The organism is Curtobacterium sp. MCBA15_013, from assembly GCF_001865095.1.
GTDB lineage: Bacteria > Actinomycetota > Actinomycetes > Actinomycetales > Microbacteriaceae > Curtobacterium.
In genome coordinates, this window is record NZ_MJGQ01000004.1 from 1 (window position 1) to 55,833 (window position 55,833).

General features: G+C 71.0%; 54 protein-coding genes and 1 rRNA gene (1 of these 55 only partly in view). 29 read left to right on the forward strand and 26 right to left on the reverse strand.

The window, feature by feature from the left end:
* The first annotated feature begins 86 nt into the window (after positions 1–86).
* From rrf to BIV01_RS02100, 4 genes are all read left to right on the forward strand, one after another.
* Positions 87–203 (forward strand): 5S ribosomal RNA (gene rrf, locus BIV01_RS02085).
* A gap of 98 nt (positions 204–301) precedes the next feature.
* Positions 302–1,465 carry an ROK family transcriptional regulator gene (locus tag BIV01_RS02090; protein ID WP_083413716.1) on the forward strand — a complete coding sequence of 388 codons (1,164 nt, stop codon included), beginning with the start codon at positions 302–304 and terminating at the stop codon, positions 1,463–1,465.
* 73 nt (positions 1,466–1,538) lie between these two features.
* Entirely contained in the window at positions 1,539–3,554 is a 2,016-nt protein-coding gene (locus tag BIV01_RS02095) for a beta-galactosidase (RefSeq protein ID WP_083413717.1), read from the forward strand.
* Positions 3,551–5,713 carry an alpha-galactosidase gene (locus BIV01_RS02100; protein WP_139199178.1) on the forward strand — a complete coding sequence of 721 codons (2,163 nt, stop codon included), beginning with the start codon at positions 3,551–3,553 and terminating at the stop codon, positions 5,711–5,713. The genes BIV01_RS02095 and BIV01_RS02100 overlap by 4 nt, the downstream gene beginning before the upstream one ends.
* Positions 5,714–5,755: 42 nt before the next feature.
* On the opposite strand, the gene BIV01_RS02105 is transcribed toward BIV01_RS02100, so the two are convergent.
* On the reverse strand, positions 5,756–8,347 hold the full coding sequence (locus BIV01_RS02105; RefSeq protein WP_071301779.1) for a glycoside hydrolase family 2 protein: 2,592 nt from the start codon (positions 8,345–8,347) through the stop codon (positions 5,756–5,758).
* Between the two features lie 108 nt (positions 8,348–8,455).
* Here BIV01_RS02105 and BIV01_RS02110 point away from each other — a divergent pair, with 108 nt between their 5' ends.
* The 6 genes from BIV01_RS02110 to BIV01_RS02130 are packed head-to-tail and all read left to right on the forward strand — an operon-like array spanning position 8,456 to position 16,167.
* Positions 8,456–10,144, forward strand: coding sequence for an ABC transporter substrate-binding protein (locus tag BIV01_RS02110; RefSeq protein WP_071301780.1), 1,689 nt, complete (start codon positions 8,456–8,458; stop codon positions 10,142–10,144).
* Positions 10,145–10,173: 29 nt separating this feature from the next.
* On the forward strand, positions 10,174–11,163 hold the full coding sequence (locus BIV01_RS02115) for an ABC transporter permease (protein WP_070418539.1): 990 nt from the start codon (positions 10,174–10,176) through the stop codon (positions 11,161–11,163).
* A gap of 12 nt (positions 11,164–11,175) precedes the next feature.
* On the forward strand, positions 11,176–12,237 hold the full coding sequence (locus BIV01_RS19200) for an ABC transporter permease (RefSeq protein ID WP_092387810.1): 1,062 nt from the start codon (positions 11,176–11,178) through the stop codon (positions 12,235–12,237).
* Positions 12,234–13,112: an ABC transporter ATP-binding protein gene (locus BIV01_RS19205; protein WP_092387808.1), complete on the forward strand. Its 879-nt coding sequence runs from the start codon at positions 12,234–12,236 to the stop codon at positions 13,110–13,112. The genes BIV01_RS19200 and BIV01_RS19205 overlap by 4 nt, the downstream gene beginning before the upstream one ends.
* Positions 13,109–14,017 carry an ABC transporter ATP-binding protein gene (locus tag BIV01_RS02125; RefSeq protein WP_071301781.1) on the forward strand — a complete coding sequence of 303 codons (909 nt, stop codon included), beginning with the start codon at positions 13,109–13,111 and terminating at the stop codon, positions 14,015–14,017. The genes BIV01_RS19205 and BIV01_RS02125 overlap by 4 nt, the downstream gene beginning before the upstream one ends.
* Complete coding sequence (locus BIV01_RS02130; protein ID WP_071301782.1) at positions 13,963–16,167, forward strand: glycoside hydrolase family 36 protein; 2,205 nt, start codon at positions 13,963–13,965, stop codon at positions 16,165–16,167. Before BIV01_RS02125 ends, BIV01_RS02130 begins: the two co-directional genes overlap by 55 nt.
* A gap of 204 nt (positions 16,168–16,371) precedes the next feature.
* Here the strand turns inward: BIV01_RS02130 and BIV01_RS19615 are convergent, their stop codons facing one another.
* The 5 genes from BIV01_RS19615 to BIV01_RS02150 all read right to left on the reverse strand — a co-directional run bounded on the left by BIV01_RS19615 (position 16,372) and on the right by BIV01_RS02150 (position 20,339).
* The gene (locus BIV01_RS19615) at positions 16,372–16,521 is read right to left on the reverse strand and encodes a hypothetical protein (protein WP_175473619.1); all 150 of its coding nucleotides are present in this window, start codon (positions 16,519–16,521) and stop codon (positions 16,372–16,374) included.
* 269 nt (positions 16,522–16,790) lie between these two features.
* A complete protein-coding gene (locus BIV01_RS02135; protein ID WP_071301783.1) occupies positions 16,791–17,417 on the reverse strand; it encodes a response regulator transcription factor in 627 nt (208 codons plus the stop codon).
* Positions 17,414–18,613, reverse strand: coding sequence for a sensor histidine kinase (locus BIV01_RS02140; RefSeq protein WP_071301784.1), 1,200 nt, complete (start codon positions 18,611–18,613; stop codon positions 17,414–17,416). The genes BIV01_RS02135 and BIV01_RS02140 overlap by 4 nt, the downstream gene beginning before the upstream one ends.
* A gap of 53 nt (positions 18,614–18,666) precedes the next feature.
* Positions 18,667–19,503, reverse strand: a complete 837-nt coding sequence (locus BIV01_RS02145; protein ID WP_071301785.1) for an ABC transporter permease — start codon at positions 19,501–19,503, stop codon at positions 18,667–18,669.
* Positions 19,500–20,339, reverse strand: coding sequence for an ABC transporter ATP-binding protein (locus tag BIV01_RS02150; protein WP_071301786.1), 840 nt, complete (start codon positions 20,337–20,339; stop codon positions 19,500–19,502). Before BIV01_RS02150 ends, BIV01_RS02145 begins: the two co-directional genes overlap by 4 nt.
* A gap of 208 nt (positions 20,340–20,547) precedes the next feature.
* Here BIV01_RS02150 and BIV01_RS02155 point away from each other — a divergent pair, with 208 nt between their 5' ends.
* The 6 genes from BIV01_RS02155 (at position 20,548) to BIV01_RS02180 (ending at position 24,334) form a co-directional block, all read left to right on the forward strand.
* Entirely contained in the window at positions 20,548–20,829 is a 282-nt protein-coding gene (locus BIV01_RS02155) for a hypothetical protein (RefSeq protein WP_071301787.1), read from the forward strand.
* Entirely contained in the window at positions 20,826–22,562 is a 1,737-nt protein-coding gene (locus BIV01_RS02160; protein WP_071301788.1) for an alpha/beta hydrolase, read from the forward strand. Before BIV01_RS02155 ends, BIV01_RS02160 begins: the two co-directional genes overlap by 4 nt.
* Positions 22,559–23,032 (forward strand): hypothetical protein, encoded by a 474-nt coding sequence (locus BIV01_RS02165; RefSeq protein ID WP_139199179.1) that lies wholly within the window; start codon positions 22,559–22,561, stop codon positions 23,030–23,032. Before BIV01_RS02160 ends, BIV01_RS02165 begins: the two co-directional genes overlap by 4 nt.
* A 100-nt stretch (positions 23,033–23,132) precedes the next feature.
* Complete coding sequence (locus BIV01_RS02170) at positions 23,133–23,525, forward strand: hypothetical protein (RefSeq protein ID WP_071301790.1); 393 nt, start codon at positions 23,133–23,135, stop codon at positions 23,523–23,525.
* Positions 23,522–23,845, forward strand: coding sequence for a hypothetical protein (locus tag BIV01_RS02175; RefSeq protein WP_071301791.1), 324 nt, complete (start codon positions 23,522–23,524; stop codon positions 23,843–23,845). The genes BIV01_RS02170 and BIV01_RS02175 overlap by 4 nt, the downstream gene beginning before the upstream one ends.
* A 9-nt stretch (positions 23,846–23,854) precedes the next feature.
* On the forward strand, positions 23,855–24,334 hold the full coding sequence (locus BIV01_RS02180) for a hypothetical protein (RefSeq protein ID WP_071301792.1): 480 nt from the start codon (positions 23,855–23,857) through the stop codon (positions 24,332–24,334).
* Positions 24,335–24,351: 17 nt separating this feature from the next.
* Here the strand turns inward: BIV01_RS02180 and BIV01_RS02185 are convergent, their stop codons facing one another.
* Entirely contained in the window at positions 24,352–25,125 is a 774-nt protein-coding gene (locus BIV01_RS02185) for an SDR family NAD(P)-dependent oxidoreductase (protein WP_071301793.1), read from the reverse strand.
* Positions 25,126–25,235: 110 nt separating this feature from the next.
* Between BIV01_RS02185 and BIV01_RS02190 the strand changes: the two genes are divergently transcribed.
* Together BIV01_RS02190 and BIV01_RS02195 are read left to right on the forward strand one after the other, a co-directional pair.
* Positions 25,236–26,192: an AraC family transcriptional regulator gene (locus tag BIV01_RS02190; RefSeq protein ID WP_071301794.1), complete on the forward strand. Its 957-nt coding sequence runs from the start codon at positions 25,236–25,238 to the stop codon at positions 26,190–26,192.
* A gap of 132 nt (positions 26,193–26,324) precedes the next feature.
* Positions 26,325–27,257 (forward strand): NADP-dependent oxidoreductase, encoded by a 933-nt coding sequence (locus BIV01_RS02195; RefSeq protein WP_071301795.1) that lies wholly within the window; start codon positions 26,325–26,327, stop codon positions 27,255–27,257.
* Positions 27,258–27,364: 107 nt separating this feature from the next.
* Here BIV01_RS02195 and BIV01_RS02200 read toward each other — a convergent pair whose 3' ends face one another.
* Entirely contained in the window at positions 27,365–27,859 is a 495-nt protein-coding gene (locus BIV01_RS02200) for a hypothetical protein (RefSeq protein WP_139199180.1), read from the reverse strand.
* A 44-nt stretch (positions 27,860–27,903) separates the two neighbouring features.
* A complete protein-coding gene (locus tag BIV01_RS02205; RefSeq protein WP_175473620.1) occupies positions 27,904–28,407 on the reverse strand; it encodes an HNH endonuclease in 504 nt (167 codons plus the stop codon).
* A gap of 186 nt (positions 28,408–28,593) precedes the next feature.
* Between BIV01_RS02205 and BIV01_RS02210 the strand changes: the two genes are divergently transcribed.
* From BIV01_RS02210 to BIV01_RS02220, 3 genes are all read left to right on the forward strand, one after another.
* Positions 28,594–28,914, forward strand: coding sequence for a nucleotide pyrophosphohydrolase (locus BIV01_RS02210; RefSeq protein ID WP_071301798.1), 321 nt, complete (start codon positions 28,594–28,596; stop codon positions 28,912–28,914).
* Positions 28,901–30,652, forward strand: coding sequence for a DUF2075 domain-containing protein (locus tag BIV01_RS02215; RefSeq protein WP_071301799.1), 1,752 nt, complete (start codon positions 28,901–28,903; stop codon positions 30,650–30,652). The genes BIV01_RS02210 and BIV01_RS02215 overlap by 14 nt, the downstream gene beginning before the upstream one ends.
* A 265-nt stretch (positions 30,653–30,917) precedes the next feature.
* On the forward strand, positions 30,918–31,856 hold the full coding sequence (locus BIV01_RS02220; RefSeq protein WP_071301800.1) for a hypothetical protein: 939 nt from the start codon (positions 30,918–30,920) through the stop codon (positions 31,854–31,856).
* Here BIV01_RS02220 and vsr read toward each other — a convergent pair.
* The 5 genes from vsr to BIV01_RS02245 all read right to left on the reverse strand — a co-directional run bounded on the left by vsr (position 31,846) and on the right by BIV01_RS02245 (position 36,934).
* Entirely contained in the window at positions 31,846–32,697 is an 852-nt protein-coding gene (vsr, locus tag BIV01_RS20155) for a DNA mismatch endonuclease Vsr (protein ID WP_254791762.1), read from the reverse strand. The two genes, BIV01_RS02220 and vsr, sit on opposite strands and share 11 nt — an antisense overlap.
* Positions 32,698–32,791: 94 nt before the next feature.
* Positions 32,792–34,291 carry a PTS transporter subunit EIIC gene (locus BIV01_RS02230; RefSeq protein ID WP_071301801.1) on the reverse strand — a complete coding sequence of 500 codons (1,500 nt, stop codon included), beginning with the start codon at positions 34,289–34,291 and terminating at the stop codon, positions 32,792–32,794.
* 41 nt (positions 34,292–34,332) lie between these two features.
* Positions 34,333–35,247, reverse strand: coding sequence for an N-acetylmuramic acid 6-phosphate etherase (murQ, locus tag BIV01_RS02235; RefSeq protein WP_071301802.1), 915 nt, complete (start codon positions 35,245–35,247; stop codon positions 34,333–34,335).
* Between the two features lie 10 nt (positions 35,248–35,257).
* Positions 35,258–36,145, reverse strand: a complete 888-nt coding sequence (locus BIV01_RS02240) for a MurR/RpiR family transcriptional regulator (protein ID WP_175473621.1) — start codon at positions 36,143–36,145, stop codon at positions 35,258–35,260.
* A gap of 138 nt (positions 36,146–36,283) precedes the next feature.
* The gene (locus BIV01_RS02245; RefSeq protein ID WP_071301803.1) at positions 36,284–36,934 is read right to left on the reverse strand and encodes an NUDIX hydrolase; all 651 of its coding nucleotides are present in this window, start codon (positions 36,932–36,934) and stop codon (positions 36,284–36,286) included.
* A gap of 88 nt (positions 36,935–37,022) precedes the next feature.
* On the opposite strand from BIV01_RS02245, the gene BIV01_RS02250 reads away from it, so the two are divergent.
* On the forward strand, positions 37,023–37,967 hold the full coding sequence (locus BIV01_RS02250; protein WP_071301804.1) for an ADP-ribosylglycohydrolase family protein: 945 nt from the start codon (positions 37,023–37,025) through the stop codon (positions 37,965–37,967).
* Positions 37,968–38,066: 99 nt separating this feature from the next.
* Here BIV01_RS02250 and BIV01_RS02255 read toward each other — a convergent pair whose 3' ends face one another.
* The 4 genes from BIV01_RS02255 to BIV01_RS02270 all read right to left on the reverse strand — a co-directional run bounded on the left by BIV01_RS02255 (position 38,067) and on the right by BIV01_RS02270 (position 40,205).
* Complete coding sequence (locus BIV01_RS02255) at positions 38,067–38,435, reverse strand: hypothetical protein (protein WP_071301805.1); 369 nt, start codon at positions 38,433–38,435, stop codon at positions 38,067–38,069.
* Positions 38,436–38,534: 99 nt separating this feature from the next.
* Positions 38,535–39,011: a DUF4395 domain-containing protein gene (locus tag BIV01_RS02260; protein ID WP_071301806.1), complete on the reverse strand. Its 477-nt coding sequence runs from the start codon at positions 39,009–39,011 to the stop codon at positions 38,535–38,537.
* Positions 39,008–39,505 (reverse strand): thioredoxin family protein, encoded by a 498-nt coding sequence (locus BIV01_RS02265; protein ID WP_071301807.1) that lies wholly within the window; start codon positions 39,503–39,505, stop codon positions 39,008–39,010. Before BIV01_RS02265 ends, BIV01_RS02260 begins: the two co-directional genes overlap by 4 nt.
* 94 nt (positions 39,506–39,599) lie before the next feature.
* Positions 39,600–40,205 carry a TMEM175 family protein gene (locus BIV01_RS02270; protein WP_070418568.1) on the reverse strand — a complete coding sequence of 202 codons (606 nt, stop codon included), beginning with the start codon at positions 40,203–40,205 and terminating at the stop codon, positions 39,600–39,602.
* Between the two features lie 42 nt (positions 40,206–40,247).
* Between BIV01_RS02270 and BIV01_RS02275 the strand changes: the two genes are divergently transcribed.
* Positions 40,248–40,481 carry a DUF1653 domain-containing protein gene (locus BIV01_RS02275; RefSeq protein WP_070418569.1) on the forward strand — a complete coding sequence of 78 codons (234 nt, stop codon included), beginning with the start codon at positions 40,248–40,250 and terminating at the stop codon, positions 40,479–40,481.
* A gap of 33 nt (positions 40,482–40,514) precedes the next feature.
* A complete protein-coding gene (locus BIV01_RS02280) occupies positions 40,515–44,033 on the forward strand; it encodes a TM0106 family RecB-like putative nuclease (RefSeq protein ID WP_071301808.1) in 3,519 nt (1,172 codons plus the stop codon).
* Positions 44,034–44,042: 9 nt separating this feature from the next.
* Here the strand turns inward: BIV01_RS02280 and BIV01_RS02285 are convergent, their stop codons facing one another.
* From BIV01_RS02285 to BIV01_RS02300, 4 genes are all read right to left on the reverse strand, one after another.
* Complete coding sequence (locus BIV01_RS02285; RefSeq protein WP_071301809.1) at positions 44,043–44,471, reverse strand: SseB family protein; 429 nt, start codon at positions 44,469–44,471, stop codon at positions 44,043–44,045.
* A 192-nt stretch (positions 44,472–44,663) separates the two neighbouring features.
* Positions 44,664–45,332, reverse strand: coding sequence for a GOLPH3/VPS74 family protein (locus BIV01_RS02290; protein WP_071301810.1), 669 nt, complete (start codon positions 45,330–45,332; stop codon positions 44,664–44,666).
* Between the two features lie 92 nt (positions 45,333–45,424).
* Entirely contained in the window at positions 45,425–46,243 is an 819-nt protein-coding gene (locus tag BIV01_RS02295) for an SDR family oxidoreductase (protein ID WP_071301811.1), read from the reverse strand.
* A 120-nt stretch (positions 46,244–46,363) separates the two neighbouring features.
* Positions 46,364–47,173 (reverse strand): HNH endonuclease family protein, encoded by an 810-nt coding sequence (locus BIV01_RS02300; RefSeq protein ID WP_071301812.1) that lies wholly within the window; start codon positions 47,171–47,173, stop codon positions 46,364–46,366.
* A 125-nt stretch (positions 47,174–47,298) separates the two neighbouring features.
* Between BIV01_RS02300 and BIV01_RS02305 the strand changes: the two genes are divergently transcribed.
* Together BIV01_RS02305 and BIV01_RS02310 are read left to right on the forward strand one after the other, a co-directional pair.
* Positions 47,299–47,844 (forward strand): cysteine hydrolase family protein, encoded by a 546-nt coding sequence (locus BIV01_RS02305; RefSeq protein WP_071301813.1) that lies wholly within the window; start codon positions 47,299–47,301, stop codon positions 47,842–47,844.
* Between the two features lie 33 nt (positions 47,845–47,877).
* A complete protein-coding gene (locus tag BIV01_RS02310; protein WP_071301814.1) occupies positions 47,878–48,657 on the forward strand; it encodes an aldo/keto reductase in 780 nt (259 codons plus the stop codon).
* Positions 48,658–48,669: 12 nt separating this feature from the next.
* Here the strand turns inward: BIV01_RS02310 and BIV01_RS02315 are convergent, their stop codons facing one another.
* Both BIV01_RS02315 and BIV01_RS02320 read right to left on the reverse strand, forming a co-directional pair.
* Positions 48,670–51,960, reverse strand: coding sequence for a DEAD/DEAH box helicase (locus tag BIV01_RS02315; RefSeq protein ID WP_139199181.1), 3,291 nt, complete (start codon positions 51,958–51,960; stop codon positions 48,670–48,672).
* A gap of 44 nt (positions 51,961–52,004) precedes the next feature.
* Positions 52,005–52,685 carry a hypothetical protein gene (locus tag BIV01_RS02320; RefSeq protein ID WP_071301816.1) on the reverse strand — a complete coding sequence of 227 codons (681 nt, stop codon included), beginning with the start codon at positions 52,683–52,685 and terminating at the stop codon, positions 52,005–52,007.
* 87 nt (positions 52,686–52,772) lie between these two features.
* Here BIV01_RS02320 and BIV01_RS02325 point away from each other — a divergent pair, with 87 nt between their 5' ends.
* Together BIV01_RS02325 and BIV01_RS02330 are read left to right on the forward strand one after the other, a co-directional pair.
* Positions 52,773–53,078: a hypothetical protein gene (locus tag BIV01_RS02325; protein WP_071301817.1), complete on the forward strand. Its 306-nt coding sequence runs from the start codon at positions 52,773–52,775 to the stop codon at positions 53,076–53,078.
* A gap of 61 nt (positions 53,079–53,139) precedes the next feature.
* Positions 53,140–53,589: a BLUF domain-containing protein gene (locus tag BIV01_RS02330; protein ID WP_071301818.1), complete on the forward strand. Its 450-nt coding sequence runs from the start codon at positions 53,140–53,142 to the stop codon at positions 53,587–53,589.
* A gap of 9 nt (positions 53,590–53,598) precedes the next feature.
* Here the strand turns inward: BIV01_RS02330 and BIV01_RS02335 are convergent, their stop codons facing one another.
* Positions 53,599–55,026, reverse strand: coding sequence for an amino acid permease (locus tag BIV01_RS02335; protein ID WP_070418581.1), 1,428 nt, complete (start codon positions 55,024–55,026; stop codon positions 53,599–53,601).
* A gap of 140 nt (positions 55,027–55,166) precedes the next feature.
* Here BIV01_RS02335 and BIV01_RS02340 point away from each other — a divergent pair, with 140 nt between their 5' ends.
* The gene (locus tag BIV01_RS02340) at positions 55,167–55,655 is read left to right on the forward strand and encodes a DUF427 domain-containing protein (protein WP_071296660.1); all 489 of its coding nucleotides are present in this window, start codon (positions 55,167–55,169) and stop codon (positions 55,653–55,655) included.
* A 9-nt stretch (positions 55,656–55,664) separates the two neighbouring features.
* Here the strand turns inward: BIV01_RS02340 and BIV01_RS02345 are convergent, their stop codons facing one another.
* A protein-coding gene (locus tag BIV01_RS02345) for a hypothetical protein (protein WP_139199182.1) crosses the window boundary here: on the reverse strand, positions 55,665–55,833 show its 3' portion. The gene runs 167 nt beyond the window's last position; the window shows 169 of its 336 coding nt (coding positions 168–336); the start codon falls outside the window, past its right edge; the stop codon is at positions 55,665–55,667.

Here is a 55,833-nt window from a genome sequence, read left to right on the forward strand (position 1 = left end):
TTCCCGACAGACGATCGGGAATCAAACTGAATACTTCAGCTTGTACTGAGGGAACGGTTTTGATCCAGGATTTGGGTCGAAGGTGTTCCGGTGGTCATAGCGAGAGGGAAACGCCCGGTCACATTCCGAACCCGGAAGCTAAGCCTCTCAGCGCCGATGGTACTGCAAGGGGGACCTTGTGGGAGAGTAGGACGCCGCCGGACTCAACGTTGCAACACCAGGGAACCCCTGACCACCACGTGGTCAGGGGTTTTCTGCGTTTCCCGGCGCGTTATGATCGGCCGAAGAACGAAGGGGACCGATGACTGAGCAGCTCGATCGAGCAGCGATCGACCCGGGTCCGGTGTGGCCGGTGTTGACCGATGCGACGAGGTCCGCCCTGCGCGAGATCCTCGTGCACGGTGTGCTCTCCCGTGCGGAGATCGCTCGGTCGCTCGGCCTGTCGCGGGCGAGCCTCACGCGGGCCGTGCGGACGCTCCAGGAGCACGGGTTCGTGATCGAGGTCGGTACGGGGGTGCGTGGCGCCACCGGTCGGCCGTCGGAGCTCCTCCGGACGAGCGAGGGCGTGTGGGAGTTCGTGGGCGTGAAGCTCACGCAGGACCGCCTGTACGCGGCGGTCACGGACCTCGCGGGACGGGTGCTCGCCCTGCACGAGGAAGTGCTGCGCGACGCATCGCCCGACGCGCTCGTGGCCCAGGTCGGCGAGGTCGTCGACCGGCTCCGGGCCGCGTCGCCGGCGATCTGCTCGCTGGGCGTCTCGGTGCCCGGCGACGTGGTCACCCGTGACGGCGTGACCCTGGTCGAGGTGTCGCAGTTCCTCGGCTGGCGGGACGTCCCGCTGTCGGACATGCTCGAGAGCCGGACGGGGCTCGTGACCTTCACGGTGAACGACGTCGACGCGCTCACGGCCAAGGAGCACTGGATCGGCGCCGGCGCGGGCGTCACCTCGATGGCACTCGTCACGGTCGGGGCGGGCGTCGGGTTCGGGCTCGTCACGAACGGCGAGGTGTCGGAGGGCGCCCACGGTCGGTTCGGTCGCGTCGGGCACCTGCCCGTGTACGGCGGCGGTCCGGACTGCGGGGTCGGGCACGCGGGCTGCGTGTCGAGCTACCTGCCGAGCTCCATCGTGGCGCGGAACGCCGGCCACGAGGACGCTGGGTACGACGCGGTGGTCGACCTGGCCCGCGCGGGGGACGAGCAGGCGCTCCAGGCCCTCCGCGACGCCGGCACGGCCCTGGGTGTGCTCCTGTCGACGGTGGTGACGCTGGTGGACCCGGAGACCATCGTGCTGACCGGCGACGGCCTGCCCGTGTACGACCTCGCCCGCGCCGAGGTGGACGCGGCGTTCTGGCAGGGCCTCCGCCCGTACGAGCCCGCCGTGACCATCGTCGTGCAACCGTTCGAGTTCTCCGAGTGGGCGCGTGCGGCTGCGGTCCTCGCGGTCCGCCGGCTCCTCCGCTTCTGACTTAGTTACCCGAGTTGACAAACGCCTTCGACGGGCGGGATGCTGGTCCGGTCCACCCGTCGAAGGAGATGTCGTGACCCCTGCTCGTTCCGTGCCCTGGCCCACCGAGGACCTGTCGTTCGGTGGTGACTACAGCCCCGAGCAGTGGCCGCGCTCGGTGTGGGACGAGGACGTCCGACTCATGCGCGAGGCCGGTGTGAACCTCGTCACGGTCGGGGTCTTCTCGTGGGGGCTCCTCGAGCGGTCACCGGGGGAGTACACCTGGGACTGGCTCGACGACGTGCTCGACCTGCTGCACGACAACGGCATCGCGGTGGACCTCGCGACACCGACCGCCGCCCCGCCGAACTGGCTGCTCACGGCGCACCCCGAGATCCTGCCCGTCGACGCGACCGAACGCCGCGAGCGTCCCGGTGGCCGGCTCGGCTGGTGCCCGGCCTCGCCGGTGTTCCGTGAGCACGCGCTCCGGATCGCCGGTGCCCTGGCCGAACGGTACGGGGAGCACCCCGCGGTCCGGCTCTGGCACGTGAGCAACGAGCTCGGCGGCGGGAACGGCCGCTGCTACTGCGATGTCTCGGCAGCCGACTTCCGGCGCTGGCTCCGCGCGCGGTACGACGACGTCGACGCAGCGAACGCCGCGTGGGGCACCGCCTTCTGGGGGCACACCTACACGTCGTTCGACGAGGTCTCCCCGCCGCGCGGCGTCGGTGGGGCCCCGAACCCGGGGCTCGCCCTCGACTTCGAGCGCTACTCGTCGGACGCGCTCCTCGCCCACTTCGAGGCCGAGAAGGCCGTCATCGAGCAGCACTCCGCCGTACCCGTCACGACGAACTTCATGGTGGGCGCCGGTTCCCAGGTCGTCGACTACGCCGAGTGGGCCCGCCACGTCGCGATCCCGGCGAACGACCACTACACGCTGGTCGACGACCCCGACCGCGCCGAGGACCTCGCGGCCGCTGCCGACCGCATGCGCGGGATGACCCGCGACGGCGGTCCGTGGCTGCTCATGGAGCACTCGACCGGTGGCCCGAGCTGGCAGCAGCGGAACCGCGCGAAGGAACCCGGCGAGATCCTCCGCAACTCGCTCGCCCACGTGGCACGCGGGTCGGACGGCGCGCTCTTCTTCCAGTGGCGCGCGTCGACCGCCGGCGCCGAGCAGTTCCACTCCGCGATGGTCCCGCACGCCGGCACCCGGAGCCGCGTCTGGCGCGAGGTCTGCGCCCTCGGCCGCGCACTCCGCGCCCTCGGGCCGGTCCAGGGCGCCCCGGTCGAACGTGCCCGCGTCGCGATCGTCGTGGACGAGGCGTCCGGCTGGGCGCTCCAGTCCGGGCTGAAGCCGCACCGAGGACTCCGGTACGGGGACGAGCTCCGTGCCTGGCACACCGCGTTCTGGCGCCGCCAGGTCCTGACCGACGTCGTCCCGCTCGACGCCGACCTGTCCGGGTACGACGTCGTGGTGCTCCCGACCCTCTTCGTCGTCGACGACGCGGCCGCGGCGCGGATCAGCGCCGTCGTGGAGCACGGCGCGACGCTCCTGGTGACCTACGCCTCGGGGATCGTGGACGAGACCGCGCGGGTCCGCACCGGTGGCTACCCGGGTGCGTTCCGCGACGTGCTCGGCGTGTGGTCGGAGGAGTTCACCCCGCTGCAGCGCGACGAGCGCGTCCTGCTCGACGACGGCACGGTCGTCACCGACTGGGCGGAGGACGTGGTCGTCGAGGACGCCGACGTCGTCCTCCGGCACGTCGACGGGCCGCTCGCGGGCCGCCCCGCGGTCACACGCCGCGCCGCCTGCGGCGGCGCCTGGTACGTCTCGGCGATGCTCGACGCGGACGGGGTGCAACGGATCGTGGACCGGATCGTCGAGGAGCGAGCGATCGCGCGGACCGTCATCGCGCCTCCAGGCCTGGAGGCAGTGCGTCGCGTCCGGCAGGACGGCACCGGGATCCTGTTCCTCCTGAACCACCGCACCGACGACGTCGTCCTGTCGGCTGCCGGGACCGACCTGCTCGACGGCTCCGGGCACGGCCCGGAGACCGTCGTGCCCGCCGGCGGCGTCCGCGTGCTCCTCGAGGAGGCGACGGCATGACCGTCGTGGACGGTGAAGAGGCGCGGCCAGCCGTGCCGGCGGCGGTGACGCGCGTCCACGCGCTGCGCGCGGCCGGGGTGGGTGTCGTCGTCGCGACCCGTGTCGACGGCCTGCCCGAGGTGCTGCACTGGGGGCGGGACGTCGGCGAGGTCGTACCGGAGGACGCGGACGACCTCGTGCTCGCCGTCGCGCGGGCGGTCTCACCGAGTGCGTTCGACGCCCCGTGGCCGGTGACGATCCTGCCCACCGAACAGGACGGGTGGGAGGGGCGGCCCGGGATCGCCGGACAGGTCGGCGGCCGCCCGCTCGTACCGGTGTGGCGCGACGTCGTCGTGCACGTCGAGGGGCAGCTGCTCGTGGTCGACGCTGCGTCGGACGAGGTGGCGCTGCACAGCGAGTTCGCCCTCGACGACGCCGGGGTCCTGCGGGTGCGGCATGCGCTGACGAACAGCGGCACGGCCGACGTCGAGGTGCAGACGCTCGAAGCGGTGCTGCCGGTGGGGGAGCGTGCCGCCGAGGTGCTCGACCTCGCCGGACGGTGGACCCGCGAGCGGACCCCGCAGCGGCGGGCGATGACCGACGGGGTGCACGTGCGCGAGAGCCGTCGGGGGCGGACCGGGCACGACGCCCCGACCCTCACGGTGCTCGGGACCCCGGGGTTCGACGACACCACCGGCGAGCTGTGGGCGGTGCACCCGGCGTGGAGCGCGGACTCCGTGCACCGGTACGACCAGCTCGCCGAGGCCCGTCCCGTGCTCGGCGCGGGTGAGCTCCTGCGCGCGGGCGAGGTCGTGCTCCGTCCGGGCGAGACGTTCACCACGCCCGACACCGTCTTCGTCTGGACCGACGCCGGGCTCGACGGGGTCGCCGCCCGCCTCCACGACTCCCTCCGCGCGCGCCCCGGGCACCCACGGACCCCGCGTCCCGTCGTGCTGAACACCTGGGAGGCCGTCTACTACCGGCAGGAGCTGGAGCCGCTGCTCGCACTCGCGCGGGTCGCTGCCGACGTCGGTGTCGAACGGTTCGTCCTCGACGACGGCTGGTTCACCGGACGCCGCTCCGACACCACGGCCCTCGGCGACTGGACGGTCGACGCCGACGTCTGGCCGCAGGGCCTCGGCCCGCTCGTCGCCGGTGTCCGAGCGCTCGGCATGGACTTCGGGCTGTGGTTCGAGCCGGAGATGGTGAGCCCGGAGTCCGAGCTCGCGGTCGACCACCCGGACTGGCTCCTGCAGGACCCCGGTCGCACCCGGACCTGGCGGCACCAGTACGTGCTCGACCTCGCCCGCGCGGACGTCCGCGAGCACGTGCTCGACCGGATGTCGGCGGTGATCGGCGCGCACCACGTCGACTTCGTGAAGTGGGACCAGAACCGCGACGTCGTGCAGACCGTGCACGCCGGCCGGGTCGGCCTCGACGCGCACACCCGTGGCGCCTACGCGGTGATGGACGAGCTCCGTCGCCGACACCCCTGGCTCGAGATCGAGGCGTGCGCGTCCGGCGGCGCCCGGGTCGACCTGGGCGTCCTCGAACGCACCGACCGGGTGTGGGCCTCGGACTCGAACGACGCGATGGAACGGCTGCCGATCCAGCGGTGGACCGAGCTCCTGCTGCCGCTCGAGCTCATCGGGTCGCACGTCGGCCCGGAGGTGTCGCACACCACCGGGCGGCACCTCGACCTCGACTTCCGGATGGCGGTGTCGCTCTTCGGCAGCGCCGGCATCGAGACCGACGTCACCCGGTGCAGCCCAGCGGAGCTCGACCGGCTGCGGGAGTGGACCGCGCTCTACAAGCGGGAGCGGGGACTGCTGCACTCCGGGCGGCTGCACCACGTCGAACTCGGGGACCCCGGGCTCGCGACGACGGCGGTCGTCGCGCGCGATCGGTCGCGCGCCCTCGTGCGGGTCGCTCGGACCGTGACGGGGCCGCGGTCCCTGGCCGTGCCGCTGCGCCTGCGCGGACTCGACCGGGAGCGCCGGTACCGGGTCGCACCGGTGACGGGGCTCCGGGTGCCGAAGGGGGTCGACGTGACCCGGACGCCGTGGATCGAGCGGGGGAGCGTGGAACTGTCCGGCGCGGTGCTCGAGGACGTGGGGGTGCGGCTGCCCGCGCTGGCCCCGGGGACCGCACTCGTGCTCGAGGTGCAGGCGACCGACTGACCGGGGCGGACGGGCCGGGTACGCGCCCGGCCCGTCCACGCCTCAGGGCAGGAGGTCGCCCGCGTGCCGGAGCACCAGGGGCCCGGCCAACGCCTCCACGTCGATGCCCGCCGCGCGCGTGACCTCGAACACCGCCGACTCGCCGGGCAGCAGCGACACCAGCCCCTCGTCGACCCGGGCCGTGGCGACCACCCGGTCCGGGAACAGCGCGAGGTCCCGCACGTACGCCGTCGCCGAGACCGTGACCCGCGCTCCCTCCGGCGTCGCCGCGACGTCGACCGAGAACGGTCGACGCCCGAGGCGCTGGTCGACGACCTCCGCGAAGTCGTGCACCCGCCGCCCCGAGGCCGACCCGGTCACCACGAGCACCTCACCCGTGCGGTCCTGCGGCACCGCGACCTCGACGGGCAGCGTGATCCGGACCGCGTCCGCCGGGTCGACCGAGACGGTCGCCGTGGTCCCGGCGAGGACGGTGCCGTCGAACGCGCGGCGCTCGACGACGACCTCGTCGGTGACAGGCGCACCGCCGGCGTTCACCACGACGACGTCGAGGCCGTCGCCCGCCGTCGACCGCTGGACCGTCGCGAGGACCTCGCGGTAGGCCTTTCGGACCGCGTACCAGACCGGCTTCCGGTGCCCGGCGTGGTCGACGAGTGCCCAGGACACCACGGGCCAGTCGTCGTTGAGCTGCCAGACGACCATGCCGGTGTTGTCCGGCGTGCGGGACCGGAACCACTCCATGCCGAAGCGGATCGCGTGCGCCTGGTTGAGCTGCGCGGCCCAGTGCCAGTCCTCGATGGTCGTCGGCGCCGGGAGGTGCCCGCGCATGCCGTCGGCGAGCTTCCGGTTGCCCTCGTGCGCCTTCTGGTGCACGAGCATCTCGTGGCCGTCCGGGTCGAGCGGCTCGTCGTGCACCACCGCGGTGAGGGTCGACCACGCGGGCGGTCCTTGGAACCCGAACTCGGCGACGAACCGCGGCTGCCAGTCGGCGTAGGCGGTGTAGTCCTTCGTGTTCCAGACGTCCCAGATGTGCACGCTGCCGTTCCGCTCGTCGTTCGGCGTCAGGTACTCGTCGAACGAGAACGGGCTCCCGGGGGTGTACGGCCGGGTCGGGTCGAGCTCCGCGACGATCGCGGGCAGCAGCGAACGGTAGTACCCGTTGCCCCAGGTGCGACCGACGAGCGACGGCCGCCACCCCCACTCGGCGTAGGCCACGAGGTTCTCGTTGTTGCCGTTCCACACCACGAGCGAGGGGTGGGGACTGAGGCGGGTGACGGCCTCGCGGACCTCGGGCTCGACCTCGTCGGCCAGCCAGGGTTCCTCGGCGTAGGCCGCGCAGGCGAACAGGAAGTCCTGCCAGACGAGGATCCCGAGCTCGTCGCACCGGTCGTACAGGTCGTCGGACTCGTAGATCCCGCCGCCCCAGATCCGGAGCAGGTTGACGTTCGCCTCGACCGCGTCGTCGATCCGCTCGGCGTAGCGCTCGGCCGTCATCTCGGTGAGGTACGCGTGGTCCGGGATCCAGTTCGCACCGCGCACGATGACGGGCCGGTCGTTGACGCGCAGGAGGAACGGCGCGCCACCCGCGTCGGCAGCCGTGTCGAGGGTGACGGTCCGGAACCCCACCCGGCCGGTCCAGACGTCGTCGCCGACCTCGACCCGGACGTCGTACAGGGGCTGGTCACCGTGGCCGCGCGGCCACCAGACGGCGACGTCGGGGACCTCGAGCCGCACGACGGCGGAGCCGGTCGTACGCTCCGGTCCGGTCGCGACGGGGCGCGCGCCGACGACCCGGCCGGAGGTGTCGGCGGGGTCGGTGGGGCGGACGGGAGGCGCGGTGTCGGAACCGCGGTGCGCTGCGGACGCGTGGTGCGGGGCCAGGGTGATCCGGGCCTCCAGTCCGGCACCCGCGTCACCACCTGCGGACGCGACGGGCGCGCTGCCGATGGCCTGCGAGAAGGCGCCGGAGGAGCCGGCGAACTCGACGTCGACGTGCGCCGTGAGCACGCCGGTGGTGCCGTCGACGTCGACGAGGGGGCGGACGGCCGCGATGCGGACGCCGCTCCAGGACTCGATGCCGATCGACTTCCAGATGCCGCTCGTCGCGACGTCGACGCCCCAGTCCCAGCCGAAGTTCGACGCGTTCTTCCGGAGCGCGTTGTAGGGGTGGTGGTTGACGTGCGGGAGCTCGCCGCCGTGCAGCTCGGAGAGCCGGACGGCCGCGGGCACGGGCGCGTCGAACGTGACGACGAGCTCGTTCGCGCCCGGTCGGAGCAGGTGTCCGACGGGGAATCGGTACGAGCGGTGCTGGTTCGCGGTGGTGCCGACGACGATGCCGTTGAGCTCGATCGTCGCGAGCGTGTCGAGTCCGTCGGCGACGAGGTCGTGGCGGCGCTCCCCGGTGCCGCCGGCCCAGTCGAACGTCCGCCGGTACCGCCAGACCGTGTCGCCGATCCACTGCGTCGCGGCCTCGCCGTCACCGTCGAAGGGATCGGGGATCTTGCCGCCGCGCAGCAGATCGGTGTGCACGCAGCCGGGCACCACCGCCTGCACCGGGTCGCGGTGAGCATCGGCCTCCGGTGGACCGGCCACCGCCTCGAGGGTCCAGTGGCCGTCCAGTGTCGTGCGCTCCATCGCGCCTCCTCACGTCGTCGTGCAAGCTCTTGACCGGGTTAGTTTAGCCGTGTAACAATCGCGGTCACAACGACCAGGCCTGCGACGGAGCAGACCGAGAGGACAACGATGTCAACACCAAACCGTTCCCGGCGGCTCGCCATCGCGGCCGCGGCCATCCTCACCACCGCGGGACTCGCCCTCACCGGCTGCAGCTCGAGCGGGACCGCGGCGTCGTCCGACTCCGCATCGACCCTGATCGCGTACACCGGACAGTCCGGCGACTACCAGATCAACTACAACCCCTGGTCGCCGTCGAACATCGGTGGCGTCGGGACGATCTACGAGGGCCTGTTCTTCATCACGAACGTGAACACGAAGGACCCGAAGCCGCTGCTCGGCAAGAGCTACGAGTGGAACGCCGACGGCACCCAGCTGAGCATCACCCTCCGCGACGACGCGAAGTGGAGCGACGGGAAGCCCTTCACGGCGAAGGACGTCGTGTTCACCCTCGACATGCTCAAGAAGTACAAGGCGCTCAACTCCATCGGGTACGACGGCACCGCGAAGGCCGAGGGGGACGACAAGGTCGTCGTGTCCTTCGCGAAGCCGTCCTTCGTGCTCGGCCCGAACCTGCTCGGCAAGACCTGGATCGTGCCGGAGCACCTCTGGAAGGACATCGACCCGACCACCGACGTCGTGCGCAAGCCCGTCGGGACGGGCCCGTACACGCTCGGCACGTTCAAGGCGCAGGCCTTCACCCTCGAGGCGAACAAGGACTACTGGGGCGGTGCCCCGGCCGTGAAGACGATCCGCTACCTGTCGCTCTCCGGCAACACCGCGGGTGCCGACGCCCTGTCGCAGGGCTCGATCGACTGGCAGACCGGCCCCGTCCCGAACATGGACGACATCCCCGGCCACTACCAGGGCTACGACGGCATCACCGTCGGCCAGAACCAGATGGCCCTGCTGACCTGCTCGTCGACGGCGCTCGGCTGCTCGGGCCCGCAGACCGACCCGGCCGTGCGGCACGCCATCGCCGACGCGATCAACCGCAAGCAGCTCAACTCCCTCGCGTTCTCGAACACCGCCAGCGAGATCTCGCCGACCTTCGCACTGACGACGACGCAGAAGGACATGATCTCGAAGGACGTCTCGCCGGCCGTGATGCCGTCCGGTGCCGACACCGACGCCGCGGCCTCGACGCTCGAGGACGCCGGGTACGCCAAGGGTGCCGACGGCATCTACGCGAAGGACGGCAAGAAGCTGTCCCTGACGGTCGAGGTCGTCACCGGCTGGACCGACTACATCACCGCGATCGACACGATGACGCAGCAGCTCAAGGCCGCCGGCATCGAGCTCAAGGCACAGCAGTCGTCGTGGAACGAGTGGACCGACAAGAAGACAAAGGGCAACTACCAGCTCGCGATCGACTCGCTCGGCCAGGGCCCGACCGCGAACCCGTACTACCTCTACAACAACTACTACTCGACCGCGAACACCGCGAAGGTCGGTGAGGCGGCCCCGATGAACATCGCCCGCTACAGCAACCCCGAGGTCGACGCCGCGCTGCAGAAGCTCGCGACGATCAACCCGGAGGACACCGCGGCGACCCAGCCCGAACTCGACGTCATCCAGCAGCACGTCGTCGAGGACATGCCGTACATCCCGATCATGACCGGCGGCACGACGAGCGAGTTCCACGCCGCGAAGTTCACCGGCTGGCCGACGAAGGACGACCTGTACGCGTTCCCGGCGGTCTGGGCGAGCCCGGACAACGCCGAGATCTTCAAGGCCCTCAAGCCCGCCAAGGGCTGAGGCGAGGACTGCGACCGAGGAGCGCTCGTATGCACTACTTCCTGCGCAAGATCGGCTTCTACATCGTGGCCCTCTGGGCGGCGTTGACGCTGAACTTCATCATCCCCAGGCTCCTGCCCGGGAACCCCGTGGACATCCTGCTCGCCAAGCTCCAGCAGCGCGGCGGGCAGGTGACCCCGGCGACCCGGCAGGCGTACGAGCTGCTCCTCGGTGGCAACTCCTCGGAACCGATCCTCGCCCAGTACGGCCAGTACCTGGGCAACGTGTTCCGCGGTGACCTCGGGGTGTCGGTGAGCTACTTCCCGGCACCGGTGACCGAGGTCATCGGGAGCTCCCTGCCGTGGACGATCGCCCTCGTCGGCATCGCCACCGTGCTCGCCGCCGTCATCGGGGTCGCCCTCGGCGCCTTCGTCGGGTGGCGACCGGGCACCTGGCTCGACTCGTTCGTGCCGGCCACCACCCTGCTCGCCGCCGTGCCGTACTTCTGGCTCGCGCTGATCCTCGTGTACTTCTTCGCGACCGGACTGCACCTCTTCCCGGCCCAGGGCGGCTACGACGTCGTCCTCACACCGGGGTTCAACGGCGAGTTCCTCATGTCGGCGCTCAAGTACGGCGTGCTGCCCGCCGCGACGATCGTGCTCGCCTCGCTCGGCGGCTGGTTGCTCGGGATGCGCAACATGATGGTGTCCACGCTGTCCGAGGACTACATCACCACGGCGCTCGCGAAGGGCCTGCCGCACGGCAAGGTCCTCCGCAACTACGCCGCCCGCAACGCCGTGCTGCCGTCGGTCGCCGGGTTCGCGATCTCCCTCGGGTTCATCGTGTCCGGGTCCGTCGTCACCGAGCAGGTGTTCTCGTACCCCGGCATCGGGTCGAAGCTCCTCTCCGCGGTGACGAACAACGACTACGCGCTCATGCAGGGCATCTTCCTGTTCATCACCCTGGCGGTCCTCGGCGCGAACCTCGTCGTCGACCTGCTCTACGGGCTCATCGACCCGCGCACCCGGGCCCGGAGCTAGGAGGACACGACCATGACCAACATCCAACAGGAGACCGAACCCACCATCGGCGCCCTCACCGAGGAGGCCGAATCCGGTTCCACCCGGAGCATCGCGACCGCTCGTCGTGGCCGGCCGAAGGGCGGCGTCCGCCGGTTCCTCCCCACGCTGACGCCGTGGCTCGTCACGGGCATCGTGCTCATCGTCGGCGTCGCCCTGTTCGGGCTGCTCGGCCCGCTGCTCGTCGGCGACCCGAGCGCCATCCGCGACTCGGGCATGCAGCCGCCGAGCGCCGACAACCTGCTCGGGACGACGCAGACCGGGCAGGACGTCCTCGCCCAGCTCGCGTTCGCCACCCGGGGCAGCCTGCAGATCGGTCTCATCGTCGGTGTCCTCGCCACGGTGCTGTCGGCGTTCTTCGGCATCCTCGGCGCGTACCTCGGCGGGATCATGGACGAGGCGTTCTCGCTCTTCTCGAACGTGTTCCTCGTGATCCCGGGCCTGCCGCTCGTCATCGTCATCTCGGGCCTCGTCCCGCAGGAGGCCCGAGGCCTCTGGACCATCGCCATCGTCCTCGCGATCACGTCGTGGGCCGGGTCCGCCCGGGTCCTCCGCGCGCAGACGATGTCGATCCGGAACCGGGACTACGTGTCCGCCGCACGGGTCGCCGGGGAACGACCGTGGCGGGTCATCGCGGTGGAGATCCTGCCGAACCTGCTGCCGGTGCTCGCGTCGCAGTTCGTGTTCGCCGTCATCGCCGCGATCCTCGGCGAGGCCGGGCTGTCCTTCCTCGGCCTCGGCGCCTCGAACTCGTCGACGCTCGGCACGATGCTCTTCTACGCGCAGAACGGCTTCGCGCTCGCCCAGGGCGCCTGGTGGTGGTTCGTCCCGCCGGGGCTCCTCATCGCACTGCTCGGCATGGGCCTCTCCCTCGTCAACTTCTCGATCGACGAGGTCATCAACCCGCGGCTCGCGAACGTGCGGGCGCAGCGACGGCGTGAACGTCGCGCACGTCGTGCGGCCCGCCGTCCCGGCCCAGGAGGCGCGGCTCGCCGCACCGAGACCACCACCGACCGGAAGGGGGTCGCCCGATGACCCGGGACGCCGTCCTCACCATCGACCACCTCGACGTCGTCTACGAGACCGAGCACCCGGTGCACGCCGTCAAGGACGTCTCGCTGACGCTCGCACCCGGGGAGATCCTCGGGCTGGCCGGGGAGTCCGGCTGCGGCAAGACGACGCTCGCCTACGCCATCACCCGGCTGCACAAGCCGCCAGCGAAGGTGACGTCGGGCAGCATCACCTTCCACGACCGGGACGGCAGCGACGTCGACCTGCTCGGCCTCGGCGACGAACAGCTCCGTGCCGTCCGCTGGTCGAAGCTGTCGATGGTGTTCCAGGGGGCGATGAACGCGCTCAACCCGGTCACCACGATCCGGGCACAGCTCGACGACGCGCTCGTCGAGCACCGCCGCGGCATGCCCCGCAAGGAGCGTCGGGCGATCGCGGAGGACGCGCTCCGCCGGGTCGGGGTCGACCCGTCCCGCATCACGGCGTACCCGCACGAACTCTCCGGCGGCATGCGGCAGCGCGTGATGATCGCGATGGCGATGCTGCTCGAGCCGCAGGTCATGATCATGGACGAGCCGACCACCGCGCTCGACGTCGTCGTGCAGCGGGAGATCCTCCGCGAGATCGTCCGCCTGCGCGACGAGCTCGGCTTCGCGGTCGTGTTCATCACGCACGACCTGCCGCTGCTGCTCGAGATCAGTGACCGGATCGCGATCATGCTCCGCGGCGAGGTCGTCGAGTGCGCCACCGCCGACACCATCCAGCACGACCCGCAGCACCCCTACACCCGGCGGCTGCTGCAGTCCTTCCCGAGCCTGTCCGGCGCCCGCGGCGACTTCATCCGCACCGGGGCGAGCATCGACGGTTCGGACCTCGACACCCAGGAGGTCGTCCGATGACCAGTGTGACCGTCAGCCACCTCGGCAAGGACTTCCACACCCGGAAGGGCCTGCGGCGGACCACCCTCCGCGCCGTCGACGACGTGTCGTTCGAGCTCCTGCCCGGACGCACCGTCGCCCTCGTCGGGGAGTCCGGTTCGGGCAAGTCGACGATCGCCCGGATGCTCGCGAAGCTGGAGAGCACCACGCGCGGCTCGATCGACGTCCGGCTCGAGGACGGCACCCCCGTCGTCGGCAGCATGTACCGGCGGCACGTGCAGATGGTGTTCCAGGACCCCTTCGCGTCGCTCAACCCGTTCCACTCCATCGAGCACCACATCGCCCGCCCGCTGCAGCTCCACCACCGTGCGCGCGGCGCCGAGGAGACCGCCGAACGCGTCCGGGAGCTGCTCGGCCGCGTGAACCTCGACGAGGACTTCGCGTCCCGCCGCCCGCACGAGCTCTCCGGCGGGCAGCGACAGCGCGTCGCGATCGCCCGGGCCCTCGCACCCGGCGCGCAGGTGCTCATCGCCGACGAGCCCGTGTCGATGCTCGACGTGTCGATCCGGCTCAGCGTGCTCAACCTCATGGGGCGGCTGCAGCGCGAGGACCACCTCGCCGTGCTGTACATCACGCACGACCTCGCCACTGCGCGGCACTTCTCGGACGAGATCCTGGTGCTGTACCGCGGCCGGGTCGTCGAACGGGGACCCTCGGACGCGGTCATCCTCGACCCGCAGCACGACTACACCCGGCTGCTCGCCGAGGCCGCCCCCGACCCGGAGCGCACCGACCGCCGGGTGACCTCGGGACCGGCACTCGACCGCTCCACGATCGACAACACCACCTGCTACGACCACACCCTGGGGGAGTGGGTCACGAGTTCGCCGGCACCGGTCGGGGCGGTCCGGGCCGGGACGCCGTGAGCGCGTTCGTCGACTGGGTCACGCCCGGGTTCTCGGCACGGTTCCGGATCGCGTCGGACCGACCGGTCGCCCTGGTGTCGTTCGTGCCGACCGGCGGGTCGCTCGCCGACGGCCCCGACGACCCGCAGCCGCTCGTCGAGCTGACCACCGTCGGCCACGGCAGGTTCCCCGGCGGGTTCCGGCACGTCGACTCCACCATCGGCGCACGGCTCCGGTACGTGTCGCACGACGACGCCCCCGTGTCCGTGGGCGGGACCGGATCAGGGCCCGCGGACACGACCGGGGCGGTGGACGGGACCGACCTGTGGTTCCGGATCGTGCAGGAGGACGCGGCCACGCGCCTCCAGGTCGTGTCCGTGTTCTGCGCGCGTGCCGGCGTCGGAGCGTTCCGGACGTGGACCGAGGTGTCGGCGGCGGAGGGCGAGCACGTCGTCGACTTCGTCTCGTCCTTCGCGACCGGGGCGTTCCTGACCGACTCCGGTGCGACGGTCGACGAACTGTCGTTGACGCACGCCGAGAACGACTGGGCAGCCGAGAGCCGGTGGCGCACCGATCCGCTGCGGTCGATCGGGCTCGCCCGCATCGATCGCGAGGCGCAGCACCACCCGCCCCGCAGCCGCGCCGTCCTGCAGAACCGCGGCTCGTGGTCCACCGGGGAGGCGTTGCCGATCGGCGTGCTGCACGCTGCCGACTTCGCGCTCGTGTGGCAGGTCGAGCACAACGGGCCGTGGCTCTACGAGCTGGGGGAGACCCGGCGGCACGCGTACGTGCTGCTGAGCGGACCGACCGACCAGGAGCACCAGTGGAGCGCCGTCGTCGCTCCGGGACAGCCGTTCACGTCCGTGCCGGTGTCGGTCGGGATCGCCGGCTCGGTCGGCGACGCGTTCGCGGTGCTCACCCGGCAGCGTCGGGCGTTCCGGCACGTGCGCGACGCCGATCGCGCCCTGCCGCTGGTCTTCAACGACTACATGAACACGCTCATGGGCGACCCGACGACCGAGAAGCTCCTGCCGCTCATCGACGCGGCCGCCGACGCCGGTGCCGACCTGTTCTGCATCGACGCCGGCTGGTACGCCGAGGGGCACTGGTGGGACACCGTCGGCGCGTGGGAGCCCGCGGCGTCGCGGTTCCCGACCGGGCTCGGGTCCGTCATCGACCACATCCGTTCGCGGGGCATGCAGGCCGGGCTCTGGCTCGAGCCCGAGGTCATCGGGATCCACTCGCCGCTGGCGTCGTCGTTGCCGTCGTCCGCCTTCGTGCACCACCGCGGGGTGCGGGTCGCGGAGCACGGCCGGCACCTGCTCGACCTGCGCTCGCCGGATGCCCGGGCGCACCTCGACGCGGTCGTCGACCGGCTCGTCGGGACGCTCGGCGTGACGTTCTTCAAGATGGACGACAACACGATGACGGGGCCGTTCGCGGGGCAGCTCGAGCACCAGCGGGCGCTGCTGGACTGGCTCGACGACGTGCAGGCCCGCTACCCGTCGCTGCTCATCGAGAACTGCGCCTCGGGAGCGATGCGCGCCGACTTCGCGATGCTGTCCCGGTTGCACATGCAGTCCACGTCGGACCAGCAGGACCCGGTGCTGTCCGCCACGATCTCCGCCGCAGCGCCCGGCGCGATGCTCCCCGAGCAGGCGGGGAACTGGGCGTACCCGGCGCCGTCGATGTCGCCCGACCTGTTCGACCTCGCGCTGGTGAACGGGGTGCTCGGGCGGATGTACCTGTCGGGGTACCTCAACGAGATGTCGACCGCGCAGCTGGCGGTCGTGGCCGCGGCGATCGAGGCGCACCGGACCGTGCTCGCGGACGTGTCGTCGGCGCTGCCGGTGTGGCCGCTCGGGCTGCCCGGGTGGGAGGACACCTGGGTCGCGCTCGGCCTCGACGTGCCGGACGGGGACCTGTACCTGTCGGTGTGGGCGTTGCCGGGGGCCTCGTCGTCGGTGTCGTTGCCGCTGCCGGCGCTCGTGGGGCAGCCGGTGGCGGTGTCGCCGCTCTTCCCGACGGCGATCGGGGCCTGGGAGGTCTCGTGGGACGCCGACGCGGGGGTGCTGCACGTCGACCATGGCGGGGCCACCCCGACGGCCCGGGTGTTCCGCGTCCGGCGAGACCCGGGCGTCCGGTCGGGCGGGGCCGGCGCGGGGCGCTGACCGGGGCGGGCGCCGGATGGCAGACGGTGCACGTTCCGGGACGGGAGGCGCGGTGCGGGCAGGCGCCGCGCCCTCCCGTCCGGTGGGGCGGAGGTGGGCGCGCGGCGCGGTGCGGTTCGGTGCGGCGCGGACGGGATCGTGTGGTCGCCTCTGACCGTTCTGGTTCGGGATCCCCGGGGATCGCGAACCGGAACGGTCACGCGCTCAGGAGTCCGGGCGAATCCAGTCCGTGAGGGGCTCGAAGGACGCCGGTGGCAGGACCTCGTCGGGCTCGGCGGCCCGCACGCCGGTGTCGATCGTGGCCGCTCCGCACTCCAGGCACCGGCGGGCGACGCCGTCGCGCTCGTCGACCACCAGGGGTCGTGCGGACCGCCGGGTCCCCACGGTGCTCGAACGTGACCAGGACGGAGTGCCCGACCCCAGCGGAGCATCAGTTCGGGAACGGTCATCCGCACGACGGTGCCGGCGACCGTGCTGTGCTCGAACCGGCCGTCCTCGTCGATGTCGAGCCGGAACTGCCAGTGCTCCCGCGGTGACTCCTGGTGGACGCCGTCGATGACGGTTCGTGCCCCTCGTCGGAGGGCGGCGAGCTCCGGGGCGACCGCGGGACCGTCGGGGCGGGGTCAGCGCAGCAGGCCGAGCTCCATCGCGCGGGTCACGGCGCGCGTCCGGTCGTTCACGCCGAGCTTCTCGAACACGTGCCCGAGGTGCGTCTTGACGGTGGTCTCGCTGAGGAAGAGCGTGCGGCCGATCGCCGGGTTCGAGTTGCCCTGCGCGACGAGCTGCAGGACCTCGAGCTCGCGCGGTGACAGTGTCGGCCCGGTCGTGGGCTTGCCGGTCGCCCGGCGGACGAGGGCAGCTGCGGCCGAGGGTGCGAGTGCCGTCCCACCGCGTGCCGTCGCGCGGAGGCCCGCGAGGATCTCCGACTCCGGCGCCGCCTTGAGCAGGTACCCCGCGGCACCGGCCTCGATCGCGGCGAGGATCTGGTCGTCCGACTCGTAGGTCGTGAGGATGAGCACGCGGACGTTCGGCTCGCGGGCGAGGATCCGCGCGGTGGCGTCGTCGCCGTCGAGGCCGGGCATCCGGAGGTCCATCAGGACGACGTCGGGTCGTTCGGCGAGCGTGATCGCGACCGCCGCCTCGCCGTCGCTCGCCTGCCCGACCACCTCGACGTCGTCGGCGTCCTGGAGCAGCGCGACGATGCCGGCGCGGACGATGGGGTGGTCGTCCGCCACGACGACGCGGATCACCGGTGCACCTCCGTCAGTGGTGCGTCGACTGCCGGGAGGCGCGGCTCGGCCCCGGTGGGCAGCGTCACCTCGACGACGGTGCCACGTCCGGCCTCGCTCGTGATGGCGCAGGTGCCGCCGGCGAGGGCGAGCCGCTCGCGCAGGCCCCGCAACCCGTGGCCGGCGGTCGGGAGGGATGCGTCGAAGCCGACGCCGTCGTCCGAGACCCGGAGGCCGACCTGATCGGCTGCCACGTGCAGTGCGACCCGCGCCGTGGCGGCGTGGGCGTGCGCGCGGACGTTGGCCAGTGCCTCCTGGGCGGCGCGGAGCAGCACCACCTGCGTGTCGCGGTCCAGCGCGCAGTCCGCTGCCTCGACCGTGACCGGTATGCCGGTCTCGCGCGTGAACCGCTCGCCGAGGCGGTGCAGGGCGGCGCCGAGTCCGTCGCCCGCCACCCCGGCAGCGCCCGCAGCGACGAGGGTGCGGGACTCTTCGAGTGCTGCGCGCGCGGACTCCTCGAGGATGGTGAGTCGCTCGTCGAGTCGGTCGACACGTTCGGCCGCGAGGTCCCCGCGGGCGCGCTCGGTGAGCATGACGATGCCGGCGAGGTTCTGTGCGACGGTGTCGTGGATCTCGCGGGCGAGGCGTTCGCGTTCGCTCGTCACGCCGGCGCTGCGGTGCGCCTCGGCGAGGGAGTCCTGGGTCGCGCGGAGTTCGTCGAGCAGGCGGCGTCGTTCGTCGGAGAGTTCGGCGATCCGGGTGATCCAGAGTCCGAGCGCGCAGGCACCCGCGATGCTGACGCCCTCGATGAGGACCGTGCTGACGAGGCTGTCCGGGCCGCTCGCGATCTGGAGCCCGATCCCCGCGGCGACGCCGATCGCGACCGAGACCACCACCGCCGTCCGTGTCCGGTCGATCTGGCACCACGCGACGGGGAAGAGGATGCACTGCACGAGCGCGGTGCTCGGGACGACCGCGGGGAGCACGAGCGCCGCGAGCACCAGCAGCGGGACGAAGCCGGCGGCAGCGTGGGGGACCTCGTAGCCGCGCCAGCCGTACGCCGCGTAGGCCACGGCGAGGACGCCGAGCATCGCGAACGCCGGCCACCGGTCCGTCCACGGGGACCACCCGAGCACGGTGATCACCGCGACGAGGGCGATCGTGACGCCGAACGCCACGTGCAGGCCCCAGTTGCGGTGCGCCGTGATGCGGTCCATGGCCTCAGCATCCCATCGCCCGGATGCCGCCGAGCGGTTTTCCACAGGCCGGATCACGCGTCCTTGCGATTCCACCGGAACGTCAGCAGGCAGGCCACCGCGCCCACGACCAGCCACGCTGTCAGGACGAGGGCTCCCAGGCCGAGGTGCCACGCGCCTCCTGGCTCGGCGGACGCGAACGCGTCGGGCAGGAAGACCGACCGCATGCCGGACGCCATCCACCGCAGGGGGAAGACGGACGCGACGTTCTGCAGCCAGTCGGGGAGCTGCGTGAAGGGGAGGTAGACGCCGGAGATGAACTGGAGGACCAGGACGATGGGGACGATCGTGGCGGTGGCGCGGCGGCCCTCGCGGGGGAGCGCCGAGATCGCGATGCCGAGGACGCAGCTCGTCGCGACCCCGAGGAGCATGATGCCCGCGAAGTGCGCCCACGCGCCGCCGTCGGTGGGCAGGTCCACGCCGAAGACGAGGCTCGCGATCGCCAGCAGCAGGGCGGTCTGCACGACCGTCGTGACGAGGACCATGCCGATCTTGCCGATGAAGTAGCTCACCACCGGCAGGGGTGTGCCGCCCAGACGCTTCAGCGTGCCGTCGCTGCGTTCGCCCGCGATGTCGACGCCGAGGGACTGCGTGCCGGACAGCAGGATGCCAGTCGCGACCAGGCCGGGCAGGTAGTACGTGGCGTAGTCGACGCTGACGTTCGGTCCCGCCTGGATGTCCGGCGCGCTGCTGAACGCGACCGAGAACAGCGCCAGCATCACGATGGGGAAGAGGAAGGTGAAGAAGACGGCGTCGGGCGCTCGGAAGTACGAGCGGAGTTCGTAGCCGATGCGGTGCGCGCCGATCGTGGCGGCGTTCGCGGTGGTCGTGTTCGTCGTTGTGGCGCTCATCGGTGGCCGACCATTCCGAGGTAGACGTCCTCGAGGGACGGGCGGATGACTTCGAGGTCGTGCATGGGTTCCGGGGTGCTCCGGATCAGGGCGGTCGGTTCGTTCGTCCGCCGTTTGTGGGGTTCGCCGACGTCGTCACGCCACCTGACGCGCGGGGTGCGGGCCTCGGCGCCGCCGATCTCGTCGATCGGGGCGATGTCGAGCAGCCGGCCGTCGGCGATGACCGCTGCCCGGTCGGCGAGGTGTGCGGCCTCGTCGAGGTAGTGCGTGGTGAGGAGGATCGTCGTGCCTTCGCGCTTGACCTCGTCGATGAGGTCCCAGAAGCGGCGCCGGGCCTCCGGGTCGAAGCCGGTCGTGGGCTCGTCGAGGAAGAGGACCTCGGGGCGGCCGATGATGCCGAGGGCGACGTCGACGCGCCGACGTTGGCCGCCGCTCAGTCTGCTGATGCGGGTGTTGCGCTGCGGCTCGAGGCCGGTCTTCTCGAGGAGTTCTTCGACGCTGCGGTGCCGCGGGTACAGGGTCGTGAAGTGCCGGAGCTGTTCCGCGACGGTGACGTTGGGGGACTCGGCGCTGGTCTGCAGGACGATCCCGATGCGTGCGTTGTGGCTGCGGCTCGTGCGGGCGGGGTCGTGGCCGAGCACCCGGACGTCACCGTCGGTGCGGGTGCGGTAGCCCTCGAGGATCTCGACCGTGGTGGTCTTGCCGGCGCCGTTCGGGCCGAGGAGCGCGAAGGTCTCGCCGCGGGGGATGTCGAAGGAGACGTCGTCCACGGCGCGCTTGCCGGTGGCGTACTGCTTCGTGAGGTGGTGGACTTCGATGGCGGGGGTGTCGGGCATGGGTCCAGCCTGACCGTTGGATGCGATGAGGGGATCGGCCGGTGCGGTGGTCGTCGCATCCTCCGATCGGAGGATGGCCCGCCGGACTGGAGGCGCGGTGCGGCCTGGCCGTGCACCGGTCGTCCACAGGCTGGTTGCGTCCGGCAACGTGGGTGATATGTTGCCGGTGGGGGCGCCGCGGTGGGTGCGGCGTCGGAAGGGGGAGACGATGGCGGACCTACGGGTCTCCTACAGCACGCTCGACGGCGTGTACAACGCCCTGGAGTCGGCGACGAAGACGTTCGAGGGGGCCTCGATGCCGGCGGACGGCGAGGCCTTCGGCGCCGACGACGTGGCCGCGGCCTTCGCGACGTTCCGTGTGGCGCAGCAGCGATCGGCCGCGTGGCTGGGCGACACCAGTCGCACGCTCGGGCAGTACGCGCACGACACGAAGTCGCTCGTGCAGGACGCCGACGACGACCTCGCGGGCAAGGCCGGGGGTGCGGGATGACGGCCGACCCGCTCGCCGGCGACCCGGCCGCCGTCACGAAGCTCTCCCGCGCACTCGCCGACCGCCAGGACGACCTCCGCACCGGAGCCACGACGGTTGCTCGTGCCGCCGATGACGCAGCCGACTGGGAGGGCGCGTCGAAGGACCGGTTCTCCGCCACCGTCGGCACGATCGCACCCGCAGCACAGCGCATCATCGGTCGACTCGACGCCGCCATCGACGTGCTCGGTACCTACGCCGACGAAGTGCAGCGGATCCAGGACGAGGCCGAGCGCATCCGTGCGTCCCAGTTGACCACCGCCATGGACTCGGCCATCACCGCCCTGTCCCTCTCCGCGGCGAAGCTGGCCGTCTCGGCGAAGGACGCTACCGATGCCGACGCGCGACAGGCTCGCCGGCTGCAGTCCGACGCGGACGACCTCGCAGCGACCGCATCCCGTCTCGATGCCGAGTGGGATGCACTCGTCCGACGACGGGCCACGGCGGACCGTGCTGCGTCGGCCGGGCTGTCCGCCACCGACGTCCTCGGCGTGGCGCCTTCGTACTCGGGGACGCTCGGCAGGATGAGCGACGCCGACTTCCTCGCTGCCGTCGCCGGGATGCCGCCCGAGGTCCTGGCGGCGCAGGACCGGTCGGTCGGTGATCGGCTCGCCGGGATGCCGCCCGAGACCGTGCAGGCCTGGTGGGACGGACTCGGTGGTCGGGGGTCCGCCGGCGAGCACTCGGCGGCGCAGGACGCGCTCATCACGGCGTTGCCGGCGGTGATCGGGAACCTGAACGGCGTGCCGTACTGGGCGCGGGACCAGGCGAACCGGTTGAGTGCGCAGCGGGCGTGCGCGCAGGCGAGCGGCGCCCTGCGCGATGCTCAGGACAAGTACGGGAAGGCGGTCGGGCGGGCTGCGCAGGCTGCCGCCCAACGGGAGCTGATCTCGGCGCAGGAGCGGTACGACCAGCTGAAGAACTTCAGCGCCGGCGCGCGTACCCAACTCGACCTGGTGGACCAGGTTCCGCGGCAGATGATCACGTTCCACGACGGTGCGCCCCCGCTCGGTGCTTTCTCCGTCGGCGACCTTGACACGGCCGACGGCGTGTCGTTCCTCGTGCCGGGCATGGGGTCATCGCTCGCTGACACGACCCAGTACATGCGAGCCGGAGCGAACGTCCTGGCGACGCAGCAGCAGGTCGGGGCGGACACAGCGATCGTGTCGTGGATCGGGTACGAGGCGCCGCCGAATGCAGCCAGCACAGGCAACCTCGGCGTTCTGGGCGAGACGTACGCTGACCGTGGGGCATCCAAGCTCGCCTCCGACCTGGTCGCCTTCCGCGCTGTACGGCCCGACGCGCAACTGAACGTCATCGCGCACTCGTACGGATCCACGACGACGGCACTCACGCTCGCCCGGAATCCCGATCTCGGTGTCCACTCGTTCGTCACCCTCGGCTCCGCTGGGATCCCGTCCTCCGTACCTGACGCGGCAGCCACGCACGCTGACCACATGTACGCGGCCCAGGCAGCAGAGAAGGGCGACATCGCCTACATCGGACGGAAGTACAGCTTCCCGCACCGGCTCGACCCCGCCGACGGTTTCGACGGGGTGACGAGGATCGACACAACCGGGACACACCGCGTGAACATCCACGGACTCACCGCGGGACAGGGATCAGGAGACCGAGGGTACTTGGACATCGGTACCCCTACGCTGTCCGATGTGGCGGAGGTGACGCAGCCGTGAGGGTGCAGTGGAAGACGGAGATCGTCATCGTCGTGGCGGCGCTCGTCGCCCTCGGCGTGACGGCATGCGCTGGAGGGGGCCAATCGATGCCGACACCGAAGGAAGCCAAGGCCGCGGCCGTGGAACTGCTGCTGAAGACCGAGGCGGCAGTCGACGTGCCGTGGCCGGAGACACCGGAACCGTCTGCCGAGAAGTGCCCGGGCGGCGTCCGCTTCGGCTACTTCGTGCCGGTGAAGACCGAGACGGATGCCCGATCGGTCGCACAGACGTTCCAGCGCCTGTGGAAGTCCGAGGGGCTGACGGTCGAACCGTCGCAGAAGGACTTCGGCGGCGAGGGCGGGATCCTCTACTCGGCGACGGCCGATGCTGACGGGGCCGCAGGTGCCGCCTACCAGGTGAACGCGACCTCGGTCGTCGTGCGGATCACGTCGCCGTGCGCCAGCGGGTCCGTCGACGACTACGACGAATGACGTGGGTGGTGTGAGCCGCCCGGGCCGAGCCCTCGCGGCGCTCGCCGGTGCTGCCAGCCTCGCGCTCTCCGGGTGCGGGACGACGAGAGCGGGACAGCCCATGACGATCGAAGAGGCACGATCGCAAGCGATCATCGAATTCCGGTCGGTGCTCGCGCTGGCCCCGGACACGTGGCCGCAGGAGGTGCCGAAGGCGGCCGCGTACGACTGCCGGATCGACGGGGCGCGGGCCGTGCAGTTCGGGTACTACGTCGAGGTGGACGCGCCGGACGATCCCGGGACGCTCGTGGCACAGGCAGGTGAGCACTGGGAGCGCGAGGGCTACGAGTTGTCGAAGACACAGACGGAGATGGACCCGGAGACCGGTCACGTCTACGCCGTGGTGGCGCGAGCCGACGGCAAGCCCCGTGCTTCGATGGCAGCCACCAAGGTCCGCGCGCACGTCAACGTGGACTCGCGCTGCGTCCTCGGCGACCCGGACGACTACCGGTGACGGCCGGGGAACCCGAGTCCACCGCCGGGGAGAGCGCGACGGCTGACGACCTGCGGCTCCGGCGCAACCGGCTGATCTTCGGGATCGTCGTCGCGCCGATCGGAGTCCTGATCGCACTCTTCCTGTCGTTCGTGGTGCAGATCAGCTCCGCGTGGCGATCGACGAGCGACGGCGGGGCTGCGGCCGGACCGCAGATCGTGGCGATCGTGATCGGCCTGCTCGCCACCGTCCCAGCGCTCATCGCCGGGATCCGAGCGCTCCGTGATCGAGTCCTCGAGGTGGCGGCATCGGGAGCGACGGTGGTGGCGGGCGTCGGCTAGCTCGCCGTCGTGCTGCTCGTCATCGTCCCGTCGTTCGAGATCCTCCCGCGCGCTGCCCGCGATGCCGACAGGTACGCACAGCAGCAGCGGCAGGAGGAACTCGACGACCTGGACTCGGGCTACGGGCCCGGATCGGCCGAGGAAGCGGGCCAGGAGATGCAGGAGTACGTCGACGATGCGCTGCAGCTGCTCGACGTGGCGCCGAGCGCCGTACGGACGAGCACCTGGTCCACGAGCGGCACGACCGCCGCGGGCAACACCTGTCGGGCCTTCCACGAGCGCGTCCGACTCGGAGACGTGGTCGACCGTTCGAGCACCGCGGAGACCCTGCGGACGGCGTGGACGGCCGAGGGCGACCACACCGGGTTCGATGAGCGGAACGGCCACCTCGACCTCAGCGTCTACTCCGCCGACGCCACGATCTCGTGGCTCAGGGCCGACAACGTGCTGCTGGTGGAGAGCGACTGCATCCCGTCCGGGGCGCCCTGACGCGCAGCGATGTGCCCTCAGCGCAGGCGCGTGGACGCGATCCCGCCGTCGACGTCGAGCGTCCCGCCGGTCACGAACGCCGCCTCGTCCGACACCACCCACCGGACGGCGCGGGCGATGTCGACCGGCTGCACCGGCACTCCCGCGGGCGTCCCCTGCGTCATCGCCGCGAGCACGTCCGCCGAGTCCGCGTTCCCCGGCGTCGCCGTGGCCCCCGGCGCCACCGTCACGACCCGCACCCCGCGCTGCCCGTACTCGGCCGCCCACGCCCGGGTCAGCTGCTCGACCGCGGCCTTCGTCGCCGGGTAGAGGCCCATGAACGGCACCCCGACCCGGGCCATCCACGAGCCGATGTTCACGACGACGCCGGACCCTCGCGTTGCCATGGCTGGAGCGAGCGAGGCCACGAGGACGTGCGGTGCGCGGATGTTCGTCGCGAGCAGCGTGTCGACGGTGTCGTCGGACAGGGACTCCGTCGGACCGCCGGGGTAGACGCCGGCGTTGTTCACGAGGACGTCGACGTGACCGCCGAGCAGCTCCCGGGCCGCGGCGGCGAACGCCCGGACGTCGGGAGCACCCGCGGACAGGTCCGCCACGATCGGGAGGGCTCGGCCACCCTGGCGCTCGATGTCGTCGGCGACCGCACGCGTGCGGACGGCGTCGCGGCCGTGCACGGCGACGGTCATGCCGGCGGCCGCGAGCTCACGGGCGACTGCCTCACCGATGCCGCTCGAGGCGCCGGTCACGAGTGCGGTGCGGACGGTGGTCTGGTCGTGGAGTGCAGTGGTCATGCATCGATGCTCGATCCCCGGGCAGCCCCGCACCTTGCCCGATCCAGCGGGAACCTTGCCGGATCCCGCACGAGTTCCTCGGCGCCGGGAGAACTGCGTAGCGTGGGCACGTGGACGATCGCACGGCGCAGCACCTCGACCGCGCGGCGGAAGTGGCCTCGCGGCACGCCGCCGTGCTCGACCGGGCGGCCACCGTCGAGACCGTCGCCCGTCCCGCCTCGGTGCAGCGGGCCGAAGCACTCGGCCTGACCGTCTCCCGCGTCCATGAGCCGACCGGACTCTTCGACCGGCGGTACGTCCCGTCGTTGTCCGTCGTCCTCCGCGGCCGGAAGCGTTCGATCGTCGGGGACGACGACCATGTCTGGGGCCGCGAGCGGTTCATCATCACGCCCGTGGACCTCCCCGTGGTCGCCGGGGTGATCGACACGGCAGGGAGCGACGGCTTCGTCTCGGCGGTCTGGAAGCTCGACCCGGTCGTCGTCGGCGAGGTCGTGGCGTCGATGTCGAGCACGATGTCCAGCACGAGCCGCACGGACCTGCCACGACTCGGCGAGTGGACGACCCCGCTCGCCGATGCCGTCAGCCGACTGCTCGCGCTGCTCGACGCCCCCGAGGACATCCCCGTCCTGTTCCCCCTCGTCTCGCGCGAGATCATCCTCCGCCTGCTGCAGACCGCGCAGGCGCCGCGCATCACCGCCGCACTCGACCGAGCCGGAGCCGACGCCGGACTGGTCACGGAAGCGACCGCACTCCTGACCGGGCGGATGGACGAACCGTGGTCGATGGAGCGCCTCGCCCGCGAACTGCGGGTCAGCGAGAGCACCCTCTTCGCCCGCTTCAAGCAGGCCACCGGCATGTCACCCGCGCAGTACCTCAAGCGCACCCGACTCGGGGAAGCGCGTCGCCGCATGGTCCTGCACGCCGACACCGCCGCCCGCGCCGCGGCCGCCGTCGGCTACCGCAGCGCCTCCCACTTCTCGCGGGACTACCGCGAGGCGTACGGCCGGCCCCCGGCCGCCGACGCCGTGGTGGCGCGCGAGCAGCTGGCGCTCGCCCCCGCCGTGTAGCCGGCCGAGTGCCGGACTGGAGGCGCGGGGCGGCGGTGATCCGCGCCTCCAGTCCGACGGATGGTGCGTCCCGACCACCGCCACCGGCTCGCTCGCTGGGTACGGCTGAGCGACGTCCGGTAGACCGGAACGGTGAAGGTCGTAGGAGTCGAACAGTTCGGAGGGCCGGAGGCCCTCGCCGTCCACGAGGTGCCGGAGCCGCACGCTGGTGCGGGGTCCGTGCGGATCCGGGTGCAGGCGTTCGCCGTGAACCCGACCGATACCGGTGTGCGTGCCGGTCAGCGGGACAGCTCGCAGGCGTCGCCGCCGTACGTGCCGGGGATGGATGCCGCCGGGGTCATCGACGAGGTCGGGCCGGACGTCTCCGGATGGGAGGTCGGCGACGAGGTCATGGCGATCGCGCTGCCGCTCAGCGCCCACGGTGGTGCGTACGTCGAGGAGCTCGTCGCGCCGGTCGGGTCGTTCACGCGGATCCCTCGGGGGACGTCGCTCCCGCTCGCATCCACCGTGCCGATGAACGGGCTGACGGCGTTGCAGATCCTCTCGCGGGCGGGGCTCGCTCCGGGGCAGACGCTCGCCGTGACCGGGGCTGCGGGGTTGCTCGGGAACTACGTCGTGCAGCTCGGGGTCGCTGCTGGACTCACTGTCATCGCGGATTCTGCGCCTGCGGACGAAGCGCTGGTCCGGTCGCTCGGGCCGGCGCACATCGTGGAGCGTGGAGACGGGTTCGCTGCCGCGGTGCGTGCGCTCGTGCCGGACGGGGTCGATGCGCTCGCCGATGCTGCGGTGCAGCGGGCTCCGGTGGTCGATGCAGTGCGCGACGGGGGAGTGTTCCTCGACGTGCGTGGGTGGGAGGGCGACGGGGCTCGTGGGATCCGGTTCGAGCAGATTGCCGTGTTCGCGGAGTACCGGTCGTTCGACAAGCTCGAGCAGCTACGGCATGCGGTGGAGAGTGGGACGGTGACGCCGCGGGTTGCGGAGGTGTTGCCGGCCTCGCGGGCTGGGGAGGCGCATGAGCGGCTCGAGGCTGGGGGGACGCGGGGAAGGTTCGTGTTGACGTGGTGATGTGACGAGGTCGTGAAGGTCGGGAGGCGCGGTGCCGGTTGGAGCCCTGTCTCCCGTCCGCTGCGGTGGTCGTGCTCAGCGCCTCCGCGCGCGTGCTGCGTCGTCGGTCACTCGTAGTCTGCGATGTCGCCCGTCCCGCAAGCCGACTGCACCTCGATCGAGACGCGTCGCGGACTGGTGTTGACCGAGATGGACTCCACCGCCTGGCCCGTGGTGACAGCTGACCAGAGCGGCCGACCGTCGTCGATCGTGTCCTGCTTGATCGTGACGTCGTAGTCGTGCTGCTTCCACGTCTTCGCAACCGCACGGACGAGCGGCTCTGGATCCGTAGCGCCGGTCCGCTCCTGGCCCCACGAGAACGTGACGCCTGAGCTGCCGTTGCCCGTCGAGCGCTCCGACGATGCGGGTCCGTCTGAGAGCGCGGTCCAATCACCGCTGGCAGCCTTCATCGTTCGCTTGACAAAAGCGACCACGTCGCCTCGTGCATTGGATGCCGATTCTCGATGTTGACCGGTCTGAGCGCACCCGACCAGGGAAGCGATCATGATCCACGTCATGATGAGGGGGAGCGCTCGAGCGAGGTTGATTTCAGAGCGCGTCACGGAGCCAGTCTCTCGATTCCGCCACGGCTGATGGCGCTCGTCACTCAACCGACGGCGACGCCCTTGCGCCGGTTGCACGGTCCGCACAGCACCTGGAGGTTTTCTGGCTCGCTGCTCCCGCCGCGTGAGACCGGGATGATGTGATCGAACTGTAGCTCGATGTTCGAGCCGCAGGTGCCGCATCGGCCGCCATCGCGAGCCCAGACGAGTTGCTTCACGTCCCTCGGGATTGCGCCGCGTCGGTGCTCCGCGGGCTGCGACGGACTGTTTGCGATGGTGTGTGCTCGAGCGATCGTCGCGGCCTGGCGTCGGTCCCTGGTCTCGAGCAACGCGAAGACCTGCTCGGGCAGAAGCGCGTCGTTGTCCCAGAACCATCGCCCGCGGAACCACCAGTACTGGCGCTCTTTCACACGCCCGATCTTGACCGGCTTACGATCAGATGAAGCGAAGGCCTCGCTGAGCTCGTCCTTCCGGAGCTTTGCACCCACGTAGTAGGTCGAGCGTCCGACGGTCAGCTCGACCCGGCCTCTGCGCGTGAACAAGTTCACGCGATGCCTCATCGACACGTTCTCGGCTCTACGTAGCACTGTGTTCCCCTCACATCGTGGTCGCTCGCGCCGTCCATCTTCCCGTGAAGCGAGGAGTCGGGACAGCACCCATTCGGGTGGGAGTCGCCTTTCCTCGCCCCCCCGTCGCTCGGCTGCGAGACGCCACCGGCCTGCTACCGTGCCGACATGAGCGATGAGGGGTTGCGCGGGGAGATTCGCGCGTTCGTCGAAGAGCGAGACTGGGCGCAGTTCCATTCACCGGAAAACCTGGCGAAGAGCATCTCGATCGAGGCCGGGGAGCTACTCGAGTGTTTCCAGTGGACCCCGGACGCCGACATTGATCGAGTCCGATCGGAACTCGCTGACGTCCTGACGTACTGCCATCTCCTCGCCGATCGACTCGGGTTCGATCCCGCGGAGATCGTCCGCGAGAAACTCGCCATCACTCGGGACAAGTACCCGATCGATCAGGCCCGAGGACGAAGCACGAAGTATGACCAGCTTTGACATCGCGCAGCTCCCGTTCAACGAGCGACACCTGCGGCTGTGGCGCGAAGAAGACCCTCGGTTCCTGAACTGGCCGGTGGTCTACATCCTCGATGACGGCAAGCGTGTGTACGTCGGCGAGACCCTCAACACCGCTTCCCGCATGCGGCAGCACCTCGATTCCGCAGACCGTCGGTCGCTGAAGGCAGTGCGCCTGGTGCTCGACAGCACCTTCAACAAGTCAGTGTGTCTGGACCTGGAGTCGCAACTGATCGGTTTGTTCGCCGGCGATGACAAGTACACGGTCCTGAACAGCAACAAGGGTGTCGTCAACGCGGACTACTACGACCGGGCGAGGTACCGAGAGACCTTCGAGGAGATCTTCGAAGCGCTGCGCGAGCAGAAACTCTTCACACGCAGCATCGCCGAGATCGAGAACAGCGAGCTGTTCAAGCTTTCGCCGTTCAAGGCGCTCAACCGCGATCAGGCCGTCGTGATGGAGGACATCCTCGAGGGGCTGTTCGACGACTTGCTGACCGGCTCCAGCAGCACCATCGTCGTGCAGGGCGACCCGGGAACGGGCAAGACGATCGTCGCCGTCTACTTGCTCAAGCTTCTCCGAGACATCGCGAACGGCGTCGGGGTCGACGAGGTGGACGGCGACTCGATGTTCTCGGACTACTTCACCGAGGACAACCGTGACCTGCTGGCTGACTTTCGCATCGGTCTCGTCGTGCCGCAGCAGGCACTCCGCTCCTCGTTGAAGAGAGTGTTCCGCAAGACCCCTGGCCTCGAGAAGACGATGGTGCTCAGTCCCTTCGAAGTCGGGAAGAGTGCTGCGAAGTGGGACCTACTGGTCGTCGACGAGTCGCACCGACTGAACCACCGCGCGAATCAGGCATCGGGACCGCAGAACAAGAGCTTCGGCGAGATCAATCAGCAACTCTTCGGGGCTGATGAAGATCACTACACCCAACTCGATTGGATCCGGGACCGGAGCACGCACCAGATATTCCTCCTCGATTCTGAGCAGAGTGTGCGGCCGGCCGATCTACCGCAGCAGCTGCAATCAGCACTCGTCGACACAGCGAAGCGACATGATCGGTACTACCGACTGTTCACCCAGATGCGAGTGCAAGGCGGGGCCGACTACGTGTCCTACGTGCGTGCGATCATGCGTGGGGAATCACCGGCGCCGAGAACGTTCGGCGAGTACGACTTTCGCATGTTCGACGACCTGGGCGAGATGCACGACGCCATCCGGGCACGCGACGACGAAGTAGGTCTCTCGCGGCTCGTCGCTGGCTACGCTTGGAAGTGGAAGAGCAAGCACGACAAGAGCGCCGTGGACATCGAGATCGACGGTCGAGAGCTCCGGTGGAACCAGACACAGACTGACTGGATCAGCTCAGCGGGTGCGGTCGACCAAGTCGGCTCGATCCACACTGTGCAGGGGTACGACCTGAACTACGTCGGGGTCATCATCGGCCCTGACCTGCGATTCGACCCGGTCACGCAGGGGATCGTGTTCGACCGGTCGAACTACTTCGACAAGAAGGGCATGGAGAACAACCCGCGGCTCGGAATCACCTACACCGACGCCGATCTGCTGAGGTTGGTCTCCAACATCTACTCTGTTCTCCTCACGCGGGGAGTGCGTGGCACGTTCGTGTACGTCAGTGACCCCGATTTGCGAGCGCACTTGCGCGCGTACATGTCGCGGAAGTCCCCGCGGCCTGCGCCTCCATGCGAAGCATGAGCAGTCAAGTGCGCTGAACGACCGGAGTTGGTCAGTTCCGGCCTCCGCCATTCGCAGACCCGCCGGACCTCGGTAGCGCTCCGCATCTTGAATGCCAGTCGAACAGCTCCCGGTCAGGTGAGCCTGGTCGTTCCGTCGTGTCGACGGCTGTCCTCAGGAACTCGAACGTGCCCGATGTTCTTGCCTGCACCCTCTTTGGGGGCGCAGGCGCCCTGGCAAGTCGGGAAGCCGTTCGCCTACCGTTCCCATAACGAGGGGAATGGCAATGGTCTGGGACATCCCGATCGGCATGAGCATCGGCCGGCGCGCACTGCACGACCGTCTCGGTGGGGGCAGCCGTCAAGACGGGATCACGCGCGTCGTGAAGTCGGACGAGATGCTCGTCTTCACGAATGACGGCGGTGGAGAGCACGGCTACGGCGTGCACGAGGGTCTCCGCGCCGATGGTGTGTTCCGCTACACCGGACAAGGGCAGCACGGTGATCAGAAGCTCACTGGGAACAACAAGGCCCTCGCGGAATCCGAGGAGATCGGTCGCCCGATCCGCGTGTTCCGCGGTCAGGGCACCGTGACCTACGTCGGGAGCTTCGCGCTCGCTGATCCGCCCTACACCTGGGAGAGGTTTCCCGGGACCGGCGCCTCCCCTGAACGGGACGGGTTGGTGTTCAACCTCGTCGCCGTCGACGCGGACACGTCGCTCTTGCCCGCTCTCGCCGATGAGGAGGGCAGCGCTTCGAGCCGAGGGCCCGAGACCCAGGCGTCTCCGGTCACGACCCTCTGGCAACCGCTCGACTTCAGTGAGTACCAGGTGCGCCGGGTCGACGAAGGCGAGTCGGTGCGGTCCGTCTCCCGTCGCGAGTTCGAGCTGCAGACCCGCTTCGGTGAATGGCTCCGCGCCCGGGGTGAGGACGTGCAGGTGCTGCGTCTCACGGAGGACGGTGTGACGATCGTGCCTGACCTTTACGTCCCGACGCTCGGCCAGGTCGTCGAAGCGAAGAAGTCGACCGCGCGGGCCTACGTGCGAACCGCGATCGGGCAGGTGCTCGACTACACGGCGGTCGCGGGACGTCGTGGTCTGGCGGTGGCCCCGGCGATCCTCCTACCGTCCGAGCCCCGACCCTCGATGGTGGAGCTGTGCACCTCAGTCGGGATCACGGTTTGGTGGCCGATCTCGAGCGGTGACTTCCAGGACGTCAGGCCGTAGCCGCGGTGTTCAGGATACGCACGGTGGGCAGATCTGGCTTGGCCCATCCGAGCGAATCGAGTTCAGCGGGGAACACCCAGCGCAACTCGTCGTGGTCGGTGCTCGACGATGGTTCCTCCGTCGCCCAGGCGACTCGGTAGGTGGCGAGGTCGATGTCGATGCTGCCCACACGGGTGACGGAGCGGTCGATCGGCTCGCCGATGACGACGTCGAGGCTGAGCTCCTCGCGCAGTTCTCGTCGCAGGGCTTCCTCAGCGGATTCTCCCGGCTCCACCTTCCCGCCGGGGAACTCCCACTGTCCCGCCGCAGATCGACCCGGCGCTCTTCGGCAGGCGAGTACACGACCGTCGGGCTGGGTGAGTACGCCGGCGACGACTTCGATCATGCGTTCCATCCTGCCCGGCGGGCTCACCGCAGTACCAGCGATCGCACTCCACTGATCGAGGGCGTGCTCGACGGACGCGGCGGAATCCTCGGGACGGTCGTGCTCCCAGAATCGCAACACACGCCAGCCTTCCGACACCAGGATCGCCTGGTTCTGAGCGTCGCGCTGGCGGTTGGCAAGCAACTTCCGACGCCACAGCTCAGCGTTCGCCTTCGGAAGGTGCGCGTGCTCCTCGCAGTAGTGCCAGAAGCATCCATCGACGAAGACGGCGATCCGTGCTCGCGGGAAGACGATGTCGGGCCGAACGCGGCATTGCCGACTGACCTGACGGTCGACGAAGAACCGCCGGCCTCGCCGGTGCAGCTCTCGACGCAACGCCAGCTCGGGCGCCGTGTCGCGCCGACCGAAGCGAGCCATGTGTCGTCGCCGAGCGTCGTCCGCTTCCCATTCCTCCACGCCCCGATCCTCGTCGGCCGGTCATCGCTGCGAGGACCGAGGCGCGGATCTGTGGATCGACGGGTGTCGAACGACCCGGTGAGGGAGCGAACGATCAGCGACTGGTAACTGACGCAGCCGCGATCGGCACATCGAGCGGCGCGTCCGGCGCGACAGGGTCTCCCGGCGAAGCAGCCGACTGAGCCTCCAGATCAGCCCGCACCGAGTCCGACACGCCAAAGAACATCGTCGCCACGAACCCCACCACGTACGCCACCACGAGCCCCGACCCGTACCCGAGCAACGCCCAGCCGTACCCCGAGGACCCGTCCAACAGCGGGATGAGCGACAGGTCCGACGCCCCGATGGCGATCGCCCCGACGGAGTGCCCGAGCTGGTCGAACAGCCCGACGACCCCGCCACCGAACGCCCCACCGATGCAGGCGGTGATGAACGGCCGCCCGAGGGGGAGCGTCACACCGTAGATCAGCGGCTCGCCGACCCCGAGGAACCCGGCCGGCAGCGCCCCACGGATGGTCCGCACGAGCGAGGCGTTCGACCGGAACCGCACCCACAGCGCGATGCACGCACCGATCTGCCCGGCACCACCCATCGCCAGCACGGGCAGCAACACGGTCCACCCGGTCTGCTCGATGAGCGTCGCGTGGATGGGGATCAGCCCCTGGTGCATCCCCGTCATGACGAGCGGCAGGAAGAGCCCGCCGAGGATGAACCCGGCGAAGGCCCCGCCGTTCGCGAGCAGCCAGGTCGCCGCGGTGCCGATGGCGACGGAGACGACGCCGGCGACGGACATCAGGATGCCGAGCGTCACGGAGCCGGCGACGAGCACGGTGACGGTCGGCACGACGATGAGCGCGATGACGTCGGGCGTGACCTTCCGCATGAAGCGCTCGACGTAGGCGGCGAGGATGCCGCCGGCCAGCGCTCCGAGTACACCGCCCTGCCCGGGCGCCAGGGTCTCCCCGAACACGGTCACGTTCGCGACACCGGCGGCGACGATGATGCCGCCGACGGCGCCGCCGAGGATGGGCGTCCCGCCGAACTCCTTCGCGGCGTTCATCCCGACGAACACGGCGAGCAGGGACAGGAAGCCGGAGGACAGCACGCCGAGGAACGGCGTCACCCCGGGCAACCACCCGAGGTTCGTCAGGATGCCGTTGATCCCGGCGATGAGCCCGCAGGCGATCAGCGCGGGGATGAGCGGGATGAAGATGGCCGAGATGCGACGGATGGCACGCATGGTGCGGCCGTCGGAACGGGCACGGGCGGATGCCTTGATCGACGCGCCCCGCGCCGCCAGCTCCTCGGGCGACACCGAAGCCGAGGGCGCACCCGGAACAGGAGCAGCACGCAAGGACCCGAGCGAATCAGCCACCCGGTCCACCAACCCCGGCCCGAGCACGATCTGCAGGTTGGACCCGGCGGCGATCGCTGCCATGACCCCCTCGGTGGCCTGGAGCGCCGGCAGATCAACAGAGGAAGGAGATGCCACCTCGACCCGCAGCCGGGTCATGCAGTTCTCGACGTCGGCGATGTTCGAGGACCCACCGACGGTGTCGAGGATCTGTTGTGCGAGTTGCTGTGCATCGGTCATTGATGGTGCTCCTCGGGGGAAGGAAGGACGAACGAGAGAAATCAGGAAATGACGGCGCGCAAGGAACCGTCAGCAGCAGCGAGCCGGGAACGGACGACGGACGCGGGCGACCCGGTGAGGATCATCGCGATGGCCGTCTTGACCTCACCGTCCGCAGCATCGAGCGCTGCGGCGACATCGGCCGGAGCGGCCCCGGTCACGTCCTGGACGAGCGAGAACGACCGCGCGACGAGCTTCTCGTTCGTCGCACGCACGTCGACCATCCGGTTGCCGTACGTCTTGTTACTGCGCACCATCGCCAGCGTGGTGAGCATGTTGAGGACGAGCTTCTGCGCGGTCCCCGCCTTCAGGCGGGTCGACCCGGCGATGAACTCGGGACCGACGACAGCGTCGATGGCGATGTCGGCTTCCCGCCCTGCGGCCGAGTCGGGATTGCACGCGACGGAGACCGACAGGGCGGACCTGCGCCGCGCCTCCAGGATGGCCGCGATGACGTAGGGCGTCCTGCCGGACGCGCTGATCCCGACGACCACGTCGTCGGCCGTCAAGCCGAGCGCGTCGAGGTCGCGGACGGCGGCTGCTTCGTCGTCCTCGGCGCCTTCGACGGCGGTGGTGAGGGCGACGGAACCGCCGGCGATGACGCCGACGACCTGCGAGGGATCGGTGCCGAAGGTGGGCGGGCACTCGCTGGCGTCGAGGACGCCGAGCCGGCCCGGCGTGCCGGCACCGACGTAGATCAGGCGGCCGCCGCGCGAGAACGCTGCGGCGATCGAGTCGGCAGCGAGGGCGATGGCCGGGAGGCACGGCTCGAGTGCCGCGGGCACGCTGCGGTCGAGCGCGTTCATGCGCTGGGCAGCCTCGAGGGTGGAGACGAGGTCGATGTCGTCGAGGGACGAGTCGGTGGCCTCGGTCGCGAGGTGCTGCAGCTCCTCGCGGAGGTCGTCGTGGTGGTGCATGGTGCTCGATTCAGGAACGGTGGTGCGTGCGGACCGCGTGGCGGCTGCGCGCGAGGAGCGGGCGGGAGCGTTCGTCGGTGCGCTGGGCGACGACGATGAACAGAGCGTCGACGATGGCGAGCTGGCTCATCCGGCTGCCCATCGCGGCGGGGCGGAGGTCGCTCTCGGCGCCGGCGACGCCCAGCAGGACGTGGTCGGTGTGGTGGGTCAGCGGCGAGGTGGCGTGGCCGGTGATCGCGACGACGGTGGCGCCGCTTTCGTGCGCGACGGCGGCGACCTCGAGCGCCTCGACCGTGGTGCCGGAGTGGCTCGTGATGACGAGGACGTCCTTCGGGCCGAGGACGCTCGCGAGGGTCAGGGCGTTGTGCGGGTCGTCCGCGATCGAGCTCGCGATGCCGATGCGTTCGAGCTTCAAGTGGAGGTCGCGGGCGACGATCCCGCTCGCGCCGACGCCGTACAGAACGACCCGCCGGGCCTCGCTGATGCGGACCGCTGCGGCTTCGAGGGTGAACGGGTCGAGCGTGGCGCGGGTGTCGCTCATCACGGCGCGGACGTCCTCGGTGACCTTCGCGATCACGGTGGTGACGTCGTCGTCGACGCTGACGCCCGCGTGGATCTCGGTCTCGCGCCGCTCGTGGATGCCGCGCTCGACGGCCCGGGTCATGCTGCGCTGGAGTGCGGCGAAGTTCGCGAACCCGAGGTGCTGGGCGAAGCGGGAGACGGTCGCGGGGGAGACCCCGGCACGGTCGGCGAGTTCGGCGGCGCTCGTGGTGGCCGCGGTGCCGGGGTCGTCGAGGACGGCATCGGCGATCGCGCGCATGCTCGTCGGCATCGCACCGGACTGGGTCCGGACGAGGGCGAACGCGTCGGCGCGGTCGGTACGGTCAGCGATCGTCATGCGCTCCATGAAAGCGCATTGCACCGACACTCGCCAGTGCTGCAAGTTACTTTCGTGTTTCGTCGGCGCGTTCCGTGAGCAGAAAGTGTCGGGTCGGCGCCTCGGACCCAACCGTTTCTGCTCACCAAGCAGGCGGCCTCAGGCGCGCCGGTACCGGCTCGCCGGCTTGCCCGGGCCCGCGGCAGCGCGCGACCCCGTGTCGACGAGCAGCGGCAGCATCGCCCGGCGGAACGAGTCGGGCAGGAGCCGCTCGCCACGGACGGCCTCATGCACGTGCCGCAGCTCCGACATCGTGAACGGCTCGGCCAGGAGGCCTCGCGGATCGGGTGCCACAGCGTACGACGCCCGCAAGGATGCCACCGCGAACGCCACGATGTCGTCGTGCCCGTGCACCATCCCCGTCGCGGTGTCGACCGGGACCAGCCGCGCCTGTGACGGGTTCAGCGACGACAGTGCGGCGAAGGGCACCACGTCGAGGTGCGCCACCGACAGCACCCATCCCCGGTCGTCCCGCGCGGGGTCGTCGAACACGTGCAGCTGCGTCGGCGCCAGCCCCGTCACGCCGGCCTTGTCCGACAGTGAGCGCAGGACCGCCGACGCCAACCGCTCGCCCTCGTGCACGAACGTCCCCGGCAGTCGCCAGTCGCCGTCGGTCGCGTCGCACACCTGCAGGACGGACAACGATCCCCCCACAGGCACGCTCAGGACCGCTGTGTCCACAGCGACGGATGGTCGCGGGTAGTCGACCAGGCGCTTGCCGGAAGGATCGCGGTACTCCGATGAACTCACGACAGCGAGTTTACGCACACTTGCGCAAACTGCGACGGTCGTGCAGACTCGATTTTACGCAATTCCGCGCAAACCTGAGGAGGCGGCCATGCTGACCACCGAACAGACCGACCGGGCGATCGGCGCCGTCATCGGCTCCGCCGCGGGCGACGCGCTCGGCGCCGGCTACGAGTTCCGCCCCGCCGTCCCCGAACCCACCCCGATCCGGATGGCCGGCGGCGGCTCGTTCGGCTGGGCTCCGGGGGAGTGGACGGACGACACGAGCATGGCCGTCCCGATCCTCCGCACGCTCGCGCGCGGCGGCGACCCGGCCTCCGAGGAAGCGCTCGACGGCCTCGTCGCGGCCTGGGCAGCGTGGGCGGTCTCCGCGCCCGACGTCGGCATCCAGACGCGCAACGTCCTCACGGGTCTGGAGGCGCGGGTCGCCTCCCACGCACGCGCTGCGGCCCGGCAGGAGCACGAGTTCAAGGGGCAGTCGGCCGGCAACGGATCGCTCATGCGGACGGCACCGCTCGTGCTCGGGTACCTGACCGACGCGGCCGACGAGGAGCTCCGGCTCGCCGAGGCCGCCCGGGCGATCAGCGACCTCACGCACTACGAGTCGGACGCCGGGGACGCGTGCGTGCTCTGGTGCGTGGCGATCCGGCACGCGGCGCTCACCGGCGAGCTCGACGTGCTGCGCGGGCTCGACCTGCTCGACCTCGAGAAGCGTCGGCTGTGGGTGGACCGGCTCGTCACGGCAGAGCACTCCGAGCCGGTCGACTTCACGGACTCGAACGGGTGGGTCGTGTCCGCGATGCAGGCCGCGTACTCGGCGGTCAAGCGGAGTTCGTCGCTCGAGGACGCCCTCGTCCGCGCGGTCCGGACCGGGAACGACACCGACACGGTGGCCGCGATCGCCGGCGGGCTCGCGGGTGCGCTGTACGGCGCGGCTGCGCTGCCGGCCGAGTGGCGCGAGCTGCTGCAGGGGTGGCCGAGCCTCCGCGCGGACGACCTGGTCGCGCTGAGCGAGCAGGCGCTCGCGACGCATTGAGCCGTCGCGCGCTCGGGTCGTGGCGGCGGAGGATGTCGTGGGGGGATCCTCCGCCGCCACCTGTGGGGCGGAGGCGAGCCGCGCCTCCAGTCCGTCCGTTCAGAGCGCGCTGCGCGCCCGCTCCACCGCCTCGATGAAGCGGGGGATGCCCCACATCAGGAAGGTCGGCTCGATCCCGCTCCGCAGGGTGATCCGGACCTTCTTCCGCAGGCCGCTCGACACGTCGTCGAGTCGGGCGATCTCCTCGACGGGGATCCCGAAGTCGGAGCGAGCGTAGTTGAGCGGGTGGGCGGTGAACCAGATGACCTCGGGCGTGAGGGTGAGGCGTCCGCCGACCTCGATCCGGCGGCTCGGGCGGGAGCTGGTCGGGGGCGAGTAGCCGAGGATGATGTCGGCCGCGCCGGAGTTCTCGTGGTCGGCGAGGTAGGTCGCGACCTTCTTGAGCAGTGGTGTGGTGTGGTCCCCCATGCGGTCAGCCTACGAGACGGGCACGGATGCCAGGAGGCGCGGATCACCTCGACGACGCGACCTGCGTCGCGGGGGCGGGTCGCGCCTCCAGGCCCGTGATCAGACCGCGGACCGCCGGCGGAAGACGCCTGCGCGGACCAGCCACACGTAGAGGAGGCAGCCGATGCAGACGTCGAAGACGGCGTTGAGGAACGCGGCGACGAGTGCGATCGCCGCACCGACGGGGGCCGCGTACGGGACGCCGACGAGCGCGAGCACGAGGGCGAGGGCCGTGATGACGAGGCCGACCTGCTGGGCGAAGGTCGGGGGTTCCGGGGCCTCGAGCTCGGCGGGCGGGCCGAGCCTCGGGCGGACGAGCCGGCGGAACAGCGCGCCGTAGGGGTGGCGGCGGATGCCGGCGATGCCGCCGATGGCGAAGAACACGACGATGACGGCGAGCAGTGCGATACCGATCGGCCATGTCGCGGGGATCAGGGTGAGGACGATCGTCGCCGCGAGGAGGACGGTCGTGATGGCGGCGCCGAACCTCGGGGAACGGGGGTCGATGCCGGGGGCGGGGTCGTTCGTGGCGGTCATGGGGACTGGTCTCCGGGGGTCGTTGCTGGTGCTGCTGCTGCTCTTGCTGCTGTGAGGACGGTGTCGAGGGCGGCGGTGAGGTCTGCGGGTCGTGGCGGGCCGCCGAACCGGGTGTGCACCGCGCGGCCTCGGTCGAGGAGCAGGACCGTGGGGGTCTGCATGACGGCGAAGCGTCGGGCGAGCTCGGGGCGTTCCGCGAGGTCGATCTCGAGGCGGGTGACGCCGGGGTGCTCGGCGGCGACGGCGTCGAGCTGGCGACGGGTGGCCGGGCAGCGGGCGCAGGTCGGCGTGGAGAACTGGACGAGGGTGGCCTCGGTGCCGAAGGCCTCGGCTGGGGCGAGGTCGGCGGTCGTCGGGTCGGTAGTAGTAGTGGTGCGGGCTTCGTTCGTCCGCGTGGGGCGGGCCCGGCCGGTCCGCGCGCGCAGGAGCAGGCCGAGGGCCGTGGCGAGTGCGAGGACTCCCACGAGGACGGCGACTGCTGCGGCGACGGTCATGTCGCGACGGTATGTCCTCAGACGCTCGGGAGCATCGACATGACCGCGTGTGACGAGCCGCGGCAGGTGGGCCGCGGCGTCCGGTTCGGTCGGGTCAGGTGCGGGGCTTCGGCAGCAGTCGGCCCAGCGTGCCCTGCAGGACCAGGAGGAGCACCCAGTACAAGCCGATCGACGGGAAGATCATCGAGAGGACGAGCGCGAGGGCGAGCAGCACGGCGGCGATCGGACCCTTCCGCCAATCGCCGAGCGGCGAGGACAGCAGCTCCGGGGAGCGGCGGAGCTCCCACTCGATCGCGGTCAGCGTGAGGCTCGTCACGACCATGCTGCCCAGGTAGAGGGCGTGTGCCACCCGGTCGCCCTCGACCTCGGTGTTGAGCAGGTTCGCGGCGAAGGGCAGGAACGCGATGCTCACGAGCCACACGAAGTTGAGCTGCATCACGCGGATGTTGTACGAGCGGACGTGCTCGAACACCTGGTGGTGCAGCGTCCAGAAGCGGGCGATGACCCAGAACGTGATGAAGAACTCGAGGAGCGCTGGCCAGTGCTCCTGCAGCAGGTCTCCGGCGCCCCGGCCCCCGCTGAGTTCGCCGGCCAGGTCGACGAGCGGGAGGATCAGGATCGTGATCGCGATGGCGACGGTCGCGTCGGAGAAGTTCACGAGGCGGTCGAGACCACGTTCGGTGCGTGCCGGCTCGGTCATGGAGCCGAGTCTAGGGACCGCGACGGCCCTAGCATCGGGAGCATGGTCGACGACGTGACGCCTGGGCGGTACCGGCACTTCAAGGGCGGCGAGTACGAGGTGGTGCTCGTGGCGCGGGACGTCGAGACCGAGGAGCCGGTGGTCGTCTACCAGGCGCTGTACGGGGAGCGCGGGCACTGGGTGCGGTCGCTCGCGGACTTCACGGCGTGGGTGTCCCGGGACGGCTACGAGGGGCCGCGCTTCGTCCGGACGGATGGTGTCGGCGGGCGGGCCTAGGCTCGCAGGGCACCGAGGAGACGGGGGAGACGCATGCAGATCGGCGGCGACGGGCAGGTCCTGCTCAGTCCGAGCGACCTCTCGACGTGGGCGGCCTGCGAGTGGGCGTTCCTCCGGCGCATGGACGTGAAACTCGGCCGGGGCGAGCCGCTGCCCGAGTCGCACGACGACATGCTCGAGCGCACGGCACGCCTGGGGGACCAGCACGAGCTCGACTACCTCGCGATCCTCCGCGAGACCCGGGACGTCGTCGAGTTCGACCGCCCTGCACCGCCCGAGTACCCGGCGGCGGCCTCCGCCGCACGGGCAGCGATGCAGGACGGCGCGGACGTCCTCTACCAACCGACCTTCTTCGCGCCGCCGACGGTAGAGGCGCCGGGCTTCATCGGTTTCGCGGACTTCATCATGCGGAACGACCGCGGCGAGTACGAGGTGTACGACACCAAGCTCGCCCGCCACGCCAAGATCAGCGCCCTGCTGCAGCTGGCCGCGTACGCCGAGCAGATGCAGGCGCACGGCATCCCCACCGGCGAGCAGGTCCACCTCGTGCTCGGCGACCGGACGACCACCACGCACGACCTCGCCGACATCGCACCGGTGTACCGGACGCAGCGCGCCGAGCTCCAGCGGGTGATCGCCGAGCGGATGACCGAGACCGAGCCGCTGCAGTGGGCCGACCCGCGGTACTCGTCGTGCGGCCGGTGCGACGTGTGCACGACACAGGTCGCCGAGCACCGTGACCTGGTCCTCGTCGCGGGCATGCGACTCGACCAGCGGACGAAGCTCATCCGGCAGGGGGTGCGGACGATCGACGAGCTGGCTGACCGGACCACGGCCGTGCCCGGTCTCCCGCGCGGGACGCAAGCGCGGCTGGTGCGTCAGGCGCGCCTCCAGGTCGACACCGAGCACGCGCGGACCGCAGCCGACGGTGCCCAGGCGACCGGGACGACCAAGCCGCTCTTCGAGGTGCTCGACGCCCGAGCGCTCGACGCGATCCCGACGCCGGACCCGGGCGACGTGTTCTTCGACTTCGAGGGAGACCCGCTCTACACCGAGGACGGCGTCCACTGGGGACTCGACTACCTGTTCGGGCTCGTCGACCCCGAGGCGCGCTTCACGGCGTTCTGGGCGCACACGATCCGTGACGAGCGCCAGGCGCTGCTGGACTTCCTCGCCTTCATCGAGGCTCGGCGGCAGCAGTACCCGGGGATGCACATCTACCACTACGCGGCGTACGAGCGCACGCACCTGCTGTCCCTCGCCGCCCGGCACGGCGTCGGTGAAGAGGCCGTCGACGACCTGCTCCGTGCGGGGGTGCTCGTCGACCTGTACCCGATCGTGCGCAAGGCGCTCGTGGTCGGCAGCCGCAGCTACTCCATCAAGAAGCTCGAGCCGCTCTACATGGGTTCGGACCTGCGGCTCAGCGATGTGACGAACGCGGCGGACAGCATCACGGCGTACGTCGACGCGATCGAGGAGCTCCGGAACGGTGACGCCACCGCCGGGCAGCACATGCTCGACGAGGTCGCCGACTACAACGCCTACGACTGCCGGTCGACCCTCCGGCTGCGCGACTGGCTCCTGTCGCTCCGAGCGACAGCGCGCGCGTCCTCGTCCGCGCCCGTCGCTGCCGAGGCGGACGAACTGCTCCCGCCGATCCCGGTCGACCGCGAACCGAACCCCGTGTACACGGCGCTCGCCGCGCAGCTCGACGGGGTCGACGCCCTCGACCGCACGCCCGACCAGACGGCGTTGGCGCTCGCCGCAGCCGCGATCGACTACCACCGGCGCGAGGCGAAGACCTTCTGGCAGGACCACTTCGACCGCTTGCGGAACCCGGTCGACGAGTGGGCGGACACCCGCGACGTGCTGGTCGTCGAGCGGGCGTCGGTCGAGCGCGACTGGGACACGCTGCCGCGTGCCCGGTCGCAGTCCCGAGAGATCCGGTTGTCGGGGACGCTCGCGCCCGGTTCGCGGCTCCGTCCAGGAGGCACGCCCCACCTCGTCTACGACGACCCGCTCCCGCCGTCGATCGCCGCTCCGGCGCCGGGTTCGAAGGGCGCGTCGGCCCGCGCCGTCGTGCTGGACGCGTTCGAGGACGGTGACGGCTTCGAGGTGCTCGTGAAGGAGAGCCTGCCGGTCGGCGGCTCGCCGCACGAGGACTTCCCGGTCGCCCTCGCGCCGGCGGCACCACCGCGGGCGAAGCCCCAGCCCGAGGCGATCGCGGAGTGGGGACAAGAAGTCCTCGACGCCCTGCCCGCGATGCTGCCCGATCCGGCGCTCGACCTCCTCCGCCGGGTCCCGCCGCGGGGGCCGATCGTCCCCGTGCAGGGGGACGGCACGGTGTCGGCCGTGGTCGCGACGCTGCTCGGCCTCGACCGGTCGTACCTGGCGATCCAGGGCCCTCCGGGGACGGGCAAGACGTACGTCGGGTCGAACGTCGTCGCGCGGCTCGTGCGCGAGTACGGCTGGCGCGTCGGGGTCGTCGGGCAGTCGCACGCGACCTCGGAGAACTTCCTGTCGTCGGTCGTGCAGGCCGGGGTGCCCGCCGACCGCGTGGTGAAGGTGCCCCGGGCCGGAGCGGACCCGGACGACGTCGAGTCGGCACCGTGGACGCCCGTGAAGAACAACGCCGCCGTGGCTGCGTTCCTGTCGTCCTGCGCCGAGACCGGCAGGGGCGGGGTCGTCGGCGGTACCGCGTGGACCTTCGCGAACGAGGGCACGATCCCGCGCCGCTCCCTCGACCTGCTCGTGGTGGACGAGGCCGGGCAGTTCTCCCTCGCGCCGACGATCGCGTCCTCGATCGCGGCGACGCGTCTGCTCCTCCTCGGGGATCCGCAGCAGCTGCCGCAGGTGTCGCAGGGGTCCCACCCGGAGCCCGTCGACGAATCGGCGCTCGGCTGGCTCGCCGACGGCCAGCACGTGCTGCCGGACGCGTTCGGGTACTTCCTGGCGCGGACCCGGCGGATGGAGCCGGCACTCACGGCGTCGGTGTCGGCACTGTCGTACGACGGGCAGCTCGCGTCGATGGTGTCCGGGCGACACCTCGACGGCATCGACGCGGGCGTCCACCCGGAGCCGATCGTGCACGCGGGGAACACCACGTCCTCGGTGGAGGAAGCAGCTCGGGTCGTCGCGCTTGCGCAGGACGTCGTCGGTCGGCGGTGGGTGGACGGTGACACCGAACGCGTGCTGACGGACGAGGACGTGATCGTCGTCGCGCCGTACAACGCCCAGGGTGCGGTGATCCGTGACGCCCTCGACCGTGCAGGACTGCGGGGGACGCAGGTCGGCACCGTGGACCTGTTCCAGGGGCGCGAGGCCGTCGTGTCGATCGTGTCGCTCGCGGCGTCGAGCGCCGCCGACATCCCGCGCGGGCTCGACTTCCTGCTCATGCCGAACCGGTTGAACGTGGCGTTGTCGCGGGCGAAGTGGGCGGCGTACCTCGTGTACTCGCCGGCGCTGGCGACGGGCCTGCCGCCCTCGATCGCCGGGCTGTCGCTGCTGTCCCGGTTCATCGAGCTCGTCGAGCCCGGTCCGAGCAGCCGCTAGGCGACGGGGTCAGCCCTGGTCGGGGTCCTCGTCGAGGTGGACACCGCTCTGCATCTGCGCGCGTATGCCGGCGAGGACGTCGGCGTGCAGGAAGTTCGCCTCGGCGGCACTCGTGGGGTCGACGACGATGCCGAACTCCTCCGGCAGTGCCGTCACGAGCTCGGACATCGACACCGGACGGCCCTCGGTGTCGGGCAGGCCGGCGGCGAGTTCGGCGGGGTCGGTGAACACGGGGACGAACGGCTTCTCCCGGATGACCACGTGCGCGACGCTTCCGCCGTCGGGAGCGTCCGCGGGTCGCCACGGCACCCACGCGGCGCTGCGGAGGAAGCCGGCGGGCGAGGTCGCCATGCGCCTCCGGAGTTCGGCGGCGGCGGTCGGCGGGGTCTTGTCGACGCCGCGGCCGAATGCGGATCCCGTCTGGTCGTTGGTGCTCATGCGGTTCCCTCCCGGGGGTCGTCGACCATGCTGTCACGGCCGACGGGGTCGTCACGACGTCGCAGGACGGCGACCGGGAACCGCGCCCACTGGTTGACCGTTCTGGTTCGGAGGAGCCGGGGATCGCGAACCGGAACGGTCACGGGCCCGGAACGAAACCTGCTCGCGCGGCGCCGACGTCGCCGGTCGGGCTCAGCTCGAGGAGATCGTCGCCGTCGTCGCGGCGGTGCTCGCCGCCACCGTCGCCATGATCGCCGCCGTCTGGATGTCCTCGAGCACGGCCTTGACCGCGGGGCTGGCCCAGCCGCCCGAGGTGACCTCCTTCACGAGCGCCCGGTCGACCTTGCCGAACTGCTTGCGGAGCGTGCTGGTCGCGTCGAGCAGGCCGATGACGGCGGCGGCGAACGGCGTGGGTTCGGCGCGCCCGGCGAGGACGTCGCCGATGCCGGCGCGGAGGAGCGCTTCGGGGCCACCGTCGCGCTCCGGGTACTTCGTGGTGGGGAAGATGCCGAGCGTCTTCCCCTGTTCGAGCGTGATGAGGCCGCGTGCGATGAGCCCGGCGAACACGTCGTCGCGCAGCGGTCGCTTGCCGATGCGGGTTATCCACCACTTCGCCTTGCGGGGCTTGTCGGCGGCCGCGATGGTGCCGACGACGCCGTCGAGGACCGGGTCGCCGATGGCCGCACCGTTCACGACGGCGACGAAGCCGTCCTGCAGCGAGACGACGCCGCGCAGGGCGAGGTCCGCGAGGACGGCACCGGCGAGCCCGGCGTCGAGGGTCTGCACGTCCGTGGACTTCCGCCCGTCGGACTCGATCTGGAGGAGCGCGAACGCCTGCGGGACCGTGAGTTGCTCAGCCATGTCCGCAGCCTGCCACGCGGGGCGGGGGTGCGCCGCGCCTCCAGGCCGATGCCCAGCGCACGTCGAGGTGGCCGCGCGCCGGGCTGTGTGACTCAGTACGCGGCGGACTGTCCGCCGTCGATCGGGACGACCGTGGCGTTGACGTACGAGGCGTCGTCGGACAGCAGGAAGGCGACGACCGCGGCGATCTCGGGCGCCTCGCCGTAGCGCTTGGAGGGGTTGACCTGGATGAACTCCTCGGCGGCCTTGCGGGGGTTCTCCGGGTCGAGCTGCTTCATCGAGTTCTCGACCATCGGCGTCCAGATGGCGCCGGGGGCGATGGCGTTGATGCGGATGCCGTAGCGGCCGTACTCGACGGCCGAGTTGCGGGTGAGACCGACGACACCGTGCTTCGCGGCGGCGTAGCCGGACTGGTTGCCGATGCCGCGGATGCCGCCGACGCTCGCCGTGTTGACGACCATGCCGGAGCCCTGCTCGCGCATGGTCTTCAGGACCTTCTCGAGGCCGAGGAACACGCCGCGCAGGTTGATCGAGACGACCTTGTCGAACTCGGCGGCGGTGAACGACTCGGTCGGGTTCTGCTTGCCCTCGATGCCGGCGTTGTTGAAGAAGCCGTCGATGCGGCCGAAGCGCTCGGTGGTGGCGGTGACGTAGGCCTCGACCTGGGCCTCGTCCGAGACGTCGGCGACGGTGGTGAGGACCTCGGCGTCGGGGGCGGTCTCGAGCACGGCGGCCTTCGAGGCCTCGAGTCCCTCGGCGGAGACGTCGACGAGGGAGAGCTTCGCGCCTTCGGCGGCGAGACGGACGGCGGTCGCACGGCCGAGGCCGGAGCCGCCGCCGGTGATGAGGACGACGCGGTCGGTGAAGCGGGCCGTGGGGGAGCTGGTTGCGGGGGAGCTGGTTGCGGTCATGGGGAGGCCTCCTGAGGTCTTCGACGGTGAAGGGCTCGGGGTCCGCGGTGGAGCAGCGAGTCCGAACGATGCATTCGCATCGACGGGAGATAGGCTACACCTGTTGTCTTGCGGCCGTGCTCAGCAGGTCCGCAGGATCCGCGCCATCGCGTCGTGCTCGGCGGGGGCCACCCACAGGCGGTACTTCGTCTTCACCGCAACCTGGTGCTCGATGTACGTGCACCGGAACGACTTGTCCGCCGGCAGCCAGGTCGCGGCGTCGCCGGAACGCTTCTGCGCGTTCGAGTGCTGGTCCACCGCGAACAGGTTCGCCGGATCGTTGGCGAGCGACTCCCGCTCACGCTGCGAGAGCTGCTGGGCCCCGGTCCGCCAGGCGTTCTCGAGTGCGACGACGTGGTCGATCTGCACGAGCGTGGAGGTCGTCTCGCCGCGCACGAAGCCGATCGTCGCCCCGGTGTACGGCGACACGAGCGTCCCGGTGAGCACCCGGCAGGGGCCCTGGCGGGTGATCGCCGAGAGGTCCCGCGCCAGCACGTCGTTCCGCGTGTCGCAGCCGTTCCGGTCGACGTCGAGCCACGCGGTGCCGAAGTCGCCGACCCGGTCGTACCCGGTGGCGGGGGCCTTGCCCTTGACCGGCAGGGCGGCGAGTTCCGCCCGCGCGGTGGCTGCTGTTGCGGCGTCGGCGTCGGCGTCGGCGTCGGTCGCGCTCGGCGCGTCGGCTCGGGAGGCGCGGGTCGTCCCCGGCGCACCCGGTTCCGTCTCGATGGTGGGGGCGTCGGTGCCCGTGGGCGCGCTGGTCGACGCCGGTGCGGCTTCGGCGTCGGGCGCGATGATGCCCGCGGTGTGCAGGGCGTACCCGCCGACGGCGAGTGCGAGGACGACGAGGACGGACGTGAGGCTGGTGCTGGTGCGGCGTCGGCGGGACGTCATGCGTGGGTGGAGCTCCTGGTGGTGCGGTGGTGCGGTGCACCGACGATGATGCCGGACACGTCGGACATCGCCCCGGACCCCGGCGGAGGGTCGGCCGCCCGGCCCGCCGGAGTAGCGTCCACGAGGTGGGCACCGCACTCCTCGTCATGGACTACCAGAACAGCATCGTCGAACGACTCGGCACGGACGAGGCCCTGGCTGCGGCGACGGCAGCGGTCTCGGCCGCCCGGGAGCGCGGCATCCCCGTGGTCTTCGTCCGTGTGGCGTTCCGGCCGGGCGCACCCGAGGCCGCGCGCACGAACAAGATGTTCGGCGGGATGCGGGAGCGCATCGGGGCCCAGACTCCGGGGTCCACCGACGTGCACAGCGCGTTCGGGGTCGGGGACGACGACCTCGTCGTGACGAAGCTCCGCGTCAGTGCCTTCGCCGGGTCGGACCTCGAGGTGCTGCTCCGCGGCCTCGAGGTCCGCGACCTCGTGCTCGCCGGGATCGCCACGAGCGGCGTCGTCCTCTCGACGCTGCGCCAGGCGGCCGACCTCGACTTCGGGCTGACGGTCCTCTCGGACGCGTGTGCCGACGGCGACGCGGAGGTCCACCGCGTCCTCACCGAGAAGGTCTTCCCGCGGCAGGCCGAGGTCGTCACCGTCGCCGAGTGGACCGCCTCGCTCTGAACCGTCCCGCGGGCACGGCGTAGACACGGGTGCATGACCGATTACGCGAACCCGTCCGTGTCCGTCACCGGTGGGTCGATGCCGCTCCTCGGCTTCGGCACCTGGCAGATCCCCGACGCCGAGGCGCCCGCCGCCGTCGGCGAAGCACTGGCGGCCGGGTACCGCCACATCGACACCGCCACCGGGTACCGCAACCAGCGCGGCGTCGGGAAGGCCGTCGCCGAGTCCGGTCTCGCCCGCGACGAGGTCTTCGTGACGACCAAGCTGCCGCCGGACAACGCCGACCGCGTGCGGGACACCATCGAGGAGAGCCTCGACCAGCTCGGCCTCGACCACCTCGACCTCTGGCTCGTGCACTGGCCGCCGAACGGCGAGGCACGCCCGGACGTGTGGGAGCAGGTCGTCCAGGCGCAGTCGGACGGCCTCACGAAGGCGGTCGGGGTGAGCAACTACTCCCTCGCGCAGATCGACGAGCTCGTCAGCGCCACCGGGGTCACCCCGGCCGTGAACCAGATCAAGTGGAGCCCCGTCGAGTTCGACCGCGCCGTGGCCGACGGGCTCGCGTCCCGCGGGGTCGTCCTCGAGGGCTACAGCCCCTTCAAGGCGAGCAACCTGCAGGACCCGACGCTCGTCGACATCGCGACCGCACACGACGCGGACAGCGCGCAGGTCATCGTCGCGTGGCACGTCGCGCACGGGTTCGTCGTCATCCCGAAGTCGTCGAACCCCGAGCGCATCCGGTCGAACGCCGCCGGCGCCCGGATCGAGCTGTCGTCCGACGAGGTCGCCGCGATCGACGCCCTCGCCCGCTGACCCTCGGCCGCGTCAGGCCAGCAGGGAGCGGATGTCGTCGGCCGTGAGGTCCTCGGCGAAGAGGGCGTCGTCGTCGATCATCGTCGCGAACAGCTCGGCCTTCTTCGCCGCGAGCGCGAGGACCTTCTCCTCGATGGTGTCCTCGGCGATGAACCGCTGCACGTTCACCGACCGGGTCTGGCCGATGCGGTGCGTCCGGTCCACCGCCTGGTTCTCGGCGGCGGGGTTCCACCACGGGTCGAGCACGAACACGGTGTCCGCCTCGGTCAGGGTCAGCCCGAAGCCACCGGCCTTGAGCGAGATGAGGAACGCCGGGGCGGTGCCGTTCCGGAAGCGGTCGATGACCTCGGGGCGGCGCCTCGTCGAGCCGTCGAGGTACTCGTAGCCGACGCCCCGGTCGTCGAGGGCGGTGGCCACCATGCGGAGGAACGACGTGAACTGGCTGAACACCAGGGCGCGGCGACCCTCGGCGGCGAGCTGTTCGAGTTCGTCGAGCAGCAGGTCGAGCTTCGCGGAGGACAGGTCCTCTCGTGAACCGTCGACCAGCGCCGGCGACAGCGCGAGCATCCGCAGCAGGGTCAGGGACCTGAACACGATCATCCGGTTCTTCGCGAGGTCGTCGATGAGGTCGAGGACCTTCAGGCGCTCCCGGTTCAACGTCGTCTCGTACAGGGTCCGGTGCGCGGGGTCGAGCGTCACCCGGACGACCTGCTCCTGCTTCGGCGGGAGGTCGGCGGCGACGCTCTCCTTCGTCCGCCGGAGCATGAGCGGCCGGATCCGCCGTCGGAGCCGCGCGGTGAGCTCCTGGCGGGCGGCCCCGCGGAGGTCCGGCGAACCGAGCGGCTTCACGTAGTCGTCCCCGAACCGCGACCACGACGACAGCAGCCCGGGCGCGACGATGTGGAACAGCGCCCAGAGGTCCGTCAGCCCGTTCTCGAGCGGTGTGCCCGTGATCGCGAACTTCACCGGCGCGCGGAGGTCGACCGCCACCCGGTGCGTCTGCGACTGCGGGTTCTTCACGAACTGCGCCTCGTCGAGCACGAGGGCCGCCCACGGCAGGTCGGTGTACGCCTGCGCGTCGAGCCGGAGCAGCGCGTACGAGGTCACCACGATGTCCGACGCGGCAGCAGCGCGTGCGACGAGCCCGGGGTCCTTCAGCGTCGTCGCGCCGATCGTCGTGACGCGCAGCGACGGCGTGAACCGGGTTGCCTCGGCCGCCCAGTTGCCGACGACCGAGGTCGGCGCGACGACGAGGAACGGCGGCGCGTCCGGCGAGGACTCCCGCGCGGCGGCGATCGTCGTGAGGACCTGCAGCGTCTTGCCGAGACCCATGTCGTCCGCGAGCACCCCGCCGACCCCGTGCGACAGCAGGAACGACAGCCAGGCGTACCCGGTGTGCTGGTACGGCCGGAGCTCGGCGTGCACCGAGTCCGGCACGAGCACCGACTCCGGTGGCGTCGCCCCGAGCAGCCCCGCCGCGATCGCCTCCCACCGCTCGTCGTGCGAGGTCTCGTCGGCCAGCTGGTCGAACTCGGACCACAGCCCGGCCTGCAGCGGCGTCACGGTCATCGGCTGGTCGGGCTCCCACTCGTCGAGGTCGCGCGCCTCGTCGATGAGCTCCTTCAGCCGGTCGAACGCGGGGTCGGACAACGACAGGTACGAGTTGTCGACGAGCTTCATCCGCCGGTCCCGCTTCGCGAGCGCCCGGAGCAGCGGCGTGAACGGCACCTGCTTGCCGTTCACGGACACGAAGATGCCGAGGTCGAACCAGTCGTGCTTGTCCGACGGCATGGTCGTCACGCGGATGTGCGGCCGACCGGTCAGCCGTTCGTAGTCGACGCGTTCGCCCTGTACGACGGTGCGGACGCCGAGCGCCGGCAGCTCCGGCAACAGCTCGTTCGCGAACACCGCGACGTCGGCACCGTCGATCGTGCCGTCCTCGAACCACGCGAGTCCGCCGCCGGGTCCGGTCGGGCCGGCCGTGTCGTCGGCCGCGCGCAGCCCGGCGAGGTCCGGGAGGGGTCCGTGCAGCGCGACGGGGTCCTTCCGCGCGTCGACGTGCCAGCGCCACTGCAGGTGCACGCGGTCGTCCGTCCGGGGCGCCCGGGCCGGTTCGAACGTCGCCGTCAGCACGAGTTCGGGCGGCGTGCGCTCGGGCAGCTCGACGGAGCCGTCGGCGCTGACGAGGCCGAGCGCGCCACGGAGCCGTGGGGACCAGTCGGCGAGGAACTCCGCGACCTCGGGCTCCGGAACGGTGATCCGGGCGCCGTCGACGAGCATGCGCCGCTGGTCCTCCGGCACGGGGGTGACCGTCGGGGCGAACGCGACGTGGAACTCGGGGCTCTCGCGGAAGACGTAGACGCCGTGGTCGCCGATCGTCCGGGCCGTGCCGGGAGCCGCCGGTCGGCCGTCGAGGACCGCGCTCGCACCGATCACGAGCCCGCCGTCCTGCCGGGCGACGTCGAGGAGGACACGCGCCTCGGCACCGAGCACGGCACCGCCCTCGCGCTTGCCGGTGACGAACGCGATGCCGAGGGCCGGTGCCTGCGTGAGGAGCGGCCAGAGCAGCGGACTGCCGAAGTCGTCGAGGTGGATCCAGTCGGCCTCGCCCGGGAGCCCGGCGAGTTGGCCGGCGCGATGGAGCGCGGCGAACTGGACGAACCAGGCGTGCTGCTCGGGGGAGAGGCCGAGCCGGTTCATCGAGTAGGGGAGGGTGCCCCACGTCAGTTGCCCCCGAACCCAGTTGCCGGCGTCGCTGCGGGTCACCGGGCGGACGCCGAGCCGCACCGACCGCGAGGCCGTCGGCAGGGCGCGACCGGCGGCTCGCGCACGCGAGGCGAGCCGGGCGGAGACCGCGTCACGCAACTCGAACTGCAGACCCATGGGGGTGCCCTGCGGCTCGGCCACCTGCTCGTCGTCGCCGGCGAGGCGGGCGAGGTCGTGCCTCCAGTCCGAGGGCGGCGGAGCCGGCTGTTCCGGCTTCGGGCCGGCGGCTGCGGCGAGTGCGCGGGCGTTGATGGTGAGCAGGGCTGCGGCGACGTGCTTGCAGTCGCCGCCCAGCGGGCAGGTGCAGGTGCTGCGGACCGGACGGACGAACTCGCCGCGGGCCGGGCTGGTCTCGATGCGGAGTTCGTACGGGTCGTCGGCGGAGCCCGACACCGCGCCGGTGACGGTGCCGTCGTCGTCGTGCCAGACGGCGTCGTCGACCAGGCCCGCCCGGGCGAGGTCCCGCGCGCGGCCGAACGCCTGCGGCCCGACGAAACGGATGACGTCGACGGCGTCGATCATCGGGGCGGCTGGCACGGGTCAATCGTGCCAGGTGCCACCGACCTCCGGCGCTCGCCGGGTCAGCGGATCGACCAGGTGCTGCCGGCGTTCAGCTGCAGGACGGACGGGCCCTTCGACAGGGTGATCCGCTTCGAGAGGTCCTTGCCGGAGCCGTTGTCGCTGGCGGGGATGGTCTCGTAGTCGTTGCGGAGCAGGGTTTCGCGGAGCATGCACGTCGCGACACGAGTCGTCGTGCACCGGAACTGCCGGGCGGCGGAGGAGCCCCAGTAGAGCATCACGTTGTCGCCGTGCCCCGACGTCGTCAGGGCGGGGGCGCTCGAGACCTGGCTGAACCGCAGGATCCACTGCCCCCTGGCCTCGACCTTGAGCGCGGCGGGCTTCCGCCACGAGTCGGTGCCGTAGGCGACGCGGCCCGTGTACTTGCCGCCCTGGCCGATGGGGTTCGACCCGGTCGGGCCGCCCTTGCTGTTCAGCTCGTGCACCTCGAACTCGGTGTGCTCGGCATCCGCCGGGGTGAACGTCGCGACGATGATGCCGCTGCGGGCGTTCTGCGGGAGCACGATCGTGGCGTTCCGGCTGCCCGACTTCGTGAACGGGGTGAACGTGCCGTACTGGTGGTCGTACTGCGCCTTCATCGCTGCGGGCATCCCGACGGCCTGCGCCGGCGCGACACCGACGAGGGACGACACCACGGCGGCGACGCTGACGACGAGTGCGGCGGTGAGGGTGGTGCGGCGCATGGGACTCCTGTCGGATCGGCGTTCCCGATGATGGCGTGCGGCACCCGCGTGCGACAGACCCTGTCCGGGGGCCGCGATACTGGGTGGGTGACGACACTGCGAGGAGAACTGCGCTCGACCGCGACGACGGAGGCCGAGGGCAGCGGCGAGAACATCGAGGCGGCGCGCACGGCGGCGGTCGAGGCCCTGGACCTGCACGGGTTCGAGCTGCAGCAGGTGAACGCGGTCACGAGCAAGGCCACCGGCGAGACCACCGTGCGTGCGATCGCCCGTTCCAAGGAGACCAGGCCGCACGAGGCGACCGGGCAGACCTACGAGGAGGCGCTGCAGGCCTTCCGCGCGTCGGTCCCCGAGGGGTGGCAGGCCCAGAACATGCGCGAGATCCGGTCGTAGGACGTCCGGCGTCCCGTTCTGGGGGAGTCGCGGGCGCGCGGGAGCGGGCAGGATCGACGGCATGCTGCAGTCACTCGTCTACATGAGCGCGGCCACGGAGCCGTTCGACGACGACGCCCTCGACGAGGTGCTCGCCCACGCCCGTGCCCGGAACACCGCCGACGGTCTGACCGGGCTGCTCGTGCACCGCAACGGGCGGTTCATGCAGCTGCTCGAGGGACCGTACGAGCAGGTGTTGTCGACGTACCAGCGGATCCTCGCGGACGAGCGTCACGACGAGGTGCGGCTCCTCGCCGAGGAGTCCATCCACACCCGGCGCTTCCCGGAGTGGTCGATGGCGTACGACCGCGACGTCGAGGGCGCTGCGACGCCGGAGGGCTTCAGCGACTTCCTGACCTCGGGGGACCAGAGCGCCGACACCGGCCGGTCCCGGGAGCTGCTGCGGTGGTTCCGCAACCACCCGATGGCCGACCCGACGGCGGCGAAGGGGAAGCACCGCCGGGACGCGTAGCCCGTCCGGTCAGACGATCGGCTTGCCCGTCGCCTCGCCGGTCGCCAGCTTGCTGTGCCGACGGGAGTAGCCGAAGTACACGCCGAGGCCGATCGCGAACCAGACCGCGAAGCGCACCCACGTCTCCCACTGCAGGAACGTCACGAGCCACAGCGACGCGATGACGCCGATGATCGGGATCACCGGCATGAACGGCAGCCGGAACTGCCGGTCGAGGTCGGGCTGGCGGTAGCGCAGCACGATCACGGCGGAGCAGACCACCACGAAGGCGAGCAGGATGCCGATGTTCGTCAGCTCGGCCACGACCCCGATCGGGAGCACGCCGGCCAGGATCGCCGACGCGATGCCGAGGATCCACGTGACGCGGGTCGGCACGTGGCGCTTCGGGTCGGTCTTCGCGAACCACTTCGGCATGAGGCCGTCGCGGCTCATCGAGAACCAGACGCGGCTCGCACCGAGCATGAAGGTCACGAGCACGGTGATGATGCCGACGATGGCGCCGATCGCGATGATGTTCGCCACGCCGCCGAGCCCGACCGAGGCGAACGCCGACGAGAAGCCCGAGGCGGGGTCGATGTCGGTGTACTTCTGCATCCCGGTGAGCACCAGGGTCGCGAGGACGTAGAGGACCATCGAGATGCCGAGCGACAACAGGATCGCCTTGGGCATGTGCTTGCGGGCGTCGGTGGACTCCTCGGCGGCGGTGGACATCGCGTCGTAGCCGAACACCGCGAAGAACACCGTCGCGGCACCGGTCATCACGCCACCGAAGCCGAACGGGAAGTACGGCGAGTAGTTCGCGCTGTTGATGTGGAACACGCCGAGCACGACGATGAGCACGACGAGGGCGACCTTGATGCCGACGGCGACGAACTCGAACCGTGCGGCGCTGCGGATGCCGCGGGTGAGGACGAACGCGGTGAGCAGACACAGGATGATCGCGAACACGTCGATCACGTGGCCGTCGCCGGTGCCCGGTGCGCCGAGCATCCAGGCGGGCAGGTCGATGCCGAACTGGCCGACGAGGAACCCGACGTAGCCCGAGATCCCGATCGCGACGACCGCCACGATCGCGGTGTACTCGAGCAGCAGGTCCCAGCCGATGAACCAGCCGACGATCTCCCCGAGGACCGCGTAGCCGTACGTGTACGCGCTGCCGGCCTTCGGGATGAGGCCGGCGAACTCGGCGTACGACAGGGCAGCGGCGGCGCTCGCGACACCGGCGACGAGGAAGCTGATGAGGACCGCGGGGCCGGCGACGCCGTTCGCGACCGTGCCGGCGAGGGTGAAGATGCCCGCGCCGATGATGCCGCCGATGCCGATCGCGGTGAGCTGCCAGAGGCCGAGGTGCCGTTTCAGGCCGCCGTCGCCACCGGTCTCGTCGTCGATCGTCTCGATCGGCTTCCGTCGGAAGAGGGTGCGTGTCGTCGTCGTCACGCGCCCACTCTGCACCCTGCGGGGGCCGCGCGTCCGCCGCGCCCCGCGCCCGGGGCGACCACGGACGGGGCCGGGCCGGCGGGGCGGGCGCGAGCCGCGCCTCCAGGCCCGCGGGCAGGGAGGCGGCGTAGACGTGACCCATGCGCCGACCGAACCGTACCGAGCCCGCCCCCGGCCAGGAGTCCGTGTGGGACTACCCGAGGCCCCCCGCCGTGGAGCCGGTGCCCGAACGCGTGGTCGTGCGGCTCGGCGGCGAGGTGGTCGTGGACACGACCGACGCGGTGCGGGTGCTCGAGACCTCGCACCCGCCGGTGTACTACGTGCCGATGGCCGACCTCGAGCTCCGGCCGGCCGAGGGGTCGAGCATGTGCGAGTTCAAGGGGCGCGCGCGGTACTTCGACGTGGTGGGCGGGGACGTGGTCGCTCCGCGGGCCGCGTGGAACTACCCGACGCCCGAGCCGGGCTACGAGCAGCTGCGCGACCGGGTGGCGATCTACCCCTCGGCGATGGACTCGTGCGAGGTCGGCGGCGAGGTGGTCCAGGCGCAGGAGGGGGACTTCTACGGAGGGTGGATCACCTCGCGGGTCGTCGGACCGTTCAAGGGGGCGCCGGGCACGCTCGGGTGGTGAGGGGCCGCGTCAGCGGTGGGCGTACGGCGTCCAGAACGGGGAGGGGAAGGCGCCCCCGGTCACGATGACGAGCAACTGCCACACGAGCATCACGAGCCCGAGCACGCCGAGGACGATCCCGATCCACGACCAGACCCGCACGCCTCGTTGCCTCCGTCGTGCGATCGACAGTGCGCGC

Bases quoted from the DNA above. Each gene is read 5' to 3' on its own strand.
- BIV01_RS02090 (WP_083413716.1), top strand. From the start codon at position 302: ATGACTGAGCAGCTCGATCGAGCAGCGATCGACCCGGGTCCGGTGTGG.
- BIV01_RS02100 (WP_139199178.1), top strand. From the start codon at position 3,551: ATGACCGTCGTGGACGGTGAAGAGGCGCGGCCAGCCGTGCCGGCGGCG.
- BIV01_RS02105 (WP_071301779.1), bottom strand. From the start codon at position 8,347: ATGGAGCGCACGACACTGGACGGCCACTGGACCCTCGAGGCGGTGGCC.
- BIV01_RS02110 (WP_071301780.1), top strand. From the start codon at position 8,456: ATGTCAACACCAAACCGTTCCCGGCGGCTCGCCATCGCGGCCGCGGCC.
- BIV01_RS02115 (WP_070418539.1), top strand. From the start codon at position 10,174: ATGCACTACTTCCTGCGCAAGATCGGCTTCTACATCGTGGCCCTCTGG.
- BIV01_RS19200 (WP_092387810.1), top strand. From the start codon at position 11,176: ATGACCAACATCCAACAGGAGACCGAACCCACCATCGGCGCCCTCACC.
- BIV01_RS19205 (WP_092387808.1), top strand. From the start codon at position 12,234: ATGACCCGGGACGCCGTCCTCACCATCGACCACCTCGACGTCGTCTAC.
- BIV01_RS02125 (WP_071301781.1), top strand. From the start codon at position 13,109: ATGACCAGTGTGACCGTCAGCCACCTCGGCAAGGACTTCCACACCCGG.
- BIV01_RS02140 (WP_071301784.1), bottom strand. From the start codon at position 18,613: ATGGACCGCATCACGGCGCACCGCAACTGGGGCCTGCACGTGGCGTTC.
- BIV01_RS02145 (WP_071301785.1), bottom strand. From the start codon at position 19,503: ATGAGCGCCACAACGACGAACACGACCACCGCGAACGCCGCCACGATC.
- BIV01_RS02150 (WP_071301786.1), bottom strand. From the start codon at position 20,339: ATGCCCGACACCCCCGCCATCGAAGTCCACCACCTCACGAAGCAGTAC.
- BIV01_RS02155 (WP_071301787.1), top strand. From the start codon at position 20,548: ATGGCGGACCTACGGGTCTCCTACAGCACGCTCGACGGCGTGTACAAC.
- BIV01_RS02160 (WP_071301788.1), top strand. From the start codon at position 20,826: ATGACGGCCGACCCGCTCGCCGGCGACCCGGCCGCCGTCACGAAGCTC.
- BIV01_RS02170 (WP_071301790.1), top strand. From the start codon at position 23,133: ATGACGATCGAAGAGGCACGATCGCAAGCGATCATCGAATTCCGGTCG.
- BIV01_RS02185 (WP_071301793.1), bottom strand. From the start codon at position 25,125: ATGACCACTGCACTCCACGACCAGACCACCGTCCGCACCGCACTCGTG.
- BIV01_RS02210 (WP_071301798.1), top strand. From the start codon at position 28,594: ATGAGCGATGAGGGGTTGCGCGGGGAGATTCGCGCGTTCGTCGAAGAG.
- BIV01_RS02215 (WP_071301799.1), top strand. From the start codon at position 28,901: ATGACCAGCTTTGACATCGCGCAGCTCCCGTTCAACGAGCGACACCTG.
- BIV01_RS02220 (WP_071301800.1), top strand. From the start codon at position 30,918: ATGGTCTGGGACATCCCGATCGGCATGAGCATCGGCCGGCGCGCACTG.
- BIV01_RS02230 (WP_071301801.1), bottom strand. From the start codon at position 34,291: ATGACCGATGCACAGCAACTCGCACAACAGATCCTCGACACCGTCGGT.
- murQ (WP_071301802.1), bottom strand. From the start codon at position 35,247: ATGCACCACCACGACGACCTCCGCGAGGAGCTGCAGCACCTCGCGACC.
- BIV01_RS02240 (WP_175473621.1), bottom strand. From the start codon at position 36,145: ATGACGATCGCTGACCGTACCGACCGCGCCGACGCGTTCGCCCTCGTC.
- BIV01_RS02250 (WP_071301804.1), top strand. From the start codon at position 37,023: ATGCTGACCACCGAACAGACCGACCGGGCGATCGGCGCCGTCATCGGC.
- BIV01_RS02255 (WP_071301805.1), bottom strand. From the start codon at position 38,435: ATGGGGGACCACACCACACCACTGCTCAAGAAGGTCGCGACCTACCTC.
- BIV01_RS02260 (WP_071301806.1), bottom strand. From the start codon at position 39,011: ATGACCGCCACGAACGACCCCGCCCCCGGCATCGACCCCCGTTCCCCG.
- BIV01_RS02265 (WP_071301807.1), bottom strand. From the start codon at position 39,505: ATGACCGTCGCCGCAGCAGTCGCCGTCCTCGTGGGAGTCCTCGCACTC.
- BIV01_RS02270 (WP_070418568.1), bottom strand. From the start codon at position 40,205: ATGACCGAGCCGGCACGCACCGAACGTGGTCTCGACCGCCTCGTGAAC.
- BIV01_RS02275 (WP_070418569.1), top strand. From the start codon at position 40,248: ATGGTCGACGACGTGACGCCTGGGCGGTACCGGCACTTCAAGGGCGGC.
- BIV01_RS02280 (WP_071301808.1), top strand. From the start codon at position 40,515: ATGCAGATCGGCGGCGACGGGCAGGTCCTGCTCAGTCCGAGCGACCTC.
- BIV01_RS02285 (WP_071301809.1), bottom strand. From the start codon at position 44,471: ATGAGCACCAACGACCAGACGGGATCCGCATTCGGCCGCGGCGTCGAC.
- BIV01_RS02290 (WP_071301810.1), bottom strand. From the start codon at position 45,332: ATGGCTGAGCAACTCACGGTCCCGCAGGCGTTCGCGCTCCTCCAGATC.
- BIV01_RS02295 (WP_071301811.1), bottom strand. From the start codon at position 46,243: ATGACCGCAACCAGCTCCCCCGCAACCAGCTCCCCCACGGCCCGCTTC.
- BIV01_RS02300 (WP_071301812.1), bottom strand. From the start codon at position 47,173: ATGACGTCCCGCCGACGCCGCACCAGCACCAGCCTCACGTCCGTCCTC.
- BIV01_RS02310 (WP_071301814.1), top strand. From the start codon at position 47,878: ATGACCGATTACGCGAACCCGTCCGTGTCCGTCACCGGTGGGTCGATG.
- BIV01_RS02320 (WP_071301816.1), bottom strand. From the start codon at position 52,685: ATGCGCCGCACCACCCTCACCGCCGCACTCGTCGTCAGCGTCGCCGCC.
- BIV01_RS02330 (WP_071301818.1), top strand. From the start codon at position 53,140: ATGCTGCAGTCACTCGTCTACATGAGCGCGGCCACGGAGCCGTTCGAC.
- BIV01_RS02340 (WP_071296660.1), top strand. From the start codon at position 55,167: ATGCGCCGACCGAACCGTACCGAGCCCGCCCCCGGCCAGGAGTCCGTG.